Source organism: Micromonospora sp. NPDC001898, from assembly GCF_042891255.1.
Lineage (GTDB): Bacteria > Actinomycetota > Actinomycetes > Mycobacteriales > Micromonosporaceae > Micromonospora.
In genome coordinates this window covers 1-54,590 of the sequence record NZ_JBIATC010000025.1, presented here as the reverse complement: position 1 = coordinate 54,590, position 54,590 = coordinate 1, and the positions used below count along the sequence as shown (strand labels likewise).

The 54,590-nt window shown below is 70.3% G+C and carries 39 protein-coding genes, 1 tRNA gene, 1 rRNA gene and 2 pseudogenes; 32 read left to right on the top strand and 11 right to left on the bottom strand.

The genetic code is table 11. The annotated features are described in order from the left end of the window. Positions 1-93, top strand: a 5S ribosomal RNA gene (gene rrf / locus ACFYZF_RS28430); the annotation flags it as partial. Between the two features lie 91 nt (positions 94-184). Here the strand turns inward: rrf and ACFYZF_RS28425 are convergent. Further along, positions 185-1,369, bottom strand: a complete 1,185-nt coding sequence (locus ACFYZF_RS28425) for a hypothetical protein (RefSeq protein WP_387025890.1) — start codon at positions 1,367-1,369, stop codon at positions 185-187. On the opposite strand from ACFYZF_RS28425, the gene ACFYZF_RS28420 reads away from it, so the two are divergent. Next, complete coding sequence (locus ACFYZF_RS28420) at positions 1,346-2,284, top strand: tetratricopeptide repeat protein (RefSeq protein WP_387025888.1); 939 nt, start codon at positions 1,346-1,348, stop codon at positions 2,282-2,284. The two genes, ACFYZF_RS28425 and ACFYZF_RS28420, sit on opposite strands and share 24 nt — an antisense overlap. Then, positions 2,281-3,303: an HAD-IIA family hydrolase gene (locus tag ACFYZF_RS28415; RefSeq protein WP_387025886.1), complete on the top strand. Its 1,023-nt coding sequence runs from the start codon at positions 2,281-2,283 to the stop codon at positions 3,301-3,303. Before ACFYZF_RS28420 ends, ACFYZF_RS28415 begins: the two co-directional genes overlap by 4 nt. Before the next feature lie 24 nt (positions 3,304-3,327). Here ACFYZF_RS28415 and ACFYZF_RS28410 read toward each other — a convergent pair whose 3' ends face one another. Next, entirely contained in the window at positions 3,328-3,666 is a 339-nt protein-coding gene (locus tag ACFYZF_RS28410; protein WP_387025885.1) for an alkyl sulfatase C-terminal domain-containing protein, read from the bottom strand. Positions 3,667-3,779: 113 nt separating this feature from the next. Between ACFYZF_RS28410 and ACFYZF_RS28405 the strand changes: the two genes are divergently transcribed. From ACFYZF_RS28405 to ACFYZF_RS28345, 13 genes are all read left to right on the top strand, one after another. Further along, the gene (locus tag ACFYZF_RS28405) at positions 3,780-4,364 is read left to right on the top strand and encodes a hypothetical protein (protein ID WP_387025883.1); all 585 of its coding nucleotides are present in this window, start codon (positions 3,780-3,782) and stop codon (positions 4,362-4,364) included. A gap of 28 nt (positions 4,365-4,392) precedes the next feature. Further along, positions 4,393-4,617, top strand: a complete 225-nt coding sequence (locus tag ACFYZF_RS28400; protein ID WP_387025881.1) for a hypothetical protein — start codon at positions 4,393-4,395, stop codon at positions 4,615-4,617. 19 nt (positions 4,618-4,636) lie between these two features. Next, positions 4,637-5,518 (top strand): TlyA family RNA methyltransferase, encoded by an 882-nt coding sequence (locus ACFYZF_RS28395; protein WP_387025879.1) that lies wholly within the window; start codon positions 4,637-4,639, stop codon positions 5,516-5,518. Positions 5,519-5,532: 14 nt separating this feature from the next. Beyond that, positions 5,533-6,417, top strand: coding sequence for an NAD kinase (locus tag ACFYZF_RS28390; RefSeq protein ID WP_387025896.1), 885 nt, complete (start codon positions 5,533-5,535; stop codon positions 6,415-6,417). Positions 6,418-6,568: 151 nt separating this feature from the next. Further along, positions 6,569-8,326, top strand: coding sequence for a DNA repair protein RecN (gene recN / locus ACFYZF_RS28385; RefSeq protein ID WP_387025877.1), 1,758 nt, complete (start codon positions 6,569-6,571; stop codon positions 8,324-8,326). A gap of 120 nt (positions 8,327-8,446) precedes the next feature. Next, a complete protein-coding gene (gene steA, locus ACFYZF_RS28380; protein WP_387025875.1) occupies positions 8,447-9,625 on the top strand; it encodes a putative cytokinetic ring protein SteA in 1,179 nt (392 codons plus the stop codon). 27 nt (positions 9,626-9,652) lie between these two features. After that, entirely contained in the window at positions 9,653-10,588 is a 936-nt protein-coding gene (locus ACFYZF_RS28375) for a copper transporter (protein ID WP_387025873.1), read from the top strand. Positions 10,589-10,655: 67 nt separating this feature from the next. Then, entirely contained in the window at positions 10,656-11,522 is an 867-nt protein-coding gene (locus ACFYZF_RS28370) for a hypothetical protein (RefSeq protein ID WP_387025871.1), read from the top strand. A 1-nt stretch (position 11,523) separates the two neighbouring features. Further along, positions 11,524-13,221 carry a murein biosynthesis integral membrane protein MurJ gene (gene murJ, locus ACFYZF_RS28365; protein ID WP_387025869.1) on the top strand — a complete coding sequence of 566 codons (1,698 nt, stop codon included), beginning with the start codon at positions 11,524-11,526 and terminating at the stop codon, positions 13,219-13,221. A 52-nt stretch (positions 13,222-13,273) separates the two neighbouring features. Beyond that, positions 13,274-14,446, top strand: a complete 1,173-nt coding sequence (locus tag ACFYZF_RS28360) for a glycosyltransferase family 4 protein (RefSeq protein ID WP_387025868.1) — start codon at positions 13,274-13,276, stop codon at positions 14,444-14,446. Next, positions 14,446-16,752, top strand: coding sequence for a hypothetical protein (locus ACFYZF_RS28355; protein ID WP_387025866.1), 2,307 nt, complete (start codon positions 14,446-14,448; stop codon positions 16,750-16,752). The genes ACFYZF_RS28360 and ACFYZF_RS28355 overlap by 1 nt, the downstream gene beginning before the upstream one ends. A gap of 152 nt (positions 16,753-16,904) precedes the next feature. Then, positions 16,905-18,668: a CTP synthase gene (locus ACFYZF_RS28350; RefSeq protein ID WP_387025864.1), complete on the top strand. Its 1,764-nt coding sequence runs from the start codon at positions 16,905-16,907 to the stop codon at positions 18,666-18,668. Then, the gene (locus ACFYZF_RS28345; protein ID WP_387025862.1) at positions 18,665-19,270 is read left to right on the top strand and encodes an NUDIX domain-containing protein; all 606 of its coding nucleotides are present in this window, start codon (positions 18,665-18,667) and stop codon (positions 19,268-19,270) included. Before ACFYZF_RS28350 ends, ACFYZF_RS28345 begins: the two co-directional genes overlap by 4 nt. A gap of 147 nt (positions 19,271-19,417) precedes the next feature. Here the strand turns inward: ACFYZF_RS28345 and ACFYZF_RS28340 are convergent, their stop codons facing one another. Then, positions 19,418-19,732 carry a TM2 domain-containing protein gene (locus ACFYZF_RS28340; protein WP_387025894.1) on the bottom strand — a complete coding sequence of 105 codons (315 nt, stop codon included), beginning with the start codon at positions 19,730-19,732 and terminating at the stop codon, positions 19,418-19,420. 225 nt (positions 19,733-19,957) lie between these two features. On the opposite strand from ACFYZF_RS28340, the gene ald reads away from it, so the two are divergent. The 9 genes from ald to ACFYZF_RS28295 all read left to right on the top strand — a co-directional run bounded on the left by ald (position 19,958) and on the right by ACFYZF_RS28295 (position 28,614). Beyond that, positions 19,958-21,073, top strand: coding sequence for an alanine dehydrogenase (gene ald, locus ACFYZF_RS28335; protein WP_387025860.1), 1,116 nt, complete (start codon positions 19,958-19,960; stop codon positions 21,071-21,073). Beyond that, positions 21,070-22,077, top strand: a complete 1,008-nt coding sequence (locus ACFYZF_RS28330) for a site-specific tyrosine recombinase XerD (protein WP_387025892.1) — start codon at positions 21,070-21,072, stop codon at positions 22,075-22,077. The genes ald and ACFYZF_RS28330 overlap by 4 nt, the downstream gene beginning before the upstream one ends. A gap of 211 nt (positions 22,078-22,288) precedes the next feature. Further along, complete coding sequence (locus ACFYZF_RS28325) at positions 22,289-23,212, top strand: ParA family protein (protein WP_387025858.1); 924 nt, start codon at positions 22,289-22,291, stop codon at positions 23,210-23,212. An 87-nt stretch (positions 23,213-23,299) separates the two neighbouring features. Next, positions 23,300-24,340: a segregation and condensation protein A gene (locus ACFYZF_RS28320; RefSeq protein ID WP_387025856.1), complete on the top strand. Its 1,041-nt coding sequence runs from the start codon at positions 23,300-23,302 to the stop codon at positions 24,338-24,340. After that, positions 24,337-25,323, top strand: a complete 987-nt coding sequence (scpB, locus tag ACFYZF_RS28315; protein WP_387025854.1) for an SMC-Scp complex subunit ScpB — start codon at positions 24,337-24,339, stop codon at positions 25,321-25,323. The genes ACFYZF_RS28320 and scpB overlap by 4 nt, the downstream gene beginning before the upstream one ends. After that, positions 25,310-26,080, top strand: coding sequence for a pseudouridine synthase (locus tag ACFYZF_RS28310; RefSeq protein ID WP_387025852.1), 771 nt, complete (start codon positions 25,310-25,312; stop codon positions 26,078-26,080). The genes scpB and ACFYZF_RS28310 overlap by 14 nt, the downstream gene beginning before the upstream one ends. Before the next feature lie 188 nt (positions 26,081-26,268). Next, positions 26,269-26,949: a (d)CMP kinase gene (gene cmk, locus ACFYZF_RS28305; RefSeq protein ID WP_387025851.1), complete on the top strand. Its 681-nt coding sequence runs from the start codon at positions 26,269-26,271 to the stop codon at positions 26,947-26,949. Beyond that, positions 26,946-28,349, top strand: coding sequence for a ribosome biogenesis GTPase Der (der, locus tag ACFYZF_RS28300; RefSeq protein WP_387025849.1), 1,404 nt, complete (start codon positions 26,946-26,948; stop codon positions 28,347-28,349). The genes cmk and der overlap by 4 nt, the downstream gene beginning before the upstream one ends. A 191-nt stretch (positions 28,350-28,540) precedes the next feature. Continuing rightward, positions 28,541-28,614 (top strand) — tRNA-Pro (locus ACFYZF_RS28295). Positions 28,615-28,728: 114 nt separating this feature from the next. Here the strand turns inward: ACFYZF_RS28295 and ACFYZF_RS28290 are convergent. Then, entirely contained in the window at positions 28,729-29,910 is a 1,182-nt protein-coding gene (locus ACFYZF_RS28290) for a tyrosine-type recombinase/integrase (protein WP_387025847.1), read from the bottom strand. A 495-nt stretch (positions 29,911-30,405) separates the two neighbouring features. On the opposite strand from ACFYZF_RS28290, the gene ACFYZF_RS28285 reads away from it, so the two are divergent. Both ACFYZF_RS28285 and ACFYZF_RS28280 read left to right on the top strand, forming a co-directional pair. Next, a complete protein-coding gene (locus ACFYZF_RS28285) occupies positions 30,406-31,083 on the top strand; it encodes a hypothetical protein (RefSeq protein WP_387025845.1) in 678 nt (225 codons plus the stop codon). A gap of 50 nt (positions 31,084-31,133) precedes the next feature. Then, positions 31,134-32,030 (top strand): MerR family transcriptional regulator, encoded by an 897-nt coding sequence (locus ACFYZF_RS28280; protein ID WP_387025843.1) that lies wholly within the window; start codon positions 31,134-31,136, stop codon positions 32,028-32,030. 244 nt (positions 32,031-32,274) lie between these two features. Here the strand turns inward: ACFYZF_RS28280 and ACFYZF_RS28275 are convergent, their stop codons facing one another. Next, positions 32,275-32,622 (bottom strand): Lsr2 family protein, encoded by a 348-nt coding sequence (locus ACFYZF_RS28275; protein ID WP_387025842.1) that lies wholly within the window; start codon positions 32,620-32,622, stop codon positions 32,275-32,277. A 497-nt stretch (positions 32,623-33,119) separates the two neighbouring features. Here ACFYZF_RS28275 and ACFYZF_RS28270 point away from each other — a divergent pair, with 497 nt between their 5' ends. Both ACFYZF_RS28270 and ACFYZF_RS28265 read left to right on the top strand, forming a co-directional pair. Next, entirely contained in the window at positions 33,120-33,527 is a 408-nt protein-coding gene (locus ACFYZF_RS28270; protein WP_387025840.1) for a hypothetical protein, read from the top strand. Then, a complete protein-coding gene (locus tag ACFYZF_RS28265) occupies positions 33,524-35,074 on the top strand; it encodes a hypothetical protein (RefSeq protein WP_387025838.1) in 1,551 nt (516 codons plus the stop codon). The genes ACFYZF_RS28270 and ACFYZF_RS28265 overlap by 4 nt, the downstream gene beginning before the upstream one ends. Positions 35,075-35,289: 215 nt before the next feature. Here the strand turns inward: ACFYZF_RS28265 and ACFYZF_RS28260 are convergent, their stop codons facing one another. The 4 genes from ACFYZF_RS28260 to ACFYZF_RS28245 are packed head-to-tail and all read right to left on the bottom strand — an operon-like array spanning position 35,290 to position 46,636. Beyond that, positions 35,290-38,694 carry a Swt1 family HEPN domain-containing protein gene (locus ACFYZF_RS28260; protein WP_387025837.1) on the bottom strand — a complete coding sequence of 1,135 codons (3,405 nt, stop codon included), beginning with the start codon at positions 38,692-38,694 and terminating at the stop codon, positions 35,290-35,292. A gap of 1 nt (position 38,695) precedes the next feature. Beyond that, complete coding sequence (locus ACFYZF_RS28255) at positions 38,696-40,378, bottom strand: DUF262 domain-containing protein (RefSeq protein ID WP_387025835.1); 1,683 nt, start codon at positions 40,376-40,378, stop codon at positions 38,696-38,698. Further along, positions 40,378-43,185, bottom strand: coding sequence for a DUF1156 domain-containing protein (locus ACFYZF_RS28250; RefSeq protein ID WP_387025833.1), 2,808 nt, complete (start codon positions 43,183-43,185; stop codon positions 40,378-40,380). The genes ACFYZF_RS28255 and ACFYZF_RS28250 overlap by 1 nt, the downstream gene beginning before the upstream one ends. A gap of 22 nt (positions 43,186-43,207) precedes the next feature. Next, positions 43,208-46,636, bottom strand: a complete 3,429-nt coding sequence (locus tag ACFYZF_RS28245) for a helicase-related protein (protein ID WP_387025831.1) — start codon at positions 46,634-46,636, stop codon at positions 43,208-43,210. Between the two features lie 466 nt (positions 46,637-47,102). Between ACFYZF_RS28245 and ACFYZF_RS28240 the strand changes: the two genes are divergently transcribed. The 3 genes from ACFYZF_RS28240 (at position 47,103) to ACFYZF_RS28230 (ending at position 52,320) form a co-directional block, all read left to right on the top strand. Further along, positions 47,103-49,505 (top strand): DEAD/DEAH box helicase, encoded by a 2,403-nt coding sequence (locus ACFYZF_RS28240; protein WP_387025829.1) that lies wholly within the window; start codon positions 47,103-47,105, stop codon positions 49,503-49,505. Positions 49,506-49,664: 159 nt separating this feature from the next. After that, on the top strand, positions 49,665-51,179 hold the full coding sequence (locus ACFYZF_RS28235; RefSeq protein WP_387025827.1) for an AAA family ATPase: 1,515 nt from the start codon (positions 49,665-49,667) through the stop codon (positions 51,177-51,179). A 1-nt stretch (position 51,180) separates the two neighbouring features. After that, entirely contained in the window at positions 51,181-52,320 is a 1,140-nt protein-coding gene (locus ACFYZF_RS28230) for a hypothetical protein (RefSeq protein ID WP_387025825.1), read from the top strand. Positions 52,321-52,604: 284 nt separating this feature from the next. Here ACFYZF_RS28230 and ACFYZF_RS28225 read toward each other — a convergent pair. Then, positions 52,605-53,432 (bottom strand): annotated as a pseudogene (locus ACFYZF_RS28225) (IS5 family transposase). Between the two features lie 405 nt (positions 53,433-53,837). Further along, a pseudogene (gene istB, locus ACFYZF_RS28220) lies at positions 53,838-54,497 on the bottom strand (IS21-like element helper ATPase IstB); the annotation flags it as partial. Positions 54,498-54,590: the final 93 nt, after the last annotated feature.

Genomic DNA, 54,590 nt, shown 5'->3' with positions numbered 1-54,590 from the left:
ACGCCCGGTTACATTCCGAACCCGGAAGCTAAGCCCTCCAGCGCCGATGGTACTGCACTCGGGAGGGTGTGGGAGAGTAGGACACCGCCGGACATTCTTTCCAGTCGAGGGCCGCCCCCCCCGGGTCGGCCCTCGACTGCGTAGCGTCGGTTCCGGCGCAATCAGGAAGGATGTACCTGTGAGTTCAGGACCGCACGACGGCGACCGTCCTCGTCGTTCCGAAGACCGCTCCGACCGACGTGACGGGGCGCCCCGACGCGACGACCGTCCCCCGTACCGCGGCGATCGAGCCGGTGGTCAGCACGGCGGCCAGGGCGGTGGTTTCCGTGGCGGTGACCGCCGCGAGGGCGGGTTCCGGGGTGCTTCCCGTGACGACTCCCGCCCCGCTGGCGGCAGCGACCGCCGAGATGGCGACAGCCGCGGTGCACCGCGCGGTGAAGGCCGCGACTTCCGCGGCGGCGACCGTCGTGAGGGTGGTTTCCGTTCCGGCCCGCGTGAGGGCGGGTACCAGAGCGGCGGCTCCCGTGAGGGTGGCTTCCGTTCCGGTCCGCGTGAGGGTGGCTCCCGTGAGGGTGGCTTCCGGTCTGGCCCGCGTGAGGGTGGCTTCCGTGGTGGTGACCGTCGTGAGGGCGGTTTCCGTTCCGGCTCGCGTGAGGGTGGGTACCAGGGTGGTGGCTCGCGTGAGGGTGGTTTCCGGTCTGGTCCGCGTGAAGGTGGATCCGGTGGTGACCGTCGTGAGGGCGGTTTCCGTTCCGGCTCGCGTGAGGGTGGGTACCAGGGTGGTGGCTCCCGTGAGGGTGGCTTCCGGTCTGGCCCGCGTGAGGGTGGCCCGTCGCGTGAGGGTGGCTTCCGTGGTGGTGACCGTCGTGAGGGCGGGTACCAGGGTGGTGGCTCGCGTGAGGGTGGTTTCCGGTCTGGCCCGCGTGAGGGTGGCCCGTCGCGTGAGGGCGGCTTCCGCGGCGGTGACCGTCGTGAAGGTGGCTTCCGTTCCGGCCCGCGTGAGGGTGGCCCGGCGCGTGAGGGCGGCTTCCGCGGCGGTGACCGTCGTGAGGGCGGGTACCAGGGCGGTGGCTCGCGTGAGGGTGGCTTCCGGTCCGGCTCCCGCGAGGGTGGCGGTGACCGGGCCGGTCAGGGCGAGCGTCCGCGCCGCGACGACCGCCGTGCTCCCGAGGACCGGCGACGGGAAGGCGGTTACACCGCCGGCCCCGCCCGCGACGACCGGCGGGACCGCGCCGGATCGGCGGAGGGCGACCGTACGACGGACGCGCCCGCGCTGCCGGACGAGATCGTCGCGACCGACCTGGACTCGACGGTCCGCGCCGAGCTGCTCTCGCTGGCCAAGCCGGTGGCGGACACCGTCGCCCGGCACCTGGTCGCGACCGGCCAGCTGATCGACGAGGCTCCGGTCGAGGCGCTGGCACACGCGATGGCCGCCCGGCGGCTCGCGTCGCGGATCTCGGCGGTCCGGGAGGCGGTCGGGTTGGCCGCGTACCACACGGGGGAGTGGCAGACGGCCATCGCCGAGCTGCGCACGTACCACCGGATGACCGGCTTGCAGAGCCACCTGGCGGTGCTCGCCGACTGCGAGCGGGCGCTCGGGCGGCCGGAACGGGCGATCGACCTGTTCCGGGGCGCCGACCAGGAGAAGCTGGACCAGGCCGTTGCGATCGAGCTGCTGATCGTGGCCGCCGGCGCCCGTGGTGACCTCGGCCAGAAGGACGCCGCGGTGGCGATGCTCCAGGTTCGTGAGCTGACGAGCGAGGCGACCGACCCGTGGGCTGCCCGGCTCCGGTACGCGTACGCCGACGCGCTGCTCGCGGTCGGGCGGCGCGAGGAGGCCCGGGAGTGGTTCTCCCGGGCGTCCGAGGTCGACACCGACGGCGAGACCGACGCGGCCGAGCGGCTGCTCGAACTCGACGGGGTGCAGATCGAGGGCGACGACGAGGACGACGAGCCGGCCGAGGAGATCGCTGCCGGGCCGGGAAGCCCGGGCGCGGTGCCGGCTGAGCCGGTCGCCGGCGGGGCGGACGACGAGGACGCCCTCGGTGCCGAGGACCGGGACGAGGACCTCGACTCTTCGGACGCCGCCGCCGCCGACCGCGACGAAGACGACGAGGACGAGGACGACGAGGACGAGGACGAGGGTGTCGACGGGCGGCGCGCCGACGACCCGGCCGGGGACGAGCTGACCGACGACGAGGCCGGCACCGTTGCCGCCCCGCCCGGGTCGGCGCGTGGCGAAAAGCCAGCCGGCGACCGCGAATCGGGTACGGACCAGCGGTGACCACGGACGCCGGGGGTCGGCTGGCCGACGGGTACTCGCTGGTCGTCTTCGACCTGGACGGGGTGATCTACCTGATCGACCGGCCGATCCCCGGCGCCGTCGCGGCGGTGGGTCGGCTGCGCGCGGAGGGACGGGCGGTCGCGTACGCCACGAACAACGCGTCCCGTCGTTCCAGCGAGGTCGCCGACCTGCTCACCGGGATGGGCGTGCCCGCCACCCCGGAGGAGGTGCTGACCTCGGCAGCCGCCTCTGCCGAACTGCTGGCGGAGCGGCTGCCCGCCGGCGCGGCTGTCCTGGTGGTGGGGGCGGAGGCGCTGCGCGCCGAGGTCGGCGCGGTCGGGCTGCGCCCGGTCTCCCACGCCGACGACGCCCCGGCCGCGGTGGTGCAGGGGTACGGCCCACAGGTCGGCTGGGCGGACCTGGCCGAGGCGTCGCTGGCAGTGCGGGCGGGCGCGATCTGGATCGCCACGAACACCGACCGCACCCTGCCGAGCGGGCGTGGCCCGCTGCCGGGCAACGGATCGCTGGTGGCCGTGCTGCGCACCGCGCTCGACCGGGAACCGGACGTGGTGGTGGGCAAGCCCGAGCCGGCGCTGTTCGCCACCGCCGCCCGCCGGGCCGGTGAGGGGCGCGCCCTGGTGGTGGGCGACCGGCTGGACACCGACATCGAGGGTGCGCGCCGGGCCGGGCTGGACAGCCTGCTGGTGCTCACCGGCGTCAGCGATGTGCCCGAGCTGCTGGCCGCAGCCCCGGCGCGTCGCCCGACGTACGTCTCGGTCGATCTGGCCGGGCTGTTCGACCCGGCGGCGGTGGTCCGGGTTCCCGGCGACCCGGAGACCGGTGGCTGGTCGGCGACCGTGGCCGACGACGGCGTGCTGGAACTGACCGGGGCGGGACGGCCGCTGGACGCCCTGGCCGCCCTCTGCGCCGTCGCGTGGGCGGCGGACGCCGGCCCGGCGGTCCGGGCGGGGTCGCCGGAGGCCATCGAGGCGTTGGCCGACCTCGGCCTGACGGACTGATCCGGGGACCGGCGTCCCGGCCGGTCAGAGCAGCTTGCGGAGCTTCAGCAGGTCGAACGGGTTCGCCTTGATCGAGACCTGCTTGGACGCCACCGCCCGGGTGACGTCGAGCTCGCCGCGGACGAGGGCGAGCAGATTGTCGCTGCTGGTGCTCAGCGCGATCTTCGCCTTCGGGTCGTCGCCGTCGGTCAGGTCGAGCAGCCGCCCGTCGGCGAGTCGGCCGTGGAAGGCCGCACCCAGATCGGTCACCCGGCAGGCCAGAGTGCGGTCCAGGTCGATCCGCCCCCGCACGGTCTCGGCGTTGCGGTCCAGCCGGGCGGCCAGATTTTGCAACGCCTGCCGGCACTCGTCCACGCTGGCCACATCGTCTCCTCACACCTCGCCACGCCCGTTTCCCGGCACCGTACCGCAATGGGCGTCGCGCGGCGCCCGGTAGCGTGACACCTGAAACCCCACCCCCGTGGAAGGACTCAGGCATGCAGGACGCGTGGCGCGCCTACCTCGGACTGGCCATGGGCCTGACGGAGGCCCCCCGGAAGAAGGCCCAGGACGTCGTACGCCGGCTGGTCGGCTCCGGTGAGGCGACGGCCACCCAGCTCCAGGCCCTCGCCGAGGAGCTGGTCTCGACCGGTGTGGCCAACCGGGAGGCGCTGACCAAACTGGTGCGCTTCGAGGTGGACCGCGCGCTCGGCGCGGTGGGACTGGCGGCCGCCGACGAGGTGGCCGAGCTGACCCGCCGGGTGCACGAGTTGGAGCGTCAGCTCCGGGAGGCCAAGGCGGGCCCGGCCGCACCCGTCGGGTCCGCACTGCCGGCCGGCGCGGCGGAGCCGGCCCCCCTGCCCTCCGCCGCCGTGGAGCCGACGGGCCCCGCCGCCCCGGACGCGGTGGCGACGCAGGCCGTGACGAAGAAGACGGTGGCCAAGAAGGCCGTCGCGAAGAAGACCATCGCCCGCAAGCCGCAGGCCACGGTGAGCCGTACCGGTACCGACGAGGGTGGCGCGGAGCCGGCCCGGCCGGTGAAGGCGGTGCCGCGCAAGCAGCAGCCCGGCGGCGCGAAGTGAACGTACCCGCGACGGGCCGAGGCGAGCGGTGAGCGCGCCGTTCCGGCCGGGCCCGCCGCCCGGTCCCCGGCCGGGTCCGTCGCCGCGCCCGGTCGGCGTCGACGACGACGGGGCGGTCCGGCACCCGGCGGTGGACGCCGCCGTCCAGGCGATGGCGAACGCCGCGGCGCTCTCGCCGGCAGACCAGATCCCGCAGTACGAGGCGGCGTACCAGACGCTGCGCGAGACGCTCGCCACCATCGACCAGGCCTGACCGACCGGAGAACCTTCCCATGGCACGTCGCACCCGGCTCGACGCCGAACTCGTCCGCCGCGGGCTGGCCCGCTCCCGGGAGCAGGCCGCCGCGCTCGTGGAGGCCGGGCGGGTCCGGCTTCGCGGGGTGCCGGCCCGCAAGGCCGCCGCGATGGTCGACCCCGCCGACCCGCTGCTGGTCACCGGTGCCGACCCCGTCTCGGAGTACGTCTCCCGGGGCGGGCACAAGCTGGCCGGCGCGCTTGCCGCGTTCACCCCGGGCGGGCTGCGGGTGGCCGGCCGCCGCTGCCTCGACGCCGGCGCGTCGACCGGCGGCTTCACCGACGTCCTGCTGCGCGCCGACGCGGCCGAGGTGGTCGCCGTGGACGTCGGGTACGGCCAGCTCGCCTGGTCGCTGCGCACCGACGACCGGGTACGCGTCCTCGAACGCACCAACGTCCGCACCCTGACCCCGGAGGTGATCGGCGGGCAGGTCGACCTGACGGTGGCCGACCTGTCGTTCATCTCGCTGCGGCTGGTGCTGCCGGCGCTGGCCGCCTGCACCCGGCCCGACGGCGACCTGGCGCTGATGGTCAAGCCCCAGTTCGAGGTGGGCAGGGACCGGGTCGGCGCCGGCGGGGTGGTGCGCGACGAGGCGTTGCGCGCCGAGGCCGTCCTCGATGTGGCGGCGGCGGCGGCCACGCTCGGCCTGGGTCTGGCGGACGTTACCGCGAGCCCACTGCCGGGGCCCAGCGGCAACGTCGAGTTCTTCGTATGGTTACGCCGGGGCGCGTCGACGGCCGACCCGCAGCGGGTGCGGGCCGTCGTGGCGGCCGGCCCGCAGGGCCCGCCCCCGTCCGGCAGCACGCCGGACGCGGCCCCGCAGGAGCCGGAAACGGCCCCGGAGGAGGTGGCAGGGTGAGCGCGAGGGATCCGGTGAGTCGTACCGCGCTGCTCGTGACGCACACGGGCCGGCGCCGCAGCACCGAGCACGCCAGGGCGGTCGCAGCGGACCTGATCGCCGCGGGCTTCGAGGTGCGGGTGGTGGCCGAGGAGGCCGAGGACCTGGACCTGCCCGGCGTGGTGCCGGTGACCGGCCCCGAGGCCGCACAGGGCGCGGAGATCGTCTTCGCCCTCGGCGGGGACGGCACGTTCCTGCGGGCAGCCGAGCTGGCCCGCCCGACGAAGGTGCCGCTGCTCGGTATCAACCTCGGCAAGGTCGGCTTCCTCGCCGAGGCGGAGATCGACGACCTCGACGTGGCGGTGCGCGACGTGGTCGAGCGCAACTACACGGTGGACGAACGGCTCACCCTGGACGTGACCGCGGAGTTCGACGGCGGCCCGACGATCGAGTCCTGGGCGCTCAACGAGATCAGCGTCGAGAAGGGCGAGCGGGCCCAGATGCTGGAGCTCCTCGTCGACGTGGACGGCCGGCCGCTGTCGCGGTACGGCTGCGACGGCGTGGTGTGCGCGACACCGACCGGCTCCACCGCGTACGCGTTCTCCGGTGGCGGGCCGGTGGTCTGGCCGGAGGTGGAGGCGCTGCTGTTGGTGCCGATCAGCGCGCACGCGCTGTTCAGCCGGCCCCTGGTCACTTCGCCGACGTCGACGTTCTCGATCACGGTGGACCCGTTCACCACCCTGGCGGTGCTCTGCTGCGACGGCCGGCGCGTGTACGACCTGCCGCCGGGTGCCAGGGTCACGGTGCGTCGTGGCGCGTTGCCGGTGTGTGTGGTGCGGCTGCAGGCCCGGTCGTTCACCGACCGGTTGGTGGCGAAGTTCGGGCTGCCGGTGCACGGCTGGCGGGGCAACCGTAGGTGAGCGAGGTCTCCCCGGCGTCCCGCCGACGGTGACCAGCAGGCTGGACGGCGGGCCGGGGGCGGCGCCGGGGCGGGTGTTCGCCCGGGTCGGCGCCGCGTCCCGGCCGCGCCGGCTGGTCAACTGTCGGGGACCGCGTCTACTGTCGGGTGCTGTGCTGGAAGAGCTGCGCATCACCGGACTGGGCGTCATCGAGGACACCACGCTGCCGTTGGCCGGTGGGATGAACGTCATCACCGGCGAGACCGGTGCCGGCAAGACGATGGTGGTGACCGGTCTCGGCCTGCTCTTCGGTGGCCGGGCCGACGCCGGCCGGGTGCGCGCCCAGCCGGGCCGTGCGGTGGTCGAGGGGCGGCTGCGCCTCGTCGGTCGGGTCGCGGCGGCCGTGCACGCCCGGGTCATCGACGCCGGCGGCGAGCCCGACGACGACGGCGCGCTGCTGCTGAGCCGGACGGTCACCCTGGAGGGGCGCTCCCGGGCGCACCTGGGCGGGCGCAGCATGCCGGTGGCGATGCTCGGCGAGGTCGGCGAGCAGGTGGTGGCGGTGCACGGCCAGTCCGACCAACTGCGCCTGCTGCGACCGACCGAGCAGCGGGCCGCGCTGGACCGGTTCGCCGGGCCGGAGCACGAGAAGCTGACAGACGCGCTGCGCGAGACGTACACCCGGTGGCGGACGGTGGTCGAGGACCTGGCCGACCGGCGGCGCAACGCCCGGGCCCGCAGCCAGGAGGCCGACCTGCTCCGGCTGGGGCTGGACGAGATCAGCCGGGTCGACCCGCAGCCGGGTGAGGACAACGAGCTGAAGGCGGAGGCGCAGCGCCTGGAGCACGCCGAGGGGCTGCGCACGGCGGCGCAGACGGCGCACCAGTGCGTGGCCGGCGGTGCCGAGTCGACTGACGAGACGCCGGACGCCACGGCGCTGCTCGGGCTGGCCCGGCGCACGCTGGAGGCGCAGGCCGGCACCGACGCGGCCCTGGGCGACCTGGCGGCCCGGCTGGAGGAAGCGGCGACTCTGGTCGCCGACGTCTCCGCCGAGCTGTCGGCGTACCTGGCGGCGCTGGACGCCGACCCGGCGCGGTTGCAGACCATCTACGAGCGGCGGGCGGCGCTGCGGGGGCTGACCCGCAAGTACGCCGACGACGTCGACGGGGTGGTCGCCTGGGCGGAGCGGGCCCGCGTCCGGCTTTCCGACCTGGGCACCTCCGACGAGTTCCTCGACGAACTGGGCCGGGAGGCGTCCCGGCTGGCCGGTGAGGTGGCCGAGCTGGCCGGGCGGGTGTCGACATCCCGACAGGAGGCGGCGACCCGGTTCGCCGAGCAGGTCACCGTCGAGCTGGCCGGGCTGGCCATGCCGCACGCCCGGATCGAGGTGGCGGTGCTGCCCCGATCGGTGGGGAAGTCGGAGCCGAGCCTGCCGGTCAATGGCGTCGAGGTCGGAGTGGGTCCGGACGGCGGTGACGAGGTGGAGCTGCGGCTGCTGGCCCATCCGGGCGCACCGTCGCTGCCGTTGCAGCGCGGCGCGTCCGGCGGTGAGCTGTCCCGGGTGATGCTCGCCATCGAGGTGGTCTTCGCCGGTTCCGGTGGCCCGCCCACCCTGGTCTTCGACGAGGTCGACGCGGGTGTCGGTGGCCAGGCGGCGGTGGAGATCGGCCGTCGGCTGGCCCGGCTGGCCCGCAGTCACCAGGTGCTGGTGGTCACCCACCTGCCGCAGGTGGCCGCGTTCGCGGACCGGCACCTGGTGGTGGCGAAGGACACCGGGGGCGCGGTCACCACCAGCGGGGTGCGGGTGGTGGAGGACACCGCGCGGGCCCGCGAGCTGGCCCGGATGCTGGCGGGTTTGCCGGACTCGGATCTGGGTATCGCCCACGCGGAGGAGCTGTTGGCCGTCGCGGCTCGGGAAAGGCGGCCCTGACCGCGGCCGATTGTGAGCGCAGGCACACCAGTGTGCGCTGCGGTGTGCTTCCCTGGGTAGGCGGCCCTGCCCAGGCATGTCGCGACAGAATTGCCTGCCTCACATGCCAGGATGGTCACGATGCGTCTACCCACGTTGCGCCGGAACCGGAGCGCGGAACCGGACACAGTCCTCGGCACCGCGCGCCTCGATCGCCGGACGAAACGCCTGGTCGGCCGGCTGCGCCCGGGCGACATCGCGATCATCGACCACGTCGACCTGGACCGGGTGGCGGCCGATTCGTTGGTCGCCGTCGGGGTCGCCGCCGTGCTCAACGCCAAACCATCGGTCTCCGGCCGGTATCCGAATCTCGGCCCCGAGGTGCTGGTCGCCGGCGGCATCCCGCTCCTGGACGACCTCGGTGAGGGGATCTTCGAGCAGGTCCGGGAGGGCGACACCGTCCGGATCGAGGGCAACACCGTCTACGTCGGCGGCGAGCCGGTCGCGCACGGCGCCCTCCAGGACACCGAGACGGTGGCCAAGGCGATGGCCGACGCCCGGGAGGGGCTGTCGGTGCAGTTGGAGGCGTTCGCCGCCAACACCATGGACTACCTCCGGCAGGAACGCGACCTGCTCCTCGACGGCGTCGGCGTGCCGGAGATCCAGACCCAGATCCAGGGCCGGCACTGTCTGATCGTGGTGCGCGGCTACGACTACAAGGACGACCTGGACGTGCTGCGCCCGTACATCCGGGAGTTCAAGCCGGTGCTGATCGGCGTGGACGGCGGGGCGGACGCGCTGGTGGAGGCGGGCTACACCCCCGACATGATCATCGGGGACATGGACTCGGTCACCGACGACGTGCTGCGCTGCGGCGCCGAGGTGGTCGTGCACGCGTACCCGGACGGGCGGGCGCCGGGGCTGCCCCGGGTCAACGGGCTGGGCGTCCCGGCGATCACCTTCCCGGCGGCGGCGACCAGCGAGGACCTGGCGATGCTGCTGGCCGACGAGAAGGGCGCCTCGCTGCTGGTGGCGGTCGGCACGCACGCCACCCTGGTCGAGTTCCTCGACAAGGGCCGGGGCGGGATGGCCTCGACGTTCCTCACCCGGCTCAAGGTCGGCGGGAAGCTGGTGGACGCCAAGGGCGTCAGCCGGCTCTACCGGCAGAGCATCTCCGGCTCCTCCCTGCTGCTGCTGGTGCTCGCGGCGGTGGCGGCGATGGCCTCCGCCGTGGCGGTCTCCACCGTCGGCAAGGCATATCTGGGCGTGGTCAGCGAATGGTGGAACAATTTCGTGTTCCAGCTCGGCCAGCTCTTCTAGCTCCCGACCGATCAAGAGGCTGCAAGCGTGATCAACTTTCGCTACCACGTGGTGTCCCTGACCGCGGTCTTCCTGGCGTTGGCCATCGGCCTGGTGGTCGGCACGGCCGCCCTCAACGGCCCGGTGGCCGACTCGCTCAAGGAGCGCGTGAACGAGCTGAGCAAGGACAACCAGCAGAGGCGCCAGATGGTCAACAGCATGCAGAAGGAACTGGAGATGGAGGAGCAGTTCGCCGCCGAGATCGCCCCGATCGTGCTGTCGGGCAAGCTCGCCGGCCGCCGGGTGCTGGTGCTCGACCTGCCCAGCGGGCGGGAGCACGCCGAGGGCGTGCTGAAGATGCTCCGGACCGCCGGGGCCACCGTCACCGGTCGGGTCGACCTCCAGGACAAGTTCATCGACCCGGACAACAACAGCAACCTGATGGAACTGGCTGTCACCGCCGCCCGGCCCAGCGCCCCCGCCTCCGGCCTGCCCGGCAACGGCCATGGCGTCGAGACCTCCAGCGCCCTGCTGGCCAGCGTCCTGCTGGACCGGGCCGGCGGCACCCCCGCCACCGAGGCCGACCGTAGGGCGGTGCTGGCGTCGTACACCAACACCGGTTACCTGACGACCGACGAGAAGGTGACCGGGCCGGCCGAGGCGGTGGTGCTGGTCAGCGGGCAGCCGTACGTGGACAAGGACTCGGCGAAGAAGGACGAGTCGGTGGTCAAGGTCGCCGAGCAGTTCGACCGGGCCGGCGCGATCGTGGTGGCCGGCACCGGCTCGGAGGGCGGGAACGTGGTATCGGTGGTCCGGGGCGACCCGGTGCTGTCGCAGACCATCTCCACCGTCGACGACGCCAACACCACGCAGGGGCAACTGGTCACCAGCCTGGCGCTGGTGCAGCAGGTCGTCGAGAAGAAGGCCGGCCAGTACGGCGTAGGCGACAATGCCACCGCACTGGTGCCTAGACTGCCCCAGTGAGCGAACGACGTACCCGGCTGTCCGATCCCGCCCGCCACGTCGGCGGCGTCCTGAACGGGGTGATTGCGTGAGCCTGTTGGGCCGCCTGCTGATTGCCGGGGCCGGCGCCGCCGCCGCCCGGTACGCGCTGCGCGAGGTGCGCACCTCGCCGGTCGCCCCGGCCCTGGAACGCACCAACTTCCGGGGCCGCACCCTCACCCTGGCCGCCGGCCCGGCGCTCGCCGCCGGCGCCGCCGCGGCCGGCGCGCTCGGCGCGCCCAGCGGGCCCGCAGGCGCCGCCGCGCTGGTGGCCGGCGTGGGCGGGGGAGCGGTCGGCGTCTACGACGACATGGTCGGCGCCCGGCCGGAGCAGAAGGCCGCCAAGGGCTTCGCCGGGCACCTCGCCGCGCTGCGGGAGGGGCGGGTCACCGCCGGCCTCGTCAAGATCGTCGGAGTGGGCGCAGCCGGTCTCGGCGCCGCCGCGCTGCTCGCCGCCGACCCCACCGTCGCCGCCCATCCCCGCCGGCAGCGCCACGGCGCGGTCGGCCGCACCGTCGACGTGCTGCTCGGCGCCGGGGTGATCGCCGGCACGGCCAACCTGCTCAACCTGCTCGACCTGCGGCCGGGGCGGGCCCTGAAGTCCGGCCTGCTGCTCGGCGCGCCCCTGGCGCGCGGGCCGCACGGCGGGATCGCCGCCGGTGCGGTGGGCGCCGCCGCCGGCCTGCTCAGCGACGACCTCGACGAGCAGGTGATGATCGGCGACGGCGGGGCCAACGCGCTCGGCGCGCTGCTCGGGGTGGCCCTCGCGGCCCGCACCGGGCCGCTCGGCCGGGCCGGCGCGCTCGCCGTGCTCGCCGGGCTCACCGCGGTCAGCGAGAAGGTCAGTTTCACCCAGGTCATCCAGGCCACCCCGGGCCTGCGCGAGCTGGACGCACTGGGCCGGCGCACCGACTGACGTGAAGACTCCGGCACCCCTCGCCGGCGCCGGCCGGGTGGCCGGAGCGGCCGCGTTGATCGCCGTGCTCACGGTGGTCAGTCGGCTCGCCGGCTTCGGCCGCACGGCCGCGTTCACCTTGGTGATGGAGCGCAGCGATCTCGGCGGCATGTACGTGATCGCGAACACCGTGCCGAACATCATCTTCGAGATCGTGGCCGGTGGGGCGCTGGCCAGTCTGGTCGTACCGCTGCTGGCCGGCCCGGTCGCGGCGGGGGACCGGCGGGCGGTGGGCGCGACAACCGGGGCCCTGCTGACCTGGACGGTGACCCTGCTGGTGCCGCTGGCCGTGGCGGTCGCGTTGCTGGCCGGCCCGATCGTCGAGGCGATCAGCTCCGGGCGCAGCCCGACGGAGCTGGCCGCAGGCGCCCGGATGCTGCGGGTCTTCGCCCCCCAGTTGCCGCTCTACGGCATCGGCATCGTGCTGACCGGGGTGCTCCAGGCGCACCGCCGGTTCGCCTGGCCGGTCATCGCCCCGCTGCTGTCCAGCCTCACCGTGATCGTGGTGTACCTGGCCTTCGGGGGCACCGAGGGACGGGGGGCCACCATCGCCGGGGTGAGCCGGGCCGGTGAGCTGGCGCTGTCCGCCGGCACCACCCTCGGCGTGGTGGTGCTGTCGTTGTCGCTGCTGATCCCACTGCGCCGGTTGGGCCTGCGGCTGCGCCCCGGGTACGCGTTCGACGCCGACACCCGGGCCCGGGTCGGCGGCCTAGCGGTGGCCGGGGCGGTAACCGTCACCGCCCAGCAACTCGCCCTCGCGGTGATCATCAAGAGCGTCTCGGGCGGCCCCACCGGCTCGCCACAGGTGTTCAACCTGGCCCAGACGATGTACCTGCTGCCCTGGGCGGTGCTGGCCGTGCCCCTCGCGGTCGCCGCGTACCCGACCCTGGCGGCGGCGTCGGCGGCCGGCGACGAGGAGGCGTACCGGCGCACCCTCGCCTCGACCACCCGTGGTGTGTTCCTGTTCAGCTGCCTCGGCGCGGCGGCGCTGGCCGGCACCGCAGCGCCGGTCGCCGCGTTCTTCTACCCGGACGACCCCGCCCCGGTCGCCGCCGGGATCGCCGGCTTCGCCCCGGGCCTGCTCGGCTACGGGCTGTTCGCGGTGCTCTCCCGGGCCCTGTACGCCCGGGGCGACACCCGGCCGGCCACCGCCGCGATCAGCGTCGGCTGGCTCGCCGTGCCATTGGCCGTCGCCCCGCTCGCGGCGCTGCTGCCCCGCGCCGACCGGGTGCTCGCGGTGACCCTGGCCAACTCGGCCGGGATGCTGCTGCTCGGCGCCCTGCTGCTGGTCGCGGTGCGCCGCGCGGCCGGTCACGTCGCGCTGGCCGGCGGGGCCCGCGCCGGGGTGGCCGGGCTGCTCGGCGGGGCGCTCGGCGCGCTCGCCGGGGCGGGCGTCGCCCGGGTGCTGGCCGGGGCCGGCGACGGCACCCCGACGGCACCAGCGGCACTCGTGCAGGGCATGCTGTCCGCAGCCGTGGTCGGCATCGTGTTCCTCGCCGTCGTGTACCTGACCGACCGGCGGGACGTCCGGCCGCTGCTGGCCGCCGCGCGCCGCCGGCTGGGCGGGGCGGGCCGGGGAGCCGGGCGCGCCGTTGGGCCTCGGCAGGAGGGCGTGGTCCCCCCGGAACGGGGCGACGGAAAGGAGACGGTGTCCGGGTGAGCGCGACGACGTGCGGCGGGCCGACGGCGGCGGTGGTCCGGGGGTGGTCGCGGTGACGGACGCGACGCCGAACGTCCGCCGAAACGGCACCGTGGCACTGCTGCTCGCCTCCAGCACCGGCGGCGTCGGCCAGCACGTCCGCTCCGTCGCCCGCGGGCTAGCCGAGGCGGGCGCTCCGGTGCTGGTCTGCGGTCCGGCCGCCACCGAGGAGCAGTTCGACTTCACCGGCGTGGGCGCCCGGTTCCGGCCGGTGGAGATCCCGGCCAGCCCCACCCCCGCCGACGCCCGGGCGGTCGCCGCGCTGCGCCGCGCGCTGGCCGCCGAGCCCGCCGCTGAGCCCGTCGCGGTGCTGCACGCGCACGGGCTGCGCGCCGGGCTGGTCGCCGTCCTCTCCAGGCCGGCGGCCCCACTGGTGGTCACCTGGCACAACGCGGTCCTCGCCCGGGGGTTGCGCGGCGCCCTGTCCCGTCTCGCCGAGCGGATCGTCGCCCGGGGCGTCCGGGTCGCGCTCGGCGCCTCCACCGACCTGGTCGAGCGGGCCGCCGCGCTCGGCGCCGCCGACGCCCGGCTCGCCCCGGTCGCCGCGCCGACGCTGCCCGCGCCGCGCCGCCGCCGGGCCGCTGTCCGCGCCGAGTTCGGGGTGGCCGCCGACCAGCCGCTGATCGTCTCGGTCGGCCGGCTGCACCCCCAGAAGCGGTACGACGTCCTCATCGACGTCGCTGCCCGGTTGCGCGGCCGGACCCCGCCGCCGGTCGTGGTGATCGCCGGCAGCGGGCCGGCGTACCTGCCGCTGGCCGCCCGGGTCTCCGCAGCCCGCGCCCCGGTCACCCTGCTCGGGCACCGCACCGACGTGGCCGACCTGCTGGCCGGCGCCGACCTGGCCGTGGTGACCAGCGACTGGGAGGCTCGCCAACTCTTCGCCCAGGAGGCGCTGCACGCCGGCGTACCCCTGGTGGCGACCGCCGTCGGCGGCCTGCCGGAGCTGGTCGGCGACGCGGCCGTGCTGGTGCCCCCCGGCGACGTGGACGCTGTCGACGCCGCCGTGCGGGGGCTGCTCGACGACGCCGACCGCCGGGCCGAACTGGGCCGGGCCGGCGTGGCACGGGCCGGGACCTGGCCGACCGAGGCGGACACCGTCGCCGAGCTGGCCGCGCTCTACGCGGAGCTGGCCTCCGAAGCGGCCGGCCCGGCCACCCCCGACACCCCGTCGACGGGACACCGTTGATGCTGCGCAGAGTAACGCCGGCGCTGCTGACCCTGATGGTCGTGGTCCTCGGCGTCGCCGCCCTCGCCGCGCGGCCGACCGGGGAGGCCCCCAAGCGCACCGCCGACTTCGTGGTGCTGGCCGGGGTGGCGGGCCTGCGCTGGGACGACGTGGACCCGCAGGCCACCCCGACGCTGTGGCGGATGGCGCAGGAGGGCTCGATCGGCTCCCTGTCGGTGCGCTCCGCGCACCGGCCCACCTGTCCCGTCGACGGTTGGCTCACCCTCGGCGCCGGCAACTTCGCCGCCTGGAACGGCAGCCGCGGCACGGGTGCCTGCCCGTCCGCCGGAGTGACCGTGGAACAGCCCGACGGCATCGGCGCGAACCTGCCCGACCAGGGGCGCGTCGTGCAGTACAACCAGCAGCGCCGGTCCTGGGGCGCGGTGCCCGGCGCGCTGTCCGAGTCGGTGCGCTGCTCGGTCGCGGTCGGCCCCGGCGCGGCGGTGGCCGCCGCCCGCCCGTTCGGCCGGGTCGACCGGTACGCCGCGCGGCTGCCCGACGACCCAGCCCCGCTGCTCGGCTCCTGCGTGCTGAGCATCGTCGACCTCGGTGCCGTCTCCGGCGAGGACCCGGCAGCCCGGGCCGATCAGGCCCGCCGGGCGGACGCCGACCTGGCCCGGGTGCTCGCCGCCCGGCCCCCGCGCTCCCTGGTGCTGGTCGCCGGGGTTTCCGACACCGGCCTGCCGTCCCGGCTGCACGTCGCCGTCGCCGACGGCCCCGGCTGGGAGCGGGGTTGGCTGACCTCGCCCACCACCGGGCGGGAGGGCTACCTGCAACTGGTCGACCTGGCGCCGACCGCCCTCGCCGCGCTCGGCCGGCCGATGCCGGAGCGGCTGTTCCTCGGCCGGCCCGCGGTCACCGTCGGCGGCCGGCCGGCGGACCTGCCGGCCGCGCTCGCCGCACCGGCCGACGCCGACCGGGAGTCCGCCGCCCAGCGGTGGGTTGCCGGCTGGTTCTTCGCCCTGCTCACCGGCGCGCAGGTGTTGCTGGCCCTCGCGGTGCTTCCGCTGCTGCGCCGCGCCCGCCGGCACGCCGGGCCGGTCGGCCCGAAGCCGGTGCCCCGGCGGGTGGTGGCGACCGTGGAGCTGCTGCTCGTCGCCGTCGCACTGGCCGTGCCGGCGGCCCTGCTCGCCGACGTCGTGCCGTGGTGGCGCGGCGACCACGCCGGCTGGTGGTTCGCCATTGTGACGGCGCTGCTGGTGGTCGGGGGGACCGCCGCCGTCCGGTTCGCCCCCGGGCACGCCTCGACGCTCGGCCCACTCGGCGCGGTCGCCGGCCTGGCCACCCTCGTCGTCGCCACCGACGTGCTCACCGGGGCCCGGTTGCAGCTCAACGGGGTGGTCGGCTACTCGGCCCTGCAGGGCGGCCGGTTCGCCGGCCTGGGCACCGTCGGGCTCGGCGTGTTCATCGCCGGGTCGCTGCTCTGCGCCGGTTGGCTGGCCCAGAGGGTCCGCCGCCAGTGGCGGCCCATGGTGGTGGTCGCCGTCGGCGGGCTCGCCGTGGTGGTGGTCGGCAGCCCGTACCTGGGGACGGACTCGATCGGCGCGATCGCGCTGACCGCCGGGGTGAGCGTGGCCGCGGCGATCAGCACCGGCGGCTGGCTGACGGTCAGCCGGCTGGTCTGGGCCACCATGGCCGGGCTGGCCCTCACCATCGGTTACGCGGTGATCGACCTACGCCGGCCGGCCACCGAGCGGGGCAGCCTCGGCCGGTTCCTGGCCGCCGTCGGCGACGGCACCGGCGGGCTGACCGTGCACCGGTCCGGCGGCGCCAATTTCGAGACGCTGGTCAACAGCCCGCTGACCGTGCTGGCCCTGGCCGGCGCCCTGCTGGTCTGGTTCGCGTTGCTCCAGCCGTGGGGTGGGCTGATGCGGCTGTTCGGCATCTACCCGGCGATGCGGGCCGCGATGGCCGGCACGGCGGTGGCCGCCGTCATCGGTGGGGTGCTCAGCGGCTCCGCCCTCGACGTCGCCGGGGCCGCCGGGGCGCTGGCGGTGCCGATGGCGGCCCTCGCGGCGCTGCGGGTGCTCGACCACTCCACCGACCGGACCCAGCCAGCCGACGGCGGCCCGGCCAATGGCCGTCCCGGCGGGTCCGCGCGAACCCCGGATCGCGGCGACCTGGACGCGGCGGCGGCCCAGGCGGGCGGCCCGGCACCGGCCGGTTCGGCACCGGCCGGTCCGGCCGGCGAGGCCGGCGGCGCTGACCCGGCCCGATACACGCCGGATCGGGGCCCCCGCGCGTCAACCGAGGTTGCGACGGCCTGACCCCCCCGGGGCTGCCCTGGCGGGGGACCTCGGGTGCGGCCTGCGGGTCCGGCCCGGGGAGGTGTTAGCGTGGAATCCCGTGGATCGCGTGATCACTTTGCTGATCGGCACGGCGGTCTGCACGACCGCGACGGACGACACGGGAGCAGGCCTTGGCCCCTTCAGCACGGACGACCAGGCACATTTTCGTCACCGGGGGAGTCGCCTCCTCGCTGGGTAAGGGCCTCACCGCCTCCAGCCTCGGCAGTCTGCTGAGCGCACGCGGGCTACGCGTGGTGATGCAGAAGCTCGACCCCTACCTCAACGTCGACCCGGGGACGATGAACCCGTTCCAGCACGGCGAGGTGTTCGTCACCGAGGACGGCGCCGAGACCGACCTGGACGTCGGGCACTACGAGCGTTTCCTGGACCGGAACCTGTCCGGCAAGGCGAACGTCACCACCGGCCAGATCTACTCCGAGGTGATCGCCAAGGAGCGGCGCGGCGAGTACCTGGGCGACACCGTCCAGGTCATCCCGCACATCACCAACGAGATCAAGGCGCGGATCCTCGGCATGGCCGACCCGGACGGCGACGGCCAGGCTCCGGACGTGGTCATCACCGAGGTCGGCGGCACCGTCGGCGACATCGAGTCGCTGCCGTTCCTCGAGGCGATCCGGCAGGTCCGCCACGACCTGGGCCGGGACAACTGCTTCTACCTGCACGTCTCCCTGGTGCCGTACCTGGCCCCGTCGGGGGAGCTGAAGACCAAGCCGACCCAGCACTCGGTGGCCCAGCTGCGCAACATCGGCATCCAGCCGGACGCGATCGTGCTGCGCTGCGACCGGGAGATCCCGGACAAGCTCAAGGAGAAGCTCTCGCTCTACTGCGACGTGGACCGGGAGGCGGTCGTCGCCGCCCCGGACGCGCCGAGCATCTACGACATCCCGAAGGTGCTGCACCGGGAGGGCCTGGACGCGTACGTGGTGCGCCGGCTCGGCCTGTCGTTCCGCGACGTCGACTGGGCCAGCTGGGACGACCTGCTGGACCGCGTGCACCAGCCGCACCACACGGTGACGGTGGCGGTGGTCGGCAAGTACGTCGACCTGCCCGACGCGTACCTGTCGGTCAGCGAGGCGATCCGGGCGGCCGGCTTCGGCCACCGGGCCCGGGTGCAGCTGCGCTGGGTGCCCAGCGACGACTGCGTCACCCCGGCCGGCGCGGCGGCGGCCCTGGCCGGCGTGGACGGCATCGTCATCCCCGGCGGCTTCGGCGTGCGCGGCATCGAGGGCAAGATCGGCACCGCCCGGTACGCCCGGGAGAACGGCGTGCCCCTGCTCGGCCTGTGCCTCGGCCTGCAGTGCATGACCATCGAGGTGGCCCGCCACCTCGCCGGCCTGGACGGGGCGAACTCGCTGGAGTTCGACGAGGAGGCCGCGCACCCGGTCATCGCCACGATGGCCGACCAGGAGGACATCGTCGCCGGCCGGGGCGACCTGGGCGGCACCATGCGGCTCGGTGCGTACCCGGCGACGCTCGCCGAGGGGTCGCTGGTCGCCGAGGCGTACGGCAGCACCGAGGTCAGTGAGCGGCACCGGCACCGGTACGAGGTGAACAACGCCTACCGTGACCAGCTCACCAAGGCCGGGCTGGCCATCTCCGGCACGTCCCCGGACGGCCGGCTGGTCGAGTTCGTCGAGCTGGACCGCGCCCTGCACCCGTTCTTCGTGGCGACCCAGGCGCACCCCGAGCTGAAGAGCCGGCCGACCCGGCCGCACCCGCTGTTCGCGGCGTTCGTGAAGGCCGCCGTGACGTACTCCGAGGCCGACCAGCTACCGGTCAATCTGGACGCCGCCCCGGCGGCGGAGGAAGCGGCCCGCCGGGCGGACCGCAACGGCGGAGCGGCCGTCGAGAAGAACCCGGCGTCGGCGTCGTGAGCGCCGTGGAGCACCGTTACGAGGTGACCGGGCGGCGGCAGGTCTGGGCCGGGCGGATCTTCTCCGTGGTCACCGACGAGGTCACCATGCCCGGCGGCGGCACCTCCGCCCGCGACTACGTCAGGCACGTCGGCGCGGTGGCCGTCGTGGCGGTGGACGATGCCGGCCAGGTGGTGCTGATCCGGCAGTACCGCCACCCCGTCGGCCGGCACCTGTGGGAGCTGCCGGCCGGCCTGACGGACGTCTCGGGGGAGGACCTGGCCGCCGCGGCGGCCCGCGAGCTGGCCGAGGAGGTGGACCTCACCGCCGGCACGGTCGACGTGCTGGTCGACCTGCACAGCTCGCCCGGCTTCACCGACGAGGTGGTCCGGGTCTTCCTGGCCCGGGACCTGGCCGACGTGCCCGCCGAGCGGCGCCACCGGCGCAGCGAGGAGGAGGCGGACCTCCAGGTCATCCGGGTCGACCTGGACGAGGCGGTGCGGATGGTGCTGGCCGGGGAGATCACCAACGCGTCCGCCGTGGCCGGGCTGCTGGCCGCCGTCCGCGCCCGGGACACCGGCTGGTCGGTGCTGCGCCGCCCGGACGCGCCGCCACCGCGCTGAGCGGCCGGGCCGGCCGGCGGCCCGTGACCAGGGGCTTTCCACCAGGGCCGGGACCGGGGCCGGTGGAACCGGGCCCCGGCCGGCGGGTACGACGAGGAGAGGGGCCCTGCGGCGAACCGCAGGGCCCCTCTCCGTCGCTGTCGGACGTCAGTCGCGCAGGGGGCGGCCCTGCCCGTCGACGCCGCCGTTGACCAGGATCAGGATGCCGTCGATGAGGCCCCAGATGCCGCCGGCGCCGCAGGTCACCAGGCTCACCACGAGCTGGATCACGCCGGTCTTGGTGTCGCCCATGTAGAAACGCCCGGCGCCGAAGGTGCCGAGGAAGATGCCGAGGAGGCCCGCGACGAGCTTGCTCTTGTCGGAGACACCCTGCGGGTACTGCTGATAAGGAGTGGTCATGGGGCGACACCCTAGTGATCCACTCACGTCCTGTCCGTACCGCCGTCCGTCCCTTGGGACGATCGGGGTCGAATGTGTCCTGATGGCTGAGATGTCCTCCACGAATTGGTTCTGTCTATGCCTGACACATCGTCAGCACCGGCGGGGACCGGATGCCACAGTGTCGGCGCTGCACGGCGGGCGGCGCGCCTAGACTGCCGCCGACGGGACCGGTGGACCGCGGCGGCAACGGAGCCGCCGCGCACCGTGCGGTCGGGGTGGGACGCCCCGAAGAGAGGTGTCTGCATCGTGAAGGTCGGAATCCCCCGCGAGATCAAGAACCACGAGTACCGGGTGGCGATCACGCCCGCGGGCGTCAACGAGTTCACCCGCGGCGGTCATCAGGTCTTCGTCGAGTCCGGCGCCGGCGTCGGGTCCAGCATCACCGACGAGGAGTTCGCCGCGGCCGGGGCGAAGATCCTGGCCACCGCCGACGAGGTGTGGGAGACCGCCGAGCTGGTGCTCAAGGTCAAGGAGCCGATCGCCGAGGAGTACCACCGGATGCGCGAGGGGCAGGTGCTGTTCACCTACCTGCACCTGGCCGCGTCCAAGGCGTGCACCGACGCGCTGATCGACCGGAAGGTCACCGGCATCGCGTACGAGACCGTCGAGCTTCCCGACCGGTCGCTGCCGCTGCTCGCCCCGATGTCCGAGGTGGCCGGTCGGCTCGCCCCGCAGGTCGGCGCGTACCACCTCCAGCGGCAGGGCGGCGGGCGCGGCATCCTGATGGGCGGCGTCTCCGGCGTGTACGCGGCGAAGACCGTGGTCATCGGCGCCGGCGTGTCCGGGATGAACGCCGCCGCGATCGCGCTCGGCCTGCAGGCCGAGGTGCTGCTGCTGGACAAGAACGTCGCCCGGTTGCGCCAGGCGGACGCCATCTACCGGGGCCACCTGCAGACGGTCGCCTCCAACGCGTACGAGATCGAACGGGCCGTGCTCGACGCGGACCTGGTCATCGGCGCGGTGCTGGTGCCCGGCGCGAAGGCCCCGACGCTGATCTCCAACGAGCTGGTCTCCCGGATGAAGCCGGGCAGCGTGCTGGTCGACATCTCCATCGACCAGGGCGGCTGCTTCGAGGACTCCCGCCCCACCACGCACGCCGATCCGACGTACCAGGTGCACGAGTCGATCTTCTACTGTGTGGCGAACATGCCCGGCGCGGTGCCGCACACGAGCACCTACGCGCTGACCAACGTCACCCTGCCGTACGCGCTGGAGCTGGCCAACCGGGACTGGCGCGACGCGCTGCGCCGCGACCCGGCCCTGGCGCTGGGCCTGAACACCCACGACGGGCGGGTCGTCTACGGCCCGGTCGCCGAGGCGCACGGCCTGCCGGCCCTGCCGCTGGACGAGGTGCTGGCCTGACCGACGACGCGCGGGGCGCGACGACCGACGGGGCCGGTCCGGGCGAGGAGCCCGCGCCGGCCCTGCGTCGCGCCGTGCGCGGCTACCTCGACCACCTCGCCGTCGAACGTGGCCTGTCCGCGAACACGCTGTCGTCGTACCGTCGGGATCTGGAGCGCTACCTCGCGACGCTCGCCGCGGCCGGCGTCGCCGATCTGGCCGCCGTGGACGCCGGCCAGGTCGAGGCGCACCTGGCCCGGCTGCGCGCCGGCGACGACGGCCACCCGCCGCTCGCCGTCTCCTCGGCGGCCCGGGCGGCCAGCGCCGTGCGCGGCCTGCACCGCTTCGCGCTGCGCGAGGGGCTGACCGACGTGGACCCGAGCCGTGACGTCCGGCCACCGGCCCCGCCGCGCCGGCTGCCCCGGGCGCTCGCCGTCGACCAGGTGGTCCGGCTGCTGGAGACCGCCGGGTCGGTGGCCGCCACCGGCGAGGGCGCCGCGCTCGCGTTGCGCGACCGGGCGCTGCTGGAGTTCCTGTACGGCACCGGGGCGCGCATCTCCGAGGCCGTCGGCGCCGCCGTGGACGACCTGGACGCCGCCGAGGGGACGGTGCTGCTGCGCGGCAAGGGCGGCCGGACCCGCCTCGTTCCGGTCGGCGGGTACGCCGTCGAGGCGCTGCGCGCCTGGCTGGTGCGGGCCCGCCCCGGGCTGGTCGCCGCCGGCCGGGGCACCCCGGCGGTCTTCGTCAACGCGCGCGGGGCGGCGTTGACCCGGCAGGGCGCGTGGACCATCCTGCGCCGGGCGGCCGAGCGGGCGGGCCTGCCGGTGACCGGCTCCGGCGCGGTCTCCCCGCACACCCTGCGTCACTCGTACGCCACCCATCTGCTCGACGGGGGCGCCGACGTACGGGTGGTGCAGGAGTTGCTCGGCCACGCCTCGGTGACCACCACCCAGGTGTACACGTTGGTCACCGTGGAGCGGCTGCGCGAGGTGTACGCGACCGCCCACCCCCGGGCCCGGGGCTGACCCCGTTCCCTCCCCGCGGCCGGGCACGGCCCCGACCGGTACGGCGTACCTGCCGACACGCCGTACCGGTGCCGATCGCCCTGCTGGCCGGTGGCGTACAGTCGGCGTGGCGCGGACCTTGCGGGGTGGATGACCGGGGTGCGCCGCGGCGCCGCGAGGGACGTCGGACGGCTCCGACACCGGGTGGTCGTCGGGAGGGGGCAACGAGGACATGGCTGGCAACGGTGACCGTGCCGAGACCTGGACGTCGGAGCTCCGCGAGCAGCAGGCCTCGCTCGGTGCGGGGCTCGGCCCGGCGGACCCGGCGGCCTACACGATGCGTAAGCCGATTCCCGAGCCGATGCCCACCGACCGGCACGGGCCGGCCCGGATCATCGCGATGGCCAACCAGAAGGGTGGCGTCGGCAAGACCACCACCACCATCAACCTGGGCGCCGCTCTGGCCGAGTACGGCCGCAAGGTGTTGCTGGTCGACTTCGACCCGCAGGGCGCCCTCTCGGTGGGGCTCGGGGTCAACCCGCACAACCTCGACCTGTCGGTCTACAACCTGCTGATGCAGGACGACGTCACCGCCGAGGACGTCCTGATCAAGACGGACGTGGCCGGCCTGCACCTGCTGCCGGCCAACATCGACCTGTCCGCCGCCGAGATACAGCTCGTCAACGAGGTCGCCCGGGAGATGGCCCTGGCCCGGGTGCTCAGGTCGATCCGCAAGGAGTACGACTACGTCCTGATCGACTGCCAGCCCTCGCTGGGCCTGTTGGCGATCAACGCGCTGACCGTCGCGCACGGCGTGCTCATCCCCCTCGAATGCGAGTTCTTCAGCCTCCGGGGTGTGGCCCTGCTGCTCGACACGATCGACAAGGTGCGCGAGCGGCTCAACTTCGACCTGGAGTTGGAGGGCATCCTCGCCACCATGTACGACAGCCGCACCACCCACTGCCGTCAGGTGCTCCAGCGGGTGGTCGAGGCCTTCGGCGACAAGGTCTACCAGACGGTCATCACCAAGACGGTGAAGTTCCCGGAGTCCACGGTGGCCGGTGCCCCCATCACCACCCTCGACCCGGCCTCGTCCGGCGCCCGCAACTACCGCCAGCTCGCCCGCGAGGTGATCGCCCAGCAGGCGGAGCGGTAGCCCCGTGCGCCGTCGTCCCAGCGTGCGCCCTCGATCAGGGGCGTGCCTTCCCGCCGGGGACCGGGGAGCGTGGACTACGGTCGTCCGGTGACCGCCCCGCCCCTCGACCCGCCCGCCACGCTCCCGCCCGCCGGGGCGGCCGTCGAGGTCGACGCCGGCGCGGCGACCGGGTTCACCGTCCGGCTGGACAACTTCACCGGCCCGTTCGACCTGCTGCTGCAACTGATCGGCAAGCACAAGCTCGACGTCACCGAGGTGGCCCTGCACCGGGTCACCGACGAGTTCATCGCCTACATCCGGGCCATGGGCGACCAGTGGGACCTGGACGAGGCCAGCGAGTTCCTGCTGATCGCGGCCACCCTGCTCGACCTGAAGGCGGCCCGGCTGCTGCCCGCCGCCGAGGTGGAGAACGAGGAGGACCTCGCCCTGCTGGAGGCGCGGGACCTGCTCTTCGCCCGGCTGTTGCAGTACAAGGCGTACAAGGAGGCGGCTGCGCACATCGCCGCGCTGGAGGCGGTCGGCGGCCGGCGGTATCCCCGGGCGGTGACCCTGGAGGCCCGGTACGCCGAGGCGCTGCCCGACCTGGTCCTCGGCATCGGACCGGAGCGGCTGCTCCGGATCGCCGTCAGGGCGATGACCCCGAAGCTGGCGCCCGAGGTGTCCATCGCACACGTGCACATGGTCCGGGTCAGCGTCCGTGAGCACGCCGCGATCCTCGCCGAGCGGCTGCGCCGGGCCGGCACCGCGACATTCTCGCTGCTCTGCGCCGACTGCGAGGCCACCCTGGAGGTGGTGGCCAGGTTCCTGGCCCTGCTGGAGCTGTACCGGGAGGGCCTGGTCTCCTTCATGCAGGAGCAGGCCCTGGAGGAGCTGACGGTCCGCTGGACCGGCCCCGCCGACGGAGCCGCCGACCTGCACGTCGACGAGTACGCCGGCACCCCGCCCGACCCGGTCGCGGTGCCGCCTGGGCCGGTCGCGGTGCCGCCTGGGCCGGTCGCGGTGCCGCCTGGGCCGGTCGCGGTGCCGCCCGGGCCGGTCGCGGTGCCGCCCGACGGAGCTGGCACGGCGCAGGACGGGCCACGGGATGAGGCGGAGCCCGAGGCGACGACGGAGGAGCGACCGGAATGAGCGAAGAGGAACGCCGCGACTCCCTGGCCGACCAGGCCGCCGCCTGGATCCCACCCTGGGACCGCCCCGCCCAGCCCCGCCCGGAACCCCCCACACCTGTCGACCCCGACCAGACCTCGGAAGATCTTGGAAGCAGACGGCCCCCCGAGGGGCCGAATCCCTCCAAGATCTCCGACGGGGTCGCTGCGGCAGCGGACCCTGGCGCGGATCGGCACCTTCAGGAGGCGGAACCGCCGAGGGTCGCCGACGCGGGCGCACCGGGGGACGACACGGGCACACCGGGGGAGGACGTGGCCGTCCCCGAGGCTCTCGCCGCAGGCGGAGCGGGGGGCGGGTCGGGTGGCGGTGGCGGTGGCGGGGTCAGCGGCGCTGCCGAGGGGGGCGCGTCGAGGCGGGGCCGGCGGAGGGCACCCGAGCCGCCCCCGGCCGTGGTGCTCGACGACGCGGAACTGCGCGGCGCGCTGGAGGCGATCCTGCTGGTGGTGGACGAGCCGGTCGGCGAGCTGACCCTCGCCCAGGTGCTGGAGCAGTCCCCCGAGCGGATCGGCCCGGTGCTCGACGACATCGCGGCCGGCTACACCGCCGCCGGGCACGGCTTCGAGCTGCGCCGGGCGGCTGGCGGCTGGCGGCTGTACACCCGGCCGGAATACGCTACGTACGTCGAGCGGTTCGTGCTGGACGGGCAGTCGGTCCGGCTGACCCAGGCGGCGCTGGAGACACTGGCCGTGGTGGCGTACAAGCAGCCGGTGACCCGGTCGCGGATCTCGGCCATCCGGGGTGTCAACTGCGACGGGGTGATCCGTACGCTGGTCTCCCGCGGCCTGATCGAGGAGTGCGGCACCGAACCGGACAGCGGGGCGTTCCTCTACCGGACCACCACGATGTTCCTGGAAAAGCTGGGGCTGAACTCCGTCGACGAGTTGCCGCCGCTCGCCCCGTTCCTCCCCGACGACGTAGAAGAGCTTGCCGATGCCACGCGATGACCGTGCCCCCAAAACCGACGCGCCCGTCTTCGAGGGGGCCGAACGCCTCCAGAAGGTGCTGGCCGCCGCCGGCGTGGGCTCCCGGCGTGCCTGTGAAGACCTGATCTTCCGCCGCCGGGTCACGGTGAACGGCCGGGTGGCCCAACTCGGCGACCGGGCCGACCCGACCCGCGACGTCATCCACGTCGACGGCGAGCGTCTCCAGGCCGACACCCGCTTGGTGTACCTGGCGATGAACAAGCCGCGCGGGGTGGTTTCCACCATGGCGGACGAGAAGGGACGTGCCGCGCTGTCGGACTTCATCAGCAACCGGGTGGAGCAGCGGGTCTACCACGTCGGGCGGCTCGACGCGGACAGCGAGGGCCTGCTGCTGCTCACCAACGACGGCACCCTCGCCCACCGGCTCATGCACCCGTCGTACGGGGTGTCGAAGACGTACCTGTGTGAGGTGGCCGGGCCGATCCCGCGCAGCCTCGGCAGGCGGCTGGCGGCCGGGATCGAGTTGGAGGACGGCCCTGTGACGGTGGACTCCTTCAAGCTGGTGGACACCCTGGGCAAGACCGCCCAGGTGGAGCTGACCCTGCACGAGGGGCGCAAGCACATCGTCCGGCGCCTGCTGGACGAGGTCGGGCACCCGGTGGCCCGGCTGGTGCGTACCGCGATCGGGCCGATCCGCCTCGGCGACCTGCGCGCCGGGCGGACCCGCAGGCTCACCAACGCGGAGGTCGCCGCGCTGTTCAAAGCCGTGGGTGACTGACCGCGCGGTGCGGGGTACCACAACCGGTAGGCTTCCGTGGCGCCCCGGGTGGGGCGCACGGTGGCGTGGGTCGCCACCGGCGGCGTCGCGCGCGGCCGGAATGCCGGCCGTGGGCATGATTGACGACGACGACAACCGCTTGCGACGGGCCGCCGGGCCCCGCGAGACACGGGCTGAGGAGGATCACGGTGGAGGAAAACGTACGGGCCGGGCGCTGCGTGGTAGCTGTGGACGGGCCGTCCGGTTCGGGTAAGTCCACCGTTTCCCGGCGGCTCGCCACCGGGCTCGACGCCCGCTATCTGGACACCGGCGCGATGTACCGGGCGATCACCTGGGCGGTGCTGCGTTCCGGGGTCGACCTGACCGACGCCGCCGCGGTGGGCAAGGTCGCCGCCGAGGTCGACCTGCGCATCGGCACCGACCCCCAGGGGTACGGGGTGACCGCTGACGGGGTGACCGTCGACCGGGAGATCCGGGGTTCCGAGGTCACCACCGCGGTCTCCGCCGTGGCCGCGGTGCCGGCGGTACGAGCGCTGCTGGTGGCCCGGCAGCGGGAGTTGATCGCCAAGGCCGGCCGGATCGTGGTCGAGGGCCGGGACATCGGCTCGGTCGTCGCGCCGGACGCGGATCTGAAGGTCTACCTGACCGCCTCCGAGGTGGCCCGCGCCCAGCGGCGCAGCGTCGAGGACGCCGCCGACGTGGCCGCCACGGCGGCTGACCTGGCCCGCCGGGACCAACTCGACTCGACCCGCAAGGCCGACCCGTTGCAACAGGCGGCCGACGCGGTGATGCTGGACACCACCGAGCTGGGCATCGACGAGGTCGTCGCCCGGCTGCGCGCGCTGCTGACCGAACGGGGAGTGGCATGACCACCGACGAGGGCTGGGTGGAGCTGCGCGAGCCGGACCTCGACGCCGAGGAGCCGACCGGCCCCGTGCCGGTCGTGGCTGTGGTGGGCCGTCCCAACGTCGGCAAGTCCACCCTGGTGAACCGGATCATCGGTCGCCGGCAGGCGGTCGTGGAGGACGTCCCGGGGGTGACCCGGGACCGGGTTCCGTACGACGCGCAGTGGTCCGGCCGGGCGTTCACCGTGGTGGACACCGGCGGTTGGGAGCCGGACGCGAAGGACCGGGCCGCGGCGATCGCCGCACAGGCCGAGATCGCCGTCGTCACCGCCGACGTGGTGCTGTTCGTGGTCGACGCCATGGTGGGCCCCACCGACGTGGACGAGGCCGCGGTGAAGATGCTGCGGCGCAGCGCGAAGCCGGTGATCCTGGTGGCCAACAAGGCCGACAACACCTCGATCGAGATGGAGGCGACGTCGCTCTGGTCGCTCGGGCTGGGCGAGCCGTACCCGGTCTCCGCGCTGCACGGTCGGGGCTCCGGCGACCTGCTCGACAAGATCCTGCAGGCGCTGCCCGAGGCGCCGGCGATCGTGGAGAACCGCCCGCGCGGCCCGCGCCGGGTGGCGCTCGTCGGCCGGCCCAACGTCGGCAAGTCCAGCCTGCTCAACCGGTTCTCCGGCGAGGAGCGGGCGGTCGTCGACTCGGTCGCCGGCACCACCGTCGACCCGGTGGACAGCCTGGTCACCATCGGCGGGGAGACCTGGCAGCTGGTGGACACGGCCGGGCTGCGCAAGCGGGTCGGCAGGGCCAGCGGCACCGAGTACTACGCCAGCCTGCGGACTGCCGGGGCGATCGAGGCCGCCGAGGTGGCGGTGGTGCTGCTCGACTCCAGCGAGCCGATCAGCGAGCAGGACCAGCGGATCCTGGCCATGGTCACCGAGTCCGGCCGGGCGCTGGTGATCGCCTTCAACAAGTGGGACCTGGTCGACGGTGACCGCCGGTACTACCTGGACAAGGAGATCGAGCGGGAGCTGCGCCGCATCCCGTGGGCGCTGCGGCTCAACCTGTCGGCGATGACCGGCCGCGCGGTCGACAAGCTCGCCCCGTCGCTGCGCAAGGCCCTGGCGAGCTGGGAGACCCGGGTGCCGACCGCCCAGCTCAACCAGTGGCTGACCGCGCTGGTGCAGGCGACCCCGCACCCGATCCGCGGCGGCCGGGCACCGAAGATTCTCTTCGCCACCCAGGCGGGCGTCGCCCCGCCGCGGTTCGTGCTCTTCACCACCGCGCCCCTGGACGCCGGCTACCAGCGCTTCGTCGAGCGCAAGCTCCGCGAGGAGTTCGGCTTCGAGGGCAGCCCGGTGGAGATCTCGGTACGCCCGCGCAAGAAGCTCGGCCCGGGCGGCCGGGGCAAGGCGCACGGCTGACCCTCATCCGCAGGACCTGAAGCCGGGCGGGGCACGCGACCCCGCCCGGCTTCTCTGTCCTACCCACCACCCCACCCTCCTAGGACGCCTTGGGGGATGTGGGGTGGGCGGGGTCGATGCGCGGGTGGGGAAGATCGTGCGCTAAGCTGTACCGGCTGTCGCAGGGAGAAAGAACACCGCGCGGGAGCAATCGGGACGTGGCGCAGCTTGGTAGCGCACTTGACTGGGGGTCAAGGGGTCGTCGGTTCGAATCCGGCCGTCCCGACAGCAAAGCAGCAGGCCAAGACCTTGATTCACTTCGGTGAATCGAGGTCTTCTTGCTGTTCCGTCTCACAATTCATCACGTACGCTCGTACGGTTGGATTTCGGGCGGTGGGTGTCACCCGAACAGCCCTGATTCGAGGTGCTCGGCTGCCACCTTCAGGTGGCTGTTGTCCGGGTGGACGTAGACCCGCTTGGCGAGCGTGCCACCGTCTGCGTGTCCAGCCCAAGCCGCCAGCACGACGTCGGGCACCCCTGCGCCGGCGAGGTAGGTCAGGCAGGCGTGCCGCGCGTCGTAGGGTCGAACCTTGCGGACCCCAACCTTTGTCATCAGGTCATACACCCGGCGGCGGAACCAGTCGGTGCGCTGCGGCTGGCCGAGTTCGTTGACCAGGACGTAGCCGCTGTCGACGTAGGCATCGCCCGCCTTCAGTCGCTCCTTCTTCTGCAGCGTCTGGAAGGCTTCCAGGGCCTTCGTGACCGTGGTGGGCATCGGTAGGCCGCGTTTGCCGGCCGCCGACTTGGCCTCCTTCTCTTCGATCTCGCCGTCGACGAGCGTCCGCGTGTTCTCCCCGGCCGCGATCGTGCCGGCCTCGAAGTCGACATCGGACCAGCGCAGTCCACACACCTCAGCGGGTCGCAGGCCCATGAGTGACAGCAGGCAGGGGGCGTGTAAGCGTTCGCCGGTGATGCCGGCCAGGAACGCCTTCACCTCGTCCTGAGTCCAGGGCTTGCGTTCTGCCCTCGCCTCAGCGGCGGCCTTCGCCAGTGACCTGGGGATGGTTACGAACGCTGCGACGTTCCGCACCACGAGCTGGCGGCGAACCGCGACGTTCAGCGCGGTCCGGAGCCGGCCGAGAGTCAGGCGCACCGATCGGACACCCAGCCCTGTTCCCGGCTTGCCGCCACGTCGCCGGCCCTCCGTCAGCATCCAGTCGATCAGTGCCTCGATGTCGGCCTCGGTGACGTCCTGAAGCGGCTTGCCGCCGAGGCGGGCCCGGACCGGTAGGAGGGCGTCGCGGTAGTTCGCGGCGGTGGCCTTCTCGACATCGCGGGTGGCGGACGTCAACCACTCGTCGAGGAACTCGACGACGGTGATCTTGCCTGGTTTGACATATGTGCCGCGGTTGGTCTCGTGCTTGATCCGGGCGTACTCCGCCTTGGCTTCCTTCCTGGTGTCGAAGGTGTAGGTGCGTTGGTCACGACGTCCGTCCGGCTTGCGCCCGAGGTCGAGGACGAACCGGTAGCGGGTCTTGCCGCTGCGAAGCATGATCTTCTTGATCGGGTCCGAGGTACTCACGTTGGTCCTGCTCCTTCCGCAGAGGGGTGTGCTTTGGGTCGCTGCATCGGCACCTTACCGAATATGGTACCGAATATCGGTACCCTAATTCGGTACCATAGGTGGCGTATGGGGATGGGTGATGCGAAGATGTGGGACCCTCGGTCGTCATGGATCTGTTCGATCTCTGCTTGCTGAGGAGCTGAAGAATGCCGCGACGGCGTCCTGTCGGCGACAACCTGCCGCCGTTGCCTGCTCGGGAGAAGCGGGATCAGCAGGTCAAGATCAGACTGACTGGGTCTGAGATGGAGAGGCTGGTAGCTCTGAGGCCCGACCTGACGGCCTCGGGCATCCTCGCACTTCTGGTCGATGATGTTTTGGCGGGGCGGTGCCGCCCAGGATGGGCTGTGCCGCAGAGCCCCGGAGAGCCCAGATGACAAACTGCCCGTCCGCTCTGATGAGCCCTCTTGGTCGAGGCTGTACCGGTCGACGCCGACCAACCTCAGCAGGTCCGCGGTGCTTGTACGAGGCGGAAGCGCAATCCGGCAGGCCGGGTGGCAGGACCACTTCCTCGCCGACACGGTCAACGACCTTGTGCGCGATGCGATCACGCCGTTGTGGACGTCCGGTCTCAACATCTTGGGTGACGGCGTCTATCACGGGGTCGGTGGGCAGCCGGCCACCGTTCTCTCGGATTTTCTCCGCCTCGTCTTAGGCCGGGCCGAGCTCTCCCGACAGGAGGCCCGGGACCTGTACCGCGCCGCGCTCGTCTGGCTTCCGTACATCAGCGCCCAGGGACGCGCGGTGTTCTTCCGCAGCTTGACCGTCGACGCCGATGCCGACGCCGAGACAGTCGCCGATGCCCTGGAAGTCCGAGTCCTCGCCTCCGATCAGGAGCAAACGGATCACCTTGACCGGATTCGCTGTGCCGCGGCGCACCTCGACCATATCAGCGATTCGAACGCCACTTTCCGGCTTGCGATGGTCATACACAGCATGCTGCCCTCTTCGGTCGATGACTGGCCGCTGGTGGTGCTGGACGCGGTGCTCCGGTGGTCCGAGACGGAGCCGCCTCTGCCGCCACCCCGGCTCTCCGCAGAGCAGGCCCGCATGCTCGTCGACTGGTTCGGCGCGCGACGGCCGGATCTCGGGCCCCGCATCGCCGCGCTCGTCGATCCTGGCCCGCCGGACTAGCTCCATCGTCTCGGTGGGCTCCCGCATCCGGAGCGTGGAGAGGGGACCGCGTGGCCCGGAGCACCAGAGAGTTCGCGGAGTTCGCCGGGACCACGGTGAACACCATTCGGCACTACCACCGGCTGGGCTTGCTCAGCAAGCCCAGCCGCCGCTACAACGGCTACAAGCAGTACGACGTGCACAATCTCGCCCGGCTCGTGCGCATCCGCCGCATCGCCGAGTTAGGCGTGCCGCTCGCCCGGATCACCGAGGTGGAGGCCGACGGCGACGGCACCGCCGTCGCGCTGCGGCGGGCAGCGTGGTCCGCAAGAGCGGGGGGTCAGACCCGCCGCGGTCGAGCGGAGCCGACTACGTCAGCTGTGCGGGCGGCGAAGGAATGCCAGTCAGGGTCTGGGAACTCGGGGGTCAGATCCTTGCCGGTGCGGGACTGGAGAAAGACGGCGTCGGCGTGGCGAAACGCCAGGCATCGCCAACCACCCCTTTCGGCTCATATGCGGTCAGTGGCCCTTCGGGGAGCACGTCCACGGAGGCGGCAAGCATCGGCTCGATCGGCGGCCGCAGCCCGGCAAGAGCTGACAGTCCCGCATGCCGGTGTCTCGGACTCACTCCGAGCTGTGAAAGCTGGTCATCTCTCCCCCTGTGCTGATCGTGCAAGGGGAAGCGAGGGCAGCGCCGGAAGATCAGCCGGAACGAATGAACGCCCCTCGGGTGCCGCATCGCGGAGTATGCGGGACACGCCTCGGGCTCGGAGCGCAGATCACGCATCTCTTCGGGCGGGTGCCGGATGGGAGGCTGCGGGAAGGCAGGCGTTGCCCGCGGGGCGCGACGTACGGTCAGTGGGGTGGACGTGGTGTTGCGAGGCGGGCCCGGCGACGGGCAGGTCATCGACGGCGGCGGGGAGTCCGTCGTCTGGGGTGCGTGCCTGTATGAGCGGACCAACGACGTAGGTCGGTCGCACGGCCGTGACGTGCGCGTCTACCGCCACCGGGCGGACTGCTGCGAGCCGTACGGGCGGGGCTCGGAGGACCGCTGCGAGTAGCGGGCCCTGCCAGGCCGGGCGAGCGCACCCCTTAACGCGGGGAGTCGGGGTGGACCGGCTGTCGCGCCCTGTGCGCGCGGTGACGAGACGTTAGCCGTCCTTGCCGGGCCCCCGAGCAACCCCGCGTGGCGGTGAACCGTGGTGCCGGCCGGTCAGCGGTTCTTGTACGCCTGAACGACCGAGACAGGGATGCGGCCACGCGCGGAGATCTCGTGGCCCTGACTGGTAGCCCATTCTCGGATCGCGCGATTCTCTTCACGGGTCGCGCCAGCCGTAGTAGCACGGGCCGTGACGCGGGCGGCTCGTCCGCTGTCCACCACATGCCGACCGGCCCGCCTACCAGCGCTGATGAACGGGTCGAGGGCGTTGCGGAGAGCACCTGTGTGCTCGTCGGAGAGATCGATGGTGTAACCCACCCGGTCCAGGCTGAACTCGACAGTCCGATCCGCCGCCCCACCGTCGAGGTCGTCGGTCAGTACCGTGATGACTTTCCTCGCCATTCCTGACTACTCCTCGATCTGAAACAGCACCTTGTGTGCCACACGATCAAAGCGTAACAGCGCCCGCGGACGAGAGAAATTCACCGTGGCTTGCCGCAAAGAACCGCTGAAGGCCAAGCCCAGATGTCGGCAACGGGTATCGGTGGCTTCCGCAACGACTGCCCCGGACCTGGCAGCGTTGTCAACGACAGTCCGATACCGCGAGTACTACCTGACAGCGATGGGCGTCGCCGGATGATCGACGTCAGTGCCAGATGCCACTGGCAACCGGGCAGACCGGTGGAACCGACTGTTGGCCCGAATCGGAGACGTGCGACCACATGTGGCCGCTCTTGTTGTCCCTGAACTTGTAGACCCGTAGCCTCGATCCCACGTCACAGCCCTAACTCCGCCCCGCCCCTCACCCCGGGCATCCGATTCCACCCGCACGAGATGCCCGCGTTCCTGGGCTGGACGCATCGATTGACCTTCACTCTGCCGGAAGGAAGGATGGTGGTATGACGTTGGCCCTGATTTCCGATGTTCAACGAAACCTTGCGACCAATCCGACGCCGGATGGAGTGGAGGCCCGATCGGCGCTCCTGGTCGCCCATCAGATCGGAATGTCAGCAGCCGATGTTATGCCCGACATCGCGGACAGGTGGACCTTCGCCAGTCTCACCATTGGTGAATGCATCGACAGGCTCGCCGACGGGATGCCTGGCGAGTTGACCCTGACCGTCGATGTTCCTCAACTCACTGCCGACATGGCAGAGGAAACGCGGGAACCGATCCGGTCGCTACTTTGTGTCCTCGCTGACCTCTACGCCGACGCCGCCACCGACGACACAGCATCCCCGTGGCGGCGACTGGCCTGGGCCTCGGCGGCACAACACCTGGACCGGGCCATACGGGAACTACCGTGACCTACGGCGAACACCTCGACCGAGCGGCAGCCGCCCTCGCCGCCGCGCAGGTGAACCTCCGCCGTCCCACCCTCGGAGGAATCGCCGATCACGCCGCCGCGGCGATCGCGCGCACCCACCTGTACCGCGCCCTCGAACGTCAGGTCAGGTGCCTCTCGGCCGACGAGGACGACACCGGCCTCACCCGGGAACTCCAGCACGCCACCCACACCACAGCCGGTGAGATACCCCTCTCGCCGCCGACAGACCACCCGGTGCCGGCGGCACTACGCCAAGCCGCGGACGCCGCCCGGGTAGCGAGCGACATCCTCAACACCCAATTCGACCCGGCAACCGGCCACCCTCGCTCACCGGAAGGCCTCGCCATTCAGGCACGCCTTTTCCATACCGACAGCCTCGCGCGCTTGGCCCAGCTCGCCCGCACCGTCAGCGAAGTCGACCACGGCCTCGCGGCCTGGCTGACCCGGGGAATAGCCGCAGGAAGCCACCAACTCATCGTGCGGACCGCAGCGTCAGACGCCATGACCACGAGCTTGACGTTACGTCACACCGTAGACGCCGTTGCCTCCCACGTTGCGCTGCACAGCCTGCTGCATGACCTCCAACCGCCACCAATCACCGACACCGCCCAACGGTGGGCACCGATCAACTCGCCGACAGACTGCGTCCGCGCACTCGATGTAGCCCGCACCTGGCTGGTGCAGCATCACCGGGACCTCACCGCCACCGACTTCAAGGTGCTTCTCCGGACAGGACTCGCCCTCACCTACGAGATCGACTACCTCGCCCATGCTGCCAACCGTGGAACCCGCAAGACCCCTACCGCCGGGATCCTCGCCGCCGTATGGCGTGGAGCAGCCCGAGCCTCCTACCAGTTACACACCCTCGGAAACCCAGAACCCGGCGTCGGCCCCACCGTCCTCTCCGCAGCCGAGAGCTGGCTGCGCAGTCAGCTACGACCCAACGAAGACTGGCGAGACCCCACAACCCTCTTCCGTTCACGGGGCGCCAAGGCATGGCGGTCCGCCGGCGCTGCTCTCGCCGCCCGGCTGCCCGACCTCACCACGCTCATACACCAAGGCGCACTGATCGCCATGCGCCGCGGTGACATGCTCGAACCCGATCCACTGCAACGACGACCCACGGATCGTGCCGTCCGACCCAAGTGGATCAGGGCAGGCCCGGCAAGCCCGCAAGGCGCAACACTGCTCAAGTTCACCGGGCAACTTCACGAGGAGACGGTCGTTTTGGCCGGCGAGACGGGCTCCGCCGTCCTACCCGGCGTGCACGAGGCAGACCGCCGCCCCGCCACCCCACGCAACCGTGCACTTCGAAAACCCGCTACCGTGCCCGTCCCCACTGACAGCACCAGACACCTTTCCTCGCCCCAGCCGTACCGTGAGCAGGGCGGCCGTGCCGCACAGGGCAGACACAGAACCCAAGCCATCGCCGAGATGCTGGCGCGCCGAGGGCCACAACACGATGAGCCGGAACGCGCAGAGCAACACCACCACTACGATCGGCCGGAGGACGGGCCCAGTCTCTGAACGCGGATATCACGGCACCCCGCAGGGGCCAAGTTCGCCACTATCCTGGGGCTGGCCGTACTCGTGGCGTGCGAGTACAGCGACGGAGGCGTCCCCGGGCCCTCTGGGTCAGCACCCCGCGTTCACACCACCCTGACCAATAGGGGGAATCCGGACGATGTTGCGCCCGTCGGCAGCGGTCACTGCCGACGGGCGCTTCGGTGCCAGACCGTCGCTCAGTGCTGTTCCTCGAAACCAGCTTGGTCGAACTTGAGTGAGCTGCTGTTCTCCGAGATCGTGCGGACTTGAAACTCCGAGAAGCCGTGAACGGCTTCGGCCTCAATCTCGACGCGGACCTTCAAGTTGACACCGGGCGAGGCGGAGAGGTGCTGAATCACCTCGTCCATCAGCTTCTTGAAGTCCAGTCCGTAGTGCGTTGCGTCGAGGGTCTTGCTCCCAAAGAAGTAGTCGACCTTCGGCTTCGGCGCTGTCCCAGGCCCAGGTCCGGGCCCAGGCCCAGGTCCGGGCCCAGGCCCAGGTCCGGGCCCAGGCCCAGGACCGGGTCCCGGGCCGGGGCCAGGCTCGGTGCCGGGCCCCGGCCCGGGCTCGGGCTCAGGGGGTGTCTCACGCTCTCGCTGCGCGAGCGCTACCTCCGGCTTGACCAGCAGCGTGGCATCGGTGACCTGGCCGAAATCACCCTCCGACGGCAGCTTAAGTCCCTCGTAACGTTCCCCGTCGAAGGAGAGGGCAGCAGCGAAACCCTCCTGCTGCCACAGCAATGGCTGGTCAGCGATGCCCCGGGCCAACACCGATCTGTCCCTCAGCCGGGGCATGTAGGGGTACGTGGTGTACTGGCGCCAGAGGTCACCAACCCTAACGTGACCGCTCTCCCACAGCTTCGGAAGACGGTTGAGCCAGAGCGAGATGGCCGCAGCCGCCTGCTGGGTCGCCAAGGCTCCATCGGCACCGAGGCGTTTCGACACGCGCTCTGCCAGCGACGTCGGCTGCCCCTCCGCCTTGGTGGCGGTGATGACGAACGGCGAACCGGGGTTGGGGGCCTCCGGCACGAGCGCCCAGTGATAGGCACCCAGCAGCCGCGAGTTGACAGTGTCTTGCGCCTGCCGCTTCTTGTCCGTCGCCTGGTTCTTCTGGTTCTGGGTGAGATCGAGTTCGTCGGCATTCTCCAGCACGTGCGACCACCCGAGGTAGTCCCGCACCGCCGACTCCAGTTCCTCCATGCGGTTCACGTCGGCCGCGAGGAAGACCAACATGTTGCGATGCACCCGGTGGGCGGTGCCACGCTGGTCGGTCGCGGACCGCGCGAACTTCATGGCGCTGGACTCCTGGTTACCCTTCTTGTGGGTGACCTTGGGGTGCAGGATGACCAGCCGTGCCTCATCGGTGTCGGGGATGTCGCCGTTGTCCTCGGGACAGATGTGCACGCCGGCGAAGTCGCCGCGCCGCTGGGCCTGGTCGGCGAGCCTGCGGCGCACCTCGGCCCAGACCTCTTCGACGTGCAGGCGCTCGGCCTGATCCTTGGCCCGGCGGGTGATGTTGGCCTGAAGGTCGTACCAGTACTTTCCCGACCCGGAGTAGAAGTAGGTCGCCCGGTCTCCGAGGGCGGAGAGCGCGGAGTGGAAGTTGCCCGGGATGTCACCGGGAATCGCGGTGCCGAGGAAGACGCGCTGACGTTCCAGGCCCTTGTGTGCTGAGCCGATGGTCGGAGCGGCACCGAAGAAGACGGCCCGAGCCAGCCGCTTGGTGACCCGGCGGGTTTGAAGCAGCGGCTTCTCGTTATCGATCTTGGTGGGTTCGGAGTTCGGGCCGTCGACGTCGGCGTCGATGATCGCCTTCCACGAGTCCTGCAGGTACTGCGTGAGTTCGGAGTTCACCGCGGAGGTCGCGAGCGGAATCGACCCAGGCATGATCAGCGGACCATTGTCTTCCCCCACCCACAAGGCGTGAATGACGGTGTTCATCAGGCGCAGTACACCGCGTGTTCGTTGGAAGCGCTCAAGGCTCGACCAGTCCTCGTAGAGCCGGTCGAATAGCTCCGGATGGATCGGGTAGGTCCGCTTGATCCGGTCCTCGTAGGTCCCGTCCCTGGCCTCACGGGGGAACTCGTCGCTGTGCTTGCGGTAGAACTCCACGAACGCTCGTGCCGTGGCGCCAATGGAGGCCAGCGCGTTCGCGTCCGGGGTGACGAAGAGCCGTTGCCGGACGATGTGGTAAGCCTCGTCCGAGGAGGCGGGCCGCCACTGATCGGCGACCCGGCGGACGACGTTCTGCAGCCGCTGCAGCGCCTCAAGGCCACGGCGACCGCCGACCTCCTCGGCGTTACCGGCAACGACCTCGTTGGGATCTTTCCCCGTTTCGGACGCGGGGATCGAGATCGCCAGCAGTACTCCGCTGGTTGCCTTCGCGGCCTCGGTAAGGGACTGGGCGAAGGTGAACTGGGTGTCGAAGGTGCCGCCGGTGATACCGGCGGCAGTCGCCTCGTCGGGCTGGTCCGGCAACTGCCGGGCATAGGCCACCCACTCGTCGATCAGGATGACCGCTGGCGAGTACGCCGCCAGGAGGTCGTGCAGTGCGCGGCCTGGATTGGTGCTGGCCCGGTCAGCATCAGCGACCATCGCGTACGCCTCAGCGCCACCGAGCTGCCAGGCAAGCTCACCCCAGACCGTTCGTACGACCGTGCCGTCCGGCTTGGTCTCGCCGGTGGGGGCGAAGTGGTTGCCAACTATGGCGACACGGTGGGAATCCTCAATGGTGTCGTAGCCGAGGGGCCCCAGCAGGTCCTGCGTGTCCTGAGGAAAGGACCCGAGCGACGTCGCGCCGGCCAGGTGCCAGAGCGCCAGCATCGAGTGGGTCTTGCCGCCACCGAAGTTGGTCTGCAGGTTGATGACCGGGGAAGCGTTGTCATCCCCGGTCATCCTTCGGACCGCGCGGTCGACCAGGTCGCGCAGCCCTTCGGTCAGGTAGGTACGCGAGAAGAACTGCACCGGGTCGGCATAGTCGTTGCCGGCCTGCCCCTGGGCGACCTTGAACAGGTCTGCGGCAAACTCCGAGGCCTGGAAGTTGCCGGTTGCCACATCGTCATGCGGTCGGAGTACCTCGCGCCACGGCCGGAGCCCCGTCGAGTCAGCCGTCTCGGCGGCGGCCTTGAGCGTGCGGCGGTCATCTTTCTCCGCCGTGACACGGCGCAGGTTCAGCCGAATCTTGGCGACCTCTGCGGCCGCCTCGGACGCACCGATCCCCGACAGCAGCCGCTCCGCAGTGTCGAGCGCCCGGTAGGCATCGTCGTTGCTGAACGAGGCCCCGTGCGCCCAGCCGTTGCGCACGTCGCGCAACTCGCTGGCGTAGGACTGCTGAAGCTTGGACAACTGACCGTCGAACGGGAACCAGCCGGGCTTGACCTGGTGGGGGATGTTTTCGGTCAGCATGCGCAGCTGGAGCTGCGGGTCGGTCGTCGAGTAGGCCTTACCCGAGACGCCGTTCTTGGAGTCTTTGAGCGCGACCAGCTGTGTCCAGTCGTGGCCTTGCGGTAGTTGAGGGGAGACGACTCTCGTGATGAACTCGTTCAGCGCTGGAGACAGCGCGTCAAACATCTGGCCGATACGGTCGCGGTTCGAGATCGCCATGTCAGTTGAGCTCCCACTCCTTGACCAGAATCCCCGTTAGCTCGGCCTGCCGTCGCTCCAGCACGTCCGGCGTCCATTCTGGCTCCATGATCACCCGGGTAGTCAAGGCGAACCCAGTGACGCCGGCCGCAGGCCCGAAGTACTTCTCCTTCTTCGTGGCGAAGTCGTAGTTCTGCGCCTGGCTGTTCTTGTTCCGGTTGAGCAACAGCAGATTCCCGAGGCGGTGGGTCCAGAGGGCTCGCTCATCCGCGGTGAAGTCCCCGACCCACTGGCTGTCGGTACGAGGTCTCTGCGGCAGCACGTGTTCGACGCTGATGATCTTGTGGTGGTAGGAGACACCGGGAGAGTTCGCCAGCAACTCGTCGAGCCGCAGCAGCACGTACTTCCGTACCGGCTGCACCTTGTAGAGCTCCCCGTCGAGGCGTTCGCGCGTCTCCTGCCGCTCGTCGGCGCCGAGGTCGAAGGCCGCCGCGTCGATCCCGGTGCCGGCGTCGAGCTGCTTGAGCAGCTCGGTGTACCGGGTCACCCGAGGGGTGGTGTAGACGCGTCGCAGCAGCATGCTGGCGGCGAGCCGCTCCAGCCGGCGTAGGAAGGCGTCGAGAAACACCGGGTCATCGTCGTAGTTCTTCAGCGCCCACAAGGCCGGCGGACGCCAGTCGCTGTTGTCTAGCTGAACCAGGCGCTGAAGCCAGTTGTTGACTTTGGACCAAGCGGTGTCGTGCTCGTCGTAGTCCTGATTCAGCAGGTGCGCGTAGGCGGTGGCGTAGGGGATCAGCATGTCGTCGACGAAGCTCGTGGCCTTACCGGTCTTGGTGTAGGCGTTGAGCACCTGCTGGGGAAACTCGATCAGCAGTTCGCGCTGGCCGCGCGCCTTCGCCACGATCATCCGCAGGTGTAGGAACAGCTCGGCGAAGGTCGCACGCCCGAGGTTCTGCTCGGCGGTCTCCCATGCCTTCGCGTACTCCTGCTGCTGAGCCGCATCAACGGCGCCGATCACCTCGGACTTGAAGATGTCGGAGGGCTCGAGGTCGAGACCTCGGGCGTTCATGACGCTAAAGATGCGGTGGGCGCTGGCCAGGTCGGGCGTACTGACCACCACCAGGAAGGTCCGGTTACGGGCGAGGGCAGCAAGGGCGTCGCGCTTCTCGTCGGTCCAAGACGACAGTCGTTCCCGCAATGCCTTGGCGTTGTCCCGGATGGCCCGGTGGCTGTCGTTCGCCAGCGCATGATCGCTGAGATTCAGCAGGTCGTCCAGCCGTCCGGGGGTCTGCACGTACGTCTTGAAGAACCCAGAGTCTTGATCGCGCAGCAGCAGGCGAGGTTTGGCCTTGATGCCATCAAGGGCCACCCCTGGCTCCAGGATCATGTCGCGCAGGACGACAGCGACCTCATCGTCCTTGGCGAGATCCCGCAGCACGGCCAGCAGGATGCTGAGCGTCGTCAGACGTTGCTGGCCGTCGATGACGTCCGCCCGCGGCGCGTTCTCATCTGGCTTCACCAGGACGAGAGAACCGAGAAAGTACGGCTCGGTCGCATCCCGGACGAGAGCATCCTCAAGGTCGTCGAGGAGTTGCAGGGCCTGCTCGGTGCCCCAGGCGTAGGGCCGCTGGTAGTGCGGGATCGTGAAGTCGAAGTCCGCCGAGAAGATCTTCTTCAGCGGATGCTCGTGCGCCTTCAGCGGCATCAGTCGTCCCCCTCGGGGAATTCGAACTCGCCCTGCTGGTGAGATGTTGGGGCGGCCTTGGACGCGTCAACGACGTCACCCCAGGACTGGGCGACAGCGTTGAAGCTGATGGCGTCCTTGGTCCAGCCGTTCTTCTCCGCGACGGAGAACAGCAGGAAGGCAAGTTCCTTGACCAGGTCGGCGTCGACGGCCCCGTCCGGACGACTCTGCGCAGCCGCCAGGAACGCGCCGGCCGCCGGAACCCCCACGGTTTCGAGAATCCGGATTGTGTGATGCAGGACCTCCCACGTTGACGTGTGCTCGTCGGCGAGCACGTCGTAGTCGTCCGGGGCGTCGGCGGGCTTGATCAACGTGACCTTGCCGGCACGGCTGGTCAGGATCTCGTCGCGGTCCATCCGCTCCACCGAGGTGTTCCGGGCGCGCGCCAGGTTGTCGGCGTCGCCGAAGGTGCCGGTGTTGTATCCGTGCTGGCGGTACCACGCGATTGCGAAGCGCGTCGTGGAGTCGAAGTCGCCCTCCTGCTCGGTCAGTACCTGGTCGAGGATCTCGTTAATCCGCGCGAGCGCCGACCGCACCGTCATCTGGGAACCGTCGGGCTCCAGCACCTTTGCGTATCGACTAAAAACGGCCATGCCGGGACCAATGGCTGCCTGCGGGAGGTCAACCGGCGCGATCGCGCCTTGCTGTAGCTTCCGCAGGGCGTCAGGGAGTTCCGATTGCAGCGCAGAGATCAGACCTCGCCGGTCCGTCGTTGGTGCGACATGTGGCCGCGGGCGTAGGGCCAACACGATCGACGATGCGAGCGCGTTTGTCCCGCTCGCGATCATCCGATTGCTGAGCTCGCTGCGGTTCGGCCAGGTCGCGGTAATGGCCCAACCACTGCGAATCATGCCGTCCAAAAGGGTTTCCCAACCAGAAGAGGTCGTGCCCTCATCGGAGGCGTCGGACTGCTTGAACGCATACCAGACGGTGATAGGAAAATCTTTTCTCGCACTCGCCCTCGCATTGGCGAAGACAATCCGAAAACCGTCTTCGAAGAACTCCTTCGCGCCGTCTTGGCCGCCGTGGCGATAAGGATTGGCTACCAATTCCTCTGCCTTGGGCACCAGCATCGTGCTGAAGAGCTGCGGATGGATGAACCGAAGCGAGCGCCGGAGCCATACGTAGAAAAAGTCCGATAGATCCGAATATCCAATGTTGTCGTAGTAGGGTGGATCCGTATGGATAAGACCCGCCGACATGTCGCGAGCAGAGGCATCTGCCTGTGTCACGTAGCCCATTGGACCCGCTGCTCGAATCCCGTCCATACTCTCGGCGGTCCATTGAACCGCACCGCTCCAACTGCCTGTTCCCTCGGCGAACTGATTGGGCTCAACGAAGTCCCAGGTCATTGGGATGGCCTGACGCGCAAAGGTATTTCGCGTTGATTCGCGTCCGAGGAACCATGTGACAATGGATGATCCTCGGTCTGCCATCTTCGACAGGGCCATTGCGAGATACGTGGCGACTGCGTCAGCGTAGGCGGACGCGGCAGTGCCGCCTGACTCCAGACGCTCACCTTCCGCAACAACGTCATCCTGCAACGCGTCGCGCAGCACCAGTTCGCGGACCTCGGACACGAGATCGCTGAAGGTGGTCAGCGCCATCAGTTGACGATTTGTGAAAAGATCAGCAAATTCAGTGAGTCCGTACGTTGCCGCCTTGATGTCGCGAGGGTAGAAGCCAAGGCTTCCTTCTACCGACTCGCGGGGCGCTGAGACAGCAGCTGCCAAAACGTGTTCTTCCGTGGGTGGTAGGTAGAACCGCTGCCGAATGCCCTCAGCCACGATAGCCATGAGTTGAACGCCGAGCCGCTTGTTGCGCCCCTCGGAGCGGATGTAGCTTAGAGAGACAGCAGCATCGCAACTTACGCACACCGCGCCCCTGCGCCCTACTGTGCCGTCGTTTTCAGCCGTTGGTGCGGATGCTTCCTCGTCGCTAATTTCGAACTTCACCCGTTGCCTCGAAGGATGAGTGGGATCTTCAACGACGATGGGCTTTGCGTACGCAAACCGTTCCTTCTTGTTGCGCAACCACCACGACCGCACGAGGGGCATGTCGATGCCGCAGGCGGGGTTTGGACACGTAACGGTCCGTGCCCAAATCCAGGCAACCACCTTCGCTGCCGATCCTCCGGGCAGGGTGGCCTTGGGATAAAGGTGGCCGATGCGCTTCTCGGCTTCGTCGCGCATCCAGGCTCCGTACGCCCGCACGTCCGCGGCCAAGCCCTCTGCGCCCCTCCAGGTCCGGATCTCGGAACCGGTTAGGCCGGGGAAGACGGGTGGTCGATTGCAAAACTTCGGTGGAATCTCGATGAGCGCCTTGTTGATCAAAACCGCCACCGGATTGAGGTCGGAGGCGTGCGCTGCAAGGCCGAGTCGCTGCGCTTCTAGTGGGATGGTGCCCCCGCCAGCGAACGGGTCCAGGATCGGCGGGGGGTTGCCGTCACAGGACTTCATGATCTCCGTGTGAGCCTCGGCGAGGAGGCGCTCGTCGCGCACGTTCTCCCACACCACGAGGCGCTCGATGATCTTGTGTAGCCGCTCGCGCTCGGCGCGCTGTGCGTCCTCGGTGGGGAACTCTTCCGGACGCGACGACGGATCGTCGACAAGCTGAGCGAATAGGACCGCCCGAGCTGCGGCCAGCGGCCGCCGTGCCCACCACAGGTGCAGGGTGGAGGGGTGGCCGTGACGAATCGACTTCTCCCGGGCCGACTCGCGGTTGATCGTCTCCAGCGGAAGAGCGACCTCGATCAGCTTGCGCTTCATCAATTTCCTCTAGCTCTGTAACTCAGCAGGGTGCGGTGCCGGCGGTCCAGGTCTTCACCCAACTGGCCCGGATGCCGGTCGCAGCGAGGTCGCCGAAGTCGACGCCTGCGAAGGGGTCGGCGACGTACCGTACCTGGTCGAGTTCAGGGCCGACCTTGCTGACCTTGACCAGCGCGAGCCGGTAGTGGGGGACGGCGTTCTTGCCGGTGACAACCTCGTTGTGGGTGACATAGAAGTCGTCGGCACCCTCGATCCGTGCCTTAACCTCGATGCGGATCGAGGGGCCCCCGTCGGCGGGGATGGATAGGATGTCGTAGCCGGGATTGTTGAAGGCCTGCTCCTGAGGCTCCCGGCCTAGCGCACGCTCGGTGGCGAGCACCAGTTCGACGCCGCGCCGCTCGACGGCCTTCGTCTCCTTGGCGTGGATGGGAGCGTCGGCGGGGATCTCGGCATCAACCATCGACAACGGCAGCACGAGCGCAGCGGTCATGATGCGCGGCGGCCGGGTGACCAACTGGGCCTGCTGGTCAAGCAACGCCAGCCGCGACTCGCGGCGGACCTGGAGTTCCTGTGCTTTGCGCATCAGGCTGTCGGAGCTCTCCTTCGGCTTCGCGCCGACCTGCTCCTTTTCCTGGGCTGCCATCGCCTCGCCGATCAGCCGATTCGACTCATGCGCCAACCGCTGGTCGACCCGCACCCGGGTGCGCTCGATCTCGGCGAGCCGGCGAGGTGAGACCTGGGTAAGGTAGTCCTTGAGCTGATGGCCAATGATCCAGGTCCGAGCCCGGGACTCGGCCTCACCGAGCCACGCCAGCTTCATGGCAGCGGCCACAGCCGGGGTCCGCGGGGCGGCCACGCAGTCGAGGTAGGGCGCCGGGCCGGCGGGCCTGACCTGGCCGGTAGCGTCAACGTAGGCGTAGCCGAAGCGGCGGGAGATCGACTCCCCGGTGCCGTCGACGACCTCCTCCACCACGCCCACCAACAGTGCCGGCTCCTCGATCTTTGGCGACACCAGGACGGTGCCGCGCTCAAGGATTGGTCGGAGCTGGGTGATGGTGAGCTCAGCCACAGCGTCGTGGAGTGGATGCCCGGGGGCGAGTAGGTCGGCGCGCGGCTTGTCGGCCACATCGATGCAGTCGAGCTCGAACGTCATTCGTTCGTAGCGGGTGGCGACTGGACCGTGCTTGGTGACGGCGCGCACAGCCGCAGGAACGTGAGTGATCTCGTAGCGACCACGCTCTCGTCTCGCGAGCCGACCGCCAAGTCGCTGGAAGGCTAGGCGGAAGGCCCACTCGATGTAGTGCGGCTGCAGCCGGCGGGCACGAGCCTCCTCCATGAGCCGCTGCATCTGTGCCAGGTCGGCGTCCGACATGGCGTCGTGCGTCAGTGCGCGTTCCTCCAGGAGTTCCTTGAGACCGTGGGCGACCGACTCGTCGATAACCTGTTCCATCTTGGCCCGGGTCTCGGGGAGGTCGCCGTACCGGATGGCCTCGATTAGGAGCTCTCGTAACGGCGTTTCGTCGAAGGCCGCGCCGAGGACGTCGAAGACCTTGCCGCCGTAGGCCTTGCGCTGCTCCTCAACCTTCTGCAGCAGCCGAGTGAACACTTCGCCTTCGCGGGTGTTGGCGGCCACAAGATTCCAGAGGCGGCACACCTCCGTCTGGCCGATGCGGTGGACGCGACCGAAGCGCTGCTCGATCCGGTTGGGGTTCCACGGCAGGTCGTAGTTGACCATCAGGTGGGCGGCTTGGAGGTTCAGCCCTTCACCGGCGGCGTCGGTGGCCAGGAGCACCTGGCAGGCCGGGTTCTTGGTGAACTCTTCGGTGATGGCACGCCGGTCGGCACGTCGGACGCCGCCGTGAATCGCCTGCACCGTGTCCGGCTTGCCGAAGAGCGAGCGGATCTTGCGGGCAAGGTAGTCGAGGGTGTCGCGGTGCTCGGTGAAGATGATCAGCTTGCGCGGCTTGTCGGCGCCAGGGTGGATGAGTTCGTTGTCCTCGAGGATCCTGCGCAGCTCGACCCACTTGCGATCCGTGTCGAGGTTGCGGATCCGCCGGGCGATGTGGATCAGCTTGTCGAGGTCGGCCAACTCGGCGTTGAGCTCCTCGATGGTGCGGGCGGAGGTGGCAGCGTCGAGCAGCTCCTCTTCGACCTGCTCGACCTCTTCGGCGCTGTACTCGTCGTTGTCCCAGTCGCGTGGGTTGATCGTGGCGGGTTCGTCACCAACACCGCGGCCGTGGATGAGGTCGTCACGGCGACGCTTGAGTCGCTCGGCTCGTCGGACGAGGGACTGGTAGATCGCCTCGGGGCTGGAGGCCAGGCGTCGCTGGAGCACCGTGAGCGCGAAGCCAACCGTGTTGCGGCGCTTGTCATCCAGCCGTGCGGCCCGGTTCATCCCCTCCCGCACGTATTCAGTAACCCGCTCGTAGAGGTCCTGCTCGTCTGCGGTGAGCTCGTAGGGCACGGTCTGGGCGATGCGTTCCGGGAAAAGCGGTTTGCCCTCGAAGGTGAGCAGGTCTTCCTTGACCATGCGTCGCATGAGCCCGCTGGTGTCCGGGTTGTGGACACCGGTCTTGAACTTGCCCTCGAAGCCGTCGCGCTCCAGCAAGGTGAGGAAGAGCTGGAAGTCCTCCTCCTTGCCCGCGTGGGGAGTGGCGGTCATCAGCAACAGATGGCGCGTATGGTCGCGTAGCTTCTCACCGAGCTGAAAACGTCGGGTCTTGTTCAGCTTGCCGCCGAAGTAGTTCGCGCCCATTCGGTGGGCCTCGTCGACAACGACGAGGTCGAACTCCGCCTCGTCTATGTGGGCAGCTAGATCCTCGTTGCGCGCAAGCTGATCCATCCGTGCGATGAGCAGCGGATATTGCTCGAAGACGCTCGACCCCAGCGCGGCGTCGACCATGGCGGTGGTGAGGATGTCGAAACGCAGGCCGAACTTGAAGAACAGCTCGTCCTGCCACTGGTCGACCAGCCCGCCGGGGGCCACGATCAGGCAGCGCTTTACGTCGTCGCGGAGCAGGAGTTCCTTGATGTACAGGCCGGCCATGATCGTCTTGCCGGCGCCCGGGTCGTCGGCCAGGAGGAACCGCAGGGGCATGCGGTCGAGCATCTCGCCGTAGACAGCCCGGATCTGGTGGGGCAACGGCTGCACGTCGCTGGTCGCCACCGCCAGCATCGGGTCGAACAACCCGGCCAAGGAGATTCGCTGTGCCTCCGCGACCAGCCGGAACTCCTGAGCATCGGCGTCGAACGGACGGCTGCCGGCGTCAGAGAGGCTCAGCTTGGGCTCGTCGGCCCGGAAGATCACTTGCTGACGCAGGCCGCCGTCCAGGGTTTTGTACGTCAGCTCGACAGCATCGGAGCCGTGCCACTGCGCGGCGAGCACCGAGACCGTCTCGCCAGGGACCACGCCAGCCACCCGGAGACCGGACGAGAGATCCTCGAGCCGCACCAGTCACCTCCAGATCGACAGCCCGCAAAGCTTACAGATGAGCACAGACACTACTGACGAGCTCAAGATCGGCACAGACCGGCAGGTGTTGCACTTGTCGTGCGTCGGCTTCCCGACAGCTGTCTTCGGAGGTCCCGTTCGTGTAAGGGGCGCACTACGATACCGTCCCTAAACCCCCTCGATATCTGCGGTGAGCATGAACAAGACAGAGCGCGAAGAGGTTCGTCGCCTCGCGGCGGACTTCAGCCAGTGGTGTCACCGTGCCGAGGACGTGCAGGACTGGCGCCAGGCTGTCTTAGATGCAGCCGGCCGCGACGAAAAAGCTATGCGGTCACGGAGCGTGTTAGTCGGTCGAGCCGGCCAGGTCGCCTGGCGTGTGCTCACACTCCGGAGGGGTGACGCCGGAGTTGTCAGGCGCCTCTGGGAGCGCGCCACACTCCCAGTGCTAACCGCTGCCGACCGCACGATGCTGCACCTCCTCACGGCGGACGCACCCCGCGCCGTCACCGAGGTCGCCCCCTTGCTCGGGGTGCGTCGCTTCTTCGCAGGGGCGGCGAAAAAGCAGTCGGCGGAGGCGGCCGGCGAGTTACTGCGTAGTCACCATGCGGCATTCCTCCGGAGCGACGGCGCTGGTCGACTTGAACGGCTCGGCGCCTTCACCGCGCCCGTCGATCCCCGACGGCTCGGGTTCCAGACGCTGCTCGACCCTGACCTCCGCTTCGACCTCGTCTCCGGGCGGACTGGTCCAGCACCCGAGATCCTGGATCGGCCAGTCATCGATGGGCTGCCGGAAGCGCTGGATGCCATCGCGAAGGTCGTCGCAGGCGAAGCCTCGTACAGATCGGCGGCCCACGACGCAGGTGAGAAGGTGAGACGCGCCGAGGTCCAACGGATCCTGAATGAGATGCCTGTGGATGCGTTGAAGGCCGCTACCCGCGATCGCCTCCGGCTGGGGTCACTCGCCGGGGCGGGGGTCAGCACGGTGCAGGGGGTACTGGACTGCGGCTGGTCCCTCCAAGCGCTACCGGGCGTCGGCGAAACCTCCGCTCGGCGCATGCTCGGCGCAGCACAGACCCTCTGGCAGACGACCTACGACGAGATGCCAGCCCGCATCGACATCAACCGCCGTCACCCCGAAACCGCCCAGCTGCTGCGCTGCCTCGCCGAATGGGACTCGTGCCGGCAGACCCGAGGTGCGGCTGCGGACCTCGAACGTGCATCGGAGCTCGCACCGCTGCGAGCAGCGATCGACAGCGAGACCACTCACCTGCTTGTGATCCCGACCAGGCAACTCGCGGCCGGTGGACTGTCCGAGAGCATCCAGATCGTCAAACGGCGAGCCGAACTGCTGGGCATGTCGTCCGCATCGGGCCGGAGGAACGTCGGCGCAGACCCGTGGGATGACTTCCTCGCTCGCCCCGCCGACTACTTCGCCATGCTCGCCGAGCTGGGGTTCGTCACCGAAGACGAGAACGCGTCGCACGGCGATCTCCCCGAAGAGATCATCCAGGCGGTACGCGACCAGGCGCTCAACGGCGAACACCTGACGGCGTCGCTGCGCGGCTACCAGAGCTTCGGCGCCCGTTTCGCCCTCGTGCAGCGCAAGGTCATCATCGGGGACGAGATGGGCCTCGGTAAGACCGTCGAGGCGATCGCGGTCCTCGCGCACCTGCGCAGCAGAGGCAAGACCCATTTCCTGGTGGTCTGTCCGGCCGCAGTGGTGACCAACTGGATCCGTGAGGTCGACGCCAAGTCGAAGCTGCGAGCATGCCGAGTCCACGGACCGGAACGCGAACGCGCAGCCCGAACGTGGATGCGCGATGGCGGCGTCGCCATCACCACCTACGAGACACTGGCGTGGTGGGAACGCGCGCTGCGGGACCTCCGCGACTTGGCCTGCGTCGTCGTTGACGAAGCCCACTACATCAAGAACCCTCAAGCGCAGCGGACGGTCCGGACCAAGCGACTCGTCGCAAGATCGGAGTGCGCAATTCTGCTCACCGGTACACCTCTGGAGAACAAGGTCGACGAGTTCCGCAACCTGGCCTCCTACGTACGCCCGGATCTCACCGTGGACGCCAGCGACCTGTCGCCGCGGACCTTCCGCCGGCAGATCGCGCCGGCGTACCTGCGCCGCAATCAGGAGGACGTGCTGACCGAACTTCCGGAGCTCATCGAGGTCGAGGAATGGCTACCCCTCTCCGGAGCGGACAGCTCGCGGTATCGGGGCGCGGTCGAGCGCGGGAACTTCATGGAGATGCGCCAAGCGGCGATGCTCGAGGGATCTCAGTCCACCAAGATGCAGCGCCTGATCGAGATCGTCCGCGAAGCGGAGGAGAACGAGCGCCGGGTCATCGTGTTCTCCCACTTCAGGGAGGTCCTCGGCCTCGTCGCCCGGTCTTTGCCCGGGCCGGTGTTCGGGCCACTCACCGGCTCTGTACCGGCCGGCCAACGCCAGCAGATGGTGGACCAGTTCTCGTCCGCCAGGCACGGCGCTGTCCTCGTGGCCCAGATCGTGGCCGGCGGCGTCGGGCTCAACATCCAGTCCGCGTCCGTGGTTGTCATTTGTGAACCGCAGCTCAAGCCGACGACCGAGGCGCAGGCCATCGCTCGCGCACACCGCATGGGACAGGTGCAGTCAGTGCAGGTCCACCGGCTCCTATCCGAGGACGGCGTCGACCAGCGAATCACCGAATTGCTGGCGGGGAAGAGGCGGATCTTCGACGAGTTCGCCCGGGTCAGCGACATGGCTGACTCGAGTCCGGAGGCCGTGGACTCGTCCGAGGCCGAGCTTGTCCGAGAGGTCTTGGCCGCCGAGCGTCAGCGCCTTTTCGAACGTGCATCTGCGGGAACCGTCGGAGTTGAGTGACCGGATCTGTCGTCGGCAGCTCAGGTGCTTCCGGCCGATGCCTCATGTCGCTGAATGGGCACGCTGGCAGGAGCGGGGTGCCGCACAGCATGGCCGGTGCCAACACAGGCGCCGATACCGAATGTCGACGTCCTGTCGGATCTACGAGAAAGAGCAGCTGTGATCGACGCTACGACCGAGCAGATCATCAACGACGAACGGCGGGCTTTTGGTCTTCGGTTCGTGCAGTCGCGGCGTGATGCGGAGGAATCGGCGCGGCGGTTCATCAACGAGCATCTTGGCTTCATGTCCACCGAGCACATCATCGAGCTCGGTCGTCTGTTCAACCAGCATGAAAAGGCAGGGCGGACTCGATTCGACCGCTTCACGCCAGGCTTCACCGGCGCGATCATGGCCAAGCTTGGCCGCAACCCGAAGCGGTTCAACCAGACGCTCGTACCGCTCTGGCGCGGATCGATCGACGACGCGCTGAAGGTGCTGGGCCAGATGTTCCGGGACCGTTCGATCTTGCCCGGTGCCGGATCGTCACTGCCGAGCTTCTTGCTCTACCTCCGTGATCCGGAGCGGTTCGGCATCTGCATCAACGCGACTATGGACGGCTTGGCCACCGAAACAGACGCGTCGTACCGCGCGGACAGCCTGGACAGCTATGAGGCATTCTGCGCTGATCTACGAGCGTGGCGAGAGAAGCACGGCGTGACGCCACAGGAGGCCGACGCGATCCTCACGGAGATGATGCGCAGGGCTCGCCCGGACAACCTGCTGTCGCTACTGGACGCCACTGGTGAGGCCAGCAACGGAATGCCGGTGAGTAGCTCAACCGAGGCGAAGATGACGGCGGAGCAGGTCGCCACGGCCTGCTACCTACCGGTAGAGCAGGTCGACGAGTGGGTCTCGGCGCTCACCACCGGGATGCGCCAGGCCGTCTTCCACGGTCCCCCTGGCACCGGGAAGACCTACATCGCTCGGCTCCTGGCCCGCCATCTGGCCACCTCGTCACAACACATCGAACTTGCCCAGTTCCATCCAGCTTACTCGTACGAAGATTTCGTCGAAGGGCTGCGCCCGGAGGTCGGTGCCGAGGGCGCGCTGAGCTATCGGGTGCGCCCGGGTGTCTTCTCTCAGCTGTGCGAGCGCGCGCAGCAGGCGCCGGACCAGACGTTCGTGCTGGTCATCGATGAGATGAACCGTGCGGACTTGGCAGCGGTCTTCGGTGAGCTGATGTTCCTCCTGGAGTATCGGGGTGACTCACCGGTCACCCTGCCGTACTCGCAGCGTCGGATGTCCGTCCCGCAGAACCTGTTCGTGCTCGGAACGATGAACACCGCAGATCGAAGTCTGGCCTTGCTGGACTTCGCACTTCGTCGTAGATTCCACGCCTTCCCGGTCCTGCCGAGCGAGGATGTGCTGAGCCGCTGGGCCGATGCGCGTCCGACCGCCAACAGAGAACTTACGCTCGGGCTGTTCCGGTTGATCCGGGATCGCGTTGGGCTGGACGTACCCGTCAGCCCTGGTCACTCGTACTGGATGGCGGAGGGCTTTGACGCGGCAAAGGCGGAACAGATCTGGTCGTACCAGCTCCGGCCGTACCTGGCGGAGCACTGGTTCGACCGGCCTCGCGAGCTTGAGCAACTCGACGCCGATGTCCGGGCGCTCATTGCGGAGCGCACCTGAATTGATCGAGCTCACCGAATACGAGACGCGCACCGTTCAGCTCAGCCAAGACGAAGCCTGCGAACTGGCAAGCCTGACCCGGGGGAGTGCGGACAATACTCAGCAGCCGCGCGTCGTCGACCGGCTCGCGCCCACCGGACAAGCCGGGGTGTACGACATCCAGCCGGGGCCGTATGTCGGTAGGTTCCGCCTGCGTACCGGCCGAGTCGTGGACATCTCGAGCAGGTTCTCGTTCCACGACTTAGCCGCTCTGCTCGGCTTAGGCAGCAAGGCGGCCTTGCTGCGCCACGACTCGACTTCGGCCCAGGCTGGCTCTGGTCTGATGGACCTCATCGCGTTGGCGTTCGTCCGCGAGGCTGAACGGATCGCGGGACAGGGCCTGGCCAAGGGATACAAGCAAACGATGGTGGCCAGGCCCCCGTATGCCGGAGTTCCAGCTGTCACCGCACATTTGAACGCCCACGCTGGCCGAGCCGATCGTCTCGTCACGACGGTCCAGCGCCTCACCGCGGACATCGCGCTCAACCAGCTCATCGCTTCTGCGCACGGAAAACTTTGCCAGCTCACCTACCAGGACAAGCGACTCGAAGTTCGGCTACGTCAGCTCACGCCCGTGTTTCGGAACGTCAACGGAAGACGGGAAGGGACCCGGCAGCTACCGAGACCGCCAGCGCGGTATACGGAGATCCATGACTTGGCGAGGCTTGTCCTGGATCACCGGACCGCTCTGCCTGCTGGTACCGGGCTCGCGGGAGCCGGCGTGCTGTTCAACATGACCAAGATCTGGGAGAACTATGTCGGCCGGTGGCTCAGGACCCACCAGCTGGAAGCGGTGGTGCACAGCCAGTACCCCATCCCACTGGTGGACATTGGCCCGGCAAGGCGAGGCTGGGCGGACTTCGTCGTAGAGCGTGGCGGTCGGCCTGTCGCCGTCTACGACGCAAAGTATCGGCCCTGGAAGGAGTGGCCGAATACAGCCGAGCTGTACCAACTCTTCACCTACGCCAGCCGGCTGTACGTTGACCGCGCTGCGCTTGTGTACCCCGGAGCAGAGGCGCTCAGCAGGCAGATGACGATGGGGAACGTCGTGGTTGAGGCTATCGCCGTTCCCATCGAGGAGACGGCCGTCCAGAACGGTTGATCTACGCAGCCTCCTGGACGGGTGCCGAGGACGGCCGCATTACGGCCAGCACTGCGGCCGGTCGTGGGAAAGCCACCAGCCGCCGCGGCGCCGCATAGCGCCGTGACACCAGTAGCTGTCGTTCGACCGCTGGCTTGCCTATTCGGCACAACGTCCGGTTGCTCGCCGAGCACACCATGCGCCTGGTCGGAAGCAGGGAGTCCAACGGCGGAGGCGAGGCCGGCCGCGGACGGCCTCCCCTGTTCTGGAGCCGGAGCACCCCCGCCGGAGGCGCATTACAACTCCTAACTCTTTGAGTGTTGGAGTCGGCGCCAGCAGATGATGGCGCAGGCGAGGGTGAGGAAGGGCTTCGTGGATGTCGTCGCGGATCTCCCAGCGGATGCGTAGGCGGCGGAACCAGTGCAGCAGGGCGATGGTCTGCTCGACGACCCACCGTCGGGCGCCGAGGCCGGAGCCGTGGGCGACGCCGCGTCGGGCGATGACCGGGGTGATGCCCTTGGCGCGTAGCTGTCGGCGGTAGCAGTCGTAGTCGTAGCCCCGGTCGGCGTAGATGCGCTGTGGTCGCTGTCGGGGTCTGCCTCGGATGCCCCTGATCTTGGGAAGCTTGTCGACCAGGGGCAGCAGTTGGGTGACGTCGTGGCGGTTGCCGCCGGTCAAGCTCGCGGCGAGGGGGATGCCGCCCGCGTCGGTGATGACGTGGTGTTTCGAGCCCGGCTTGCGGCGGTCGACCGGGCTCGGACCGGTTTTGGGCCGCCCTTGAGCGCCCGCACGTGAGAGCCGTTGATCACCGCCCCCGACATGTCCAACTGTCCAGCCGCTCGTAGCTTGCCGAGCAGGACCTCATGCAGTCGCTGCCACACGCCCGCGTCGTTCCAGTCCCGCAACCTGCGCCAACAGGTCATCCCCGACCCGAACCCGAGTTCCTGGGGCAGGTACTCCCACGGGATCGCGGTGTGCAGCACGAACAAGATTCCGCACAACACCTTGCGGTCATCGAGGGGCTTACGTCCCGGGTAGCGGCGCCGGCGAGGTGGCCGCGGCGGCAGCAGCGGTTCGATCTCGGCCCAGAGTTCATCCGAGACGACCCACGGCGGCTGCTGACCCCTCCTCACGTTCAGACAGAACGATCCTCACGTCCAACCGGTTACGCCCAGCATCATTTAGTTAGGAGTTGTTAGCCGCTACCCACGCGACACGTCAGCGCGCTGACGCACCGACACCCCCTCGCATCGCGCTCGAAGGCTCTACTGCGTAGGGCGGCCGATCGCTCGGTCGTCCGTCCACATCGCCGCCCGGATCCTCGGCCACCGCAGCCTGAGCACCACGCAGACCTACCTGGCCGTGTTCCAGGACGAGCTCATCCGCTCCTACCGCGCCTTCGTCGACCAACGGCGAGCCACCCGCCCGCCGCGGAGTACCGCGAGCCCACCGCCGACGAGTGGACCTGTCGTCGGCGCGTGAAATCGGACCCTGCGGCGGCATCTGAATTTGGACCCCTTGGCCGTGTATGACCTTACTCAGTTGTCGGTCTTGCTGGCCGCTGGGACGCGGCCGAGGTCGCGGTCTTTGAGTCGGTAGCTGTCTCCCTTCATGGAGATCACCTCGGCGTAGTGGACGAGGCGGTCGATCATGGCTGCGGCGACGACGTCGTCGCCGAAGACTTCGCCCCACCGGCCGAAGGGCTTGTTCGAGGTCACGATCAGACTGGCGCGTTCGTAGCGGCTGGAGACCAGTTGGAAGAACAGGTTCGCGGCTTCGGCTTCGAAGGGGATGTAGCCGACCTCGTCGACGATCAGCAGCGGGACGCGGCCGAGTTTGACCAACTCGTCTTGTAGCCGGCCGCCGTGGTGGGCCTCGGCCAGGCGTGACACCCATTGCGCGGCGGTGGCGAACGCGACTCGGTGTCCGGCCTGGCAGGCCCGGATCCCCAGGCCGATGGACAGGTGGGTCTTGCCCGTGCCGGGTGGACCGAGGAAGACGACGTTCTCCTTCGACGTCACGAAGTCCAGGGTGCCCAGATGGGCGATCGTCTCGCGTTTGAGGGAGCGTTGGTGATCGAAGTCGAACTCCTCCAGAGCCTTGCGGGCCGGGAACCGGGCGGCGCGGATGCGTCCCTCACCGCCGTGGGCCTCTCGGGCGGCGACCTCGCGTTGCAGGCAGGCCATAAGGAACTCCTCAGAGGGTGGTTCGGAAGGGCATGTCCGTTGTGGGTTTGGCCGCGGGGTAGAGGTCCTGCTCGTGGGGCTATGCGGCTGGCGGTGGCGAGGCGG

Bases quoted from the DNA above. Each gene is read 5' to 3' on its own strand.
- ACFYZF_RS28405 (WP_387025883.1), top strand. From the start codon at position 3,780: ATGCAGGACGCGTGGCGCGCCTACCTCGGACTGGCCATGGGCCTGACG.
- ACFYZF_RS28240 (WP_387025829.1), top strand. From the start codon at position 47,103: ATGCTGCACCTCCTCACGGCGGACGCACCCCGCGCCGTCACCGAGGTC.
- ACFYZF_RS28260 (WP_387025837.1), bottom strand. From the start codon at position 38,694: ATGGCGATCTCGAACCGCGACCGTATCGGCCAGATGTTTGACGCGCTG.
- der (WP_387025849.1), top strand. From the start codon at position 26,946: ATGACCACCGACGAGGGCTGGGTGGAGCTGCGCGAGCCGGACCTCGAC.
- scpB (WP_387025854.1), top strand. From the start codon at position 24,337: ATGAGCGAAGAGGAACGCCGCGACTCCCTGGCCGACCAGGCCGCCGCC.
- steA (WP_387025875.1), top strand. From the start codon at position 8,447: ATGCGTCTACCCACGTTGCGCCGGAACCGGAGCGCGGAACCGGACACA.
- ACFYZF_RS28355 (WP_387025866.1), top strand. From the start codon at position 14,446: ATGCTGCGCAGAGTAACGCCGGCGCTGCTGACCCTGATGGTCGTGGTC.
- ACFYZF_RS28395 (WP_387025879.1), top strand. From the start codon at position 4,637: ATGGCACGTCGCACCCGGCTCGACGCCGAACTCGTCCGCCGCGGGCTG.
- ACFYZF_RS28325 (WP_387025858.1), top strand. From the start codon at position 22,289: ATGGCTGGCAACGGTGACCGTGCCGAGACCTGGACGTCGGAGCTCCGC.
- ACFYZF_RS28310 (WP_387025852.1), top strand. From the start codon at position 25,310: ATGCCACGCGATGACCGTGCCCCCAAAACCGACGCGCCCGTCTTCGAG.
- ACFYZF_RS28275 (WP_387025842.1), bottom strand. From the start codon at position 32,622: ATGGCGAGGAAAGTCATCACGGTACTGACCGACGACCTCGACGGTGGG.
- ACFYZF_RS28270 (WP_387025840.1), top strand. From the start codon at position 33,120: ATGACGTTGGCCCTGATTTCCGATGTTCAACGAAACCTTGCGACCAAT.
- ACFYZF_RS28255 (WP_387025835.1), bottom strand. From the start codon at position 40,378: ATGCCGCTGAAGGCGCACGAGCATCCGCTGAAGAAGATCTTCTCGGCG.
- ACFYZF_RS28250 (WP_387025833.1), bottom strand. From the start codon at position 43,185: ATGAAGCGCAAGCTGATCGAGGTCGCTCTTCCGCTGGAGACGATCAAC.